General features: G+C 70.5%; 52 protein-coding genes and 1 tRNA gene (1 of these 53 running past the window's edge). 25 read left to right on the forward strand and 28 right to left on the reverse strand.

Annotated features, from left to right (window positions below; translation table 11 throughout):
* Positions 1-820, forward strand: an 820-nt coding sequence (locus EV139_RS03915) for a DUF4822 domain-containing protein (protein WP_198677442.1), incomplete at its 5' end; no start/stop codon positions are given.
* A 146-nt stretch (positions 821-966) separates the two neighbouring features.
* A complete protein-coding gene (locus tag EV139_RS03920; protein WP_130453022.1) occupies positions 967-2,247 on the forward strand; it encodes an ATP-dependent DNA helicase in 1,281 nt (426 codons plus the stop codon).
* 138 nt (positions 2,248-2,385) lie between these two features.
* On the opposite strand, the gene EV139_RS16250 is transcribed toward EV139_RS03920, so the two are convergent.
* The gene (locus tag EV139_RS16250; RefSeq protein ID WP_337248750.1) at positions 2,386-3,489 is read right to left on the reverse strand and encodes a biliverdin-producing heme oxygenase; all 1,104 of its coding nucleotides are present in this window, start codon (positions 3,487-3,489) and stop codon (positions 2,386-2,388) included.
* Between the two features lie 119 nt (positions 3,490-3,608).
* Here EV139_RS16250 and EV139_RS03930 point away from each other — a divergent pair, with 119 nt between their 5' ends.
* Positions 3,609-4,865, forward strand: coding sequence for a serine hydrolase domain-containing protein (locus EV139_RS03930; RefSeq protein ID WP_130453023.1), 1,257 nt, complete (start codon positions 3,609-3,611; stop codon positions 4,863-4,865).
* 84 nt (positions 4,866-4,949) lie between these two features.
* Positions 4,950-5,020: transfer RNA gene (locus tag EV139_RS03935), tRNA-Gly, on the forward strand.
* Positions 5,021-5,279: 259 nt separating this feature from the next.
* Here the strand turns inward: EV139_RS03935 and EV139_RS03940 are convergent.
* The 3 genes from EV139_RS03940 to EV139_RS03950 form a co-directional block, all read right to left on the reverse strand.
* Positions 5,280-5,735 carry a DUF3817 domain-containing protein gene (locus EV139_RS03940; RefSeq protein WP_130453024.1) on the reverse strand — a complete coding sequence of 152 codons (456 nt, stop codon included), beginning with the start codon at positions 5,733-5,735 and terminating at the stop codon, positions 5,280-5,282.
* 86 nt (positions 5,736-5,821) lie between these two features.
* A complete protein-coding gene (locus EV139_RS03945; protein WP_130453025.1) occupies positions 5,822-6,373 on the reverse strand; it encodes a methylated-DNA--[protein]-cysteine S-methyltransferase in 552 nt (183 codons plus the stop codon).
* Positions 6,370-7,950 (reverse strand): DNA-3-methyladenine glycosylase 2 family protein, encoded by a 1,581-nt coding sequence (locus tag EV139_RS03950; RefSeq protein ID WP_198677443.1) that lies wholly within the window; start codon positions 7,948-7,950, stop codon positions 6,370-6,372. Before EV139_RS03950 ends, EV139_RS03945 begins: the two co-directional genes overlap by 4 nt.
* A 114-nt stretch (positions 7,951-8,064) precedes the next feature.
* On the opposite strand from EV139_RS03950, the gene EV139_RS03955 reads away from it, so the two are divergent.
* From EV139_RS03955 to EV139_RS03975, 5 genes are all read left to right on the forward strand, one after another.
* Positions 8,065-8,604: a TetR/AcrR family transcriptional regulator gene (locus EV139_RS03955; RefSeq protein WP_130453026.1), complete on the forward strand. Its 540-nt coding sequence runs from the start codon at positions 8,065-8,067 to the stop codon at positions 8,602-8,604.
* Between the two features lie 234 nt (positions 8,605-8,838).
* On the forward strand, positions 8,839-9,969 hold the full coding sequence (locus EV139_RS03960) for an ornithine cyclodeaminase family protein (protein WP_130453027.1): 1,131 nt from the start codon (positions 8,839-8,841) through the stop codon (positions 9,967-9,969).
* 45 nt (positions 9,970-10,014) lie between these two features.
* Positions 10,015-11,187 carry an N-methyl-L-tryptophan oxidase gene (solA, locus tag EV139_RS03965; protein ID WP_130453028.1) on the forward strand — a complete coding sequence of 391 codons (1,173 nt, stop codon included), beginning with the start codon at positions 10,015-10,017 and terminating at the stop codon, positions 11,185-11,187.
* A gap of 140 nt (positions 11,188-11,327) precedes the next feature.
* The gene (locus EV139_RS03970) at positions 11,328-12,323 is read left to right on the forward strand and encodes an ATP-binding cassette domain-containing protein (RefSeq protein ID WP_130453029.1); all 996 of its coding nucleotides are present in this window, start codon (positions 11,328-11,330) and stop codon (positions 12,321-12,323) included.
* The gene (locus tag EV139_RS03975; RefSeq protein ID WP_130453030.1) at positions 12,320-13,147 is read left to right on the forward strand and encodes an ABC transporter permease; all 828 of its coding nucleotides are present in this window, start codon (positions 12,320-12,322) and stop codon (positions 13,145-13,147) included. Before EV139_RS03970 ends, EV139_RS03975 begins: the two co-directional genes overlap by 4 nt.
* A gap of 74 nt (positions 13,148-13,221) precedes the next feature.
* Here the strand turns inward: EV139_RS03975 and EV139_RS03980 are convergent, their stop codons facing one another.
* The gene (locus EV139_RS03980) at positions 13,222-13,911 is read right to left on the reverse strand and encodes a TrmH family RNA methyltransferase (RefSeq protein ID WP_420029116.1); all 690 of its coding nucleotides are present in this window, start codon (positions 13,909-13,911) and stop codon (positions 13,222-13,224) included.
* Positions 13,912-14,069: 158 nt separating this feature from the next.
* Between EV139_RS03980 and EV139_RS03985 the strand changes: the two genes are divergently transcribed.
* On the forward strand, positions 14,070-15,245 hold the full coding sequence (locus tag EV139_RS03985; RefSeq protein WP_130453031.1) for a glycerate kinase: 1,176 nt from the start codon (positions 14,070-14,072) through the stop codon (positions 15,243-15,245).
* A gap of 48 nt (positions 15,246-15,293) precedes the next feature.
* Here the strand turns inward: EV139_RS03985 and EV139_RS03990 are convergent, their stop codons facing one another.
* A complete protein-coding gene (locus EV139_RS03990; RefSeq protein ID WP_130453032.1) occupies positions 15,294-16,253 on the reverse strand; it encodes an aldo/keto reductase in 960 nt (319 codons plus the stop codon).
* A gap of 132 nt (positions 16,254-16,385) precedes the next feature.
* Here EV139_RS03990 and EV139_RS03995 point away from each other — a divergent pair, with 132 nt between their 5' ends.
* Both EV139_RS03995 and aqpZ read left to right on the forward strand, forming a co-directional pair.
* Entirely contained in the window at positions 16,386-16,808 is a 423-nt protein-coding gene (locus EV139_RS03995) for a DUF1801 domain-containing protein (RefSeq protein WP_130453033.1), read from the forward strand.
* 192 nt (positions 16,809-17,000) lie between these two features.
* Positions 17,001-17,741 (forward strand): aquaporin Z, encoded by a 741-nt coding sequence (aqpZ, locus tag EV139_RS04000; RefSeq protein WP_130453034.1) that lies wholly within the window; start codon positions 17,001-17,003, stop codon positions 17,739-17,741.
* Positions 17,742-17,751: 10 nt separating this feature from the next.
* Here the strand turns inward: aqpZ and EV139_RS04005 are convergent, their stop codons facing one another.
* From EV139_RS04005 to EV139_RS04015, 3 genes are all read right to left on the reverse strand, one after another.
* Positions 17,752-18,741 (reverse strand): glycerophosphodiester phosphodiesterase, encoded by a 990-nt coding sequence (locus EV139_RS04005; RefSeq protein WP_130453035.1) that lies wholly within the window; start codon positions 18,739-18,741, stop codon positions 17,752-17,754.
* Positions 18,742-18,891: 150 nt separating this feature from the next.
* Positions 18,892-21,063: an ATP-dependent Clp protease ATP-binding subunit gene (locus EV139_RS04010; RefSeq protein WP_130453036.1), complete on the reverse strand. Its 2,172-nt coding sequence runs from the start codon at positions 21,061-21,063 to the stop codon at positions 18,892-18,894.
* A 146-nt stretch (positions 21,064-21,209) separates the two neighbouring features.
* Complete coding sequence (locus EV139_RS04015; RefSeq protein WP_130453037.1) at positions 21,210-21,737, reverse strand: HPP family protein; 528 nt, start codon at positions 21,735-21,737, stop codon at positions 21,210-21,212.
* Between the two features lie 116 nt (positions 21,738-21,853).
* Between EV139_RS04015 and EV139_RS04020 the strand changes: the two genes are divergently transcribed.
* Positions 21,854-22,684 carry an aldo/keto reductase gene (locus EV139_RS04020; protein WP_130453038.1) on the forward strand — a complete coding sequence of 277 codons (831 nt, stop codon included), beginning with the start codon at positions 21,854-21,856 and terminating at the stop codon, positions 22,682-22,684.
* A 37-nt stretch (positions 22,685-22,721) separates the two neighbouring features.
* Here the strand turns inward: EV139_RS04020 and EV139_RS04025 are convergent, their stop codons facing one another.
* Positions 22,722-23,465 (reverse strand): IclR family transcriptional regulator domain-containing protein, encoded by a 744-nt coding sequence (locus EV139_RS04025; protein ID WP_198677471.1) that lies wholly within the window; start codon positions 23,463-23,465, stop codon positions 22,722-22,724.
* A 181-nt stretch (positions 23,466-23,646) separates the two neighbouring features.
* On the opposite strand from EV139_RS04025, the gene EV139_RS04030 reads away from it, so the two are divergent.
* Positions 23,647-24,660, forward strand: coding sequence for an aldo/keto reductase family protein (locus EV139_RS04030; RefSeq protein ID WP_130453040.1), 1,014 nt, complete (start codon positions 23,647-23,649; stop codon positions 24,658-24,660).
* Here EV139_RS04030 and EV139_RS04035 read toward each other — a convergent pair.
* The 3 genes from EV139_RS04035 to EV139_RS04045 are packed head-to-tail and all read right to left on the reverse strand — an operon-like array spanning position 24,657 to position 27,249.
* Positions 24,657-25,826 carry a thiolase family protein gene (locus EV139_RS04035; RefSeq protein ID WP_130453041.1) on the reverse strand — a complete coding sequence of 390 codons (1,170 nt, stop codon included), beginning with the start codon at positions 25,824-25,826 and terminating at the stop codon, positions 24,657-24,659. The genes EV139_RS04030 and EV139_RS04035 overlap by 4 nt on opposite strands.
* Positions 25,823-26,473: a 3-oxoacid CoA-transferase subunit B gene (locus EV139_RS04040; RefSeq protein ID WP_130453042.1), complete on the reverse strand. Its 651-nt coding sequence runs from the start codon at positions 26,471-26,473 to the stop codon at positions 25,823-25,825. Before EV139_RS04040 ends, EV139_RS04035 begins: the two co-directional genes overlap by 4 nt.
* Complete coding sequence (locus EV139_RS04045) at positions 26,470-27,249, reverse strand: 3-oxoacid CoA-transferase subunit A (RefSeq protein ID WP_130453043.1); 780 nt, start codon at positions 27,247-27,249, stop codon at positions 26,470-26,472. The genes EV139_RS04040 and EV139_RS04045 overlap by 4 nt, the downstream gene beginning before the upstream one ends.
* 138 nt (positions 27,250-27,387) lie before the next feature.
* On the opposite strand from EV139_RS04045, the gene EV139_RS04050 reads away from it, so the two are divergent.
* From EV139_RS04050 to EV139_RS04070, 5 genes are all read left to right on the forward strand, one after another.
* Positions 27,388-28,620 carry an MFS transporter gene (locus EV139_RS04050; protein ID WP_241988962.1) on the forward strand — a complete coding sequence of 411 codons (1,233 nt, stop codon included), beginning with the start codon at positions 27,388-27,390 and terminating at the stop codon, positions 28,618-28,620.
* Between the two features lie 240 nt (positions 28,621-28,860).
* Complete coding sequence (locus EV139_RS04055; protein WP_130453044.1) at positions 28,861-29,826, forward strand: ABC transporter substrate-binding protein; 966 nt, start codon at positions 28,861-28,863, stop codon at positions 29,824-29,826.
* On the forward strand, positions 29,823-30,635 hold the full coding sequence (locus EV139_RS04060; RefSeq protein ID WP_130453045.1) for an ABC transporter permease: 813 nt from the start codon (positions 29,823-29,825) through the stop codon (positions 30,633-30,635). The genes EV139_RS04055 and EV139_RS04060 overlap by 4 nt, the downstream gene beginning before the upstream one ends.
* Positions 30,632-31,480: an ABC transporter permease gene (locus EV139_RS04065; protein ID WP_130453046.1), complete on the forward strand. Its 849-nt coding sequence runs from the start codon at positions 30,632-30,634 to the stop codon at positions 31,478-31,480. Before EV139_RS04060 ends, EV139_RS04065 begins: the two co-directional genes overlap by 4 nt.
* A gap of 1 nt (position 31,481) precedes the next feature.
* Positions 31,482-32,312, forward strand: coding sequence for an ABC transporter ATP-binding protein (locus tag EV139_RS04070; protein ID WP_130453047.1), 831 nt, complete (start codon positions 31,482-31,484; stop codon positions 32,310-32,312).
* Here EV139_RS04070 and EV139_RS16210 read toward each other — a convergent pair.
* Positions 32,302-35,382 carry a cytochrome P450 gene (locus EV139_RS16210; protein ID WP_130453048.1) on the reverse strand — a complete coding sequence of 1,027 codons (3,081 nt, stop codon included), beginning with the start codon at positions 35,380-35,382 and terminating at the stop codon, positions 32,302-32,304. The two genes, EV139_RS04070 and EV139_RS16210, sit on opposite strands and share 11 nt — an antisense overlap.
* A gap of 109 nt (positions 35,383-35,491) precedes the next feature.
* Here EV139_RS16210 and EV139_RS04080 point away from each other — a divergent pair, with 109 nt between their 5' ends.
* Together EV139_RS04080 and EV139_RS04085 are read left to right on the forward strand one after the other, a co-directional pair.
* Positions 35,492-35,992: an HtaA domain-containing protein gene (locus tag EV139_RS04080; protein ID WP_157992981.1), complete on the forward strand. Its 501-nt coding sequence runs from the start codon at positions 35,492-35,494 to the stop codon at positions 35,990-35,992.
* Positions 35,989-36,945, forward strand: a complete 957-nt coding sequence (locus tag EV139_RS04085; RefSeq protein ID WP_130453050.1) for a LysR family transcriptional regulator — start codon at positions 35,989-35,991, stop codon at positions 36,943-36,945. The genes EV139_RS04080 and EV139_RS04085 overlap by 4 nt, the downstream gene beginning before the upstream one ends.
* Here EV139_RS04085 and EV139_RS04090 read toward each other — a convergent pair.
* The 8 genes from EV139_RS04090 to EV139_RS04125 form a co-directional block, all read right to left on the reverse strand.
* Complete coding sequence (locus EV139_RS04090) at positions 36,915-38,255, reverse strand: MFS transporter (protein ID WP_130453051.1); 1,341 nt, start codon at positions 38,253-38,255, stop codon at positions 36,915-36,917. The two genes, EV139_RS04085 and EV139_RS04090, sit on opposite strands and share 31 nt — an antisense overlap.
* A 175-nt stretch (positions 38,256-38,430) precedes the next feature.
* Entirely contained in the window at positions 38,431-39,462 is a 1,032-nt protein-coding gene (locus tag EV139_RS04095; RefSeq protein ID WP_130453052.1) for an FUSC family protein, read from the reverse strand.
* A 17-nt stretch (positions 39,463-39,479) separates the two neighbouring features.
* On the reverse strand, positions 39,480-39,950 hold the full coding sequence (gene pcaC, locus EV139_RS04100; protein WP_198677445.1) for a 4-carboxymuconolactone decarboxylase: 471 nt from the start codon (positions 39,948-39,950) through the stop codon (positions 39,480-39,482).
* A complete protein-coding gene (locus tag EV139_RS04105; RefSeq protein WP_130453053.1) occupies positions 39,947-40,732 on the reverse strand; it encodes an alpha/beta fold hydrolase in 786 nt (261 codons plus the stop codon). Before EV139_RS04105 ends, pcaC begins: the two co-directional genes overlap by 4 nt.
* On the reverse strand, positions 40,729-42,153 hold the full coding sequence (locus tag EV139_RS04110) for a lyase family protein (protein ID WP_237464553.1): 1,425 nt from the start codon (positions 42,151-42,153) through the stop codon (positions 40,729-40,731). Before EV139_RS04110 ends, EV139_RS04105 begins: the two co-directional genes overlap by 4 nt.
* Positions 42,143-42,745, reverse strand: coding sequence for a protocatechuate 3,4-dioxygenase subunit alpha (gene pcaG / locus EV139_RS04115; protein WP_130453054.1), 603 nt, complete (start codon positions 42,743-42,745; stop codon positions 42,143-42,145). The genes EV139_RS04110 and pcaG overlap by 11 nt, the downstream gene beginning before the upstream one ends.
* Complete coding sequence (gene pcaH, locus EV139_RS04120; RefSeq protein WP_130453055.1) at positions 42,745-43,572, reverse strand: protocatechuate 3,4-dioxygenase subunit beta; 828 nt, start codon at positions 43,570-43,572, stop codon at positions 42,745-42,747. Before pcaH ends, pcaG begins: the two co-directional genes overlap by 1 nt.
* Positions 43,573-43,767: 195 nt before the next feature.
* Positions 43,768-44,520 (reverse strand): IclR family transcriptional regulator, encoded by a 753-nt coding sequence (locus EV139_RS04125; protein ID WP_241988963.1) that lies wholly within the window; start codon positions 44,518-44,520, stop codon positions 43,768-43,770.
* Between the two features lie 55 nt (positions 44,521-44,575).
* Between EV139_RS04125 and EV139_RS04130 the strand changes: the two genes are divergently transcribed.
* The 3 genes from EV139_RS04130 (at position 44,576) to EV139_RS04140 (ending at position 48,273) form a co-directional block, all read left to right on the forward strand.
* Positions 44,576-45,406 carry an IclR family transcriptional regulator gene (locus EV139_RS04130; protein ID WP_130453057.1) on the forward strand — a complete coding sequence of 277 codons (831 nt, stop codon included), beginning with the start codon at positions 44,576-44,578 and terminating at the stop codon, positions 45,404-45,406.
* A gap of 98 nt (positions 45,407-45,504) precedes the next feature.
* Positions 45,505-46,686, forward strand: a complete 1,182-nt coding sequence (locus EV139_RS04135) for a 4-hydroxybenzoate 3-monooxygenase (protein ID WP_130453058.1) — start codon at positions 45,505-45,507, stop codon at positions 46,684-46,686.
* 402 nt (positions 46,687-47,088) lie between these two features.
* The gene (locus EV139_RS04140) at positions 47,089-48,273 is read left to right on the forward strand and encodes an NAD(P)-dependent malic enzyme (RefSeq protein WP_130453059.1); all 1,185 of its coding nucleotides are present in this window, start codon (positions 47,089-47,091) and stop codon (positions 48,271-48,273) included.
* A gap of 52 nt (positions 48,274-48,325) precedes the next feature.
* Here the strand turns inward: EV139_RS04140 and EV139_RS04145 are convergent, their stop codons facing one another.
* Entirely contained in the window at positions 48,326-49,498 is a 1,173-nt protein-coding gene (locus EV139_RS04145; protein WP_130453060.1) for an acetyl-CoA C-acyltransferase, read from the reverse strand.
* 257 nt (positions 49,499-49,755) lie between these two features.
* Here EV139_RS04145 and EV139_RS04150 point away from each other — a divergent pair, with 257 nt between their 5' ends.
* Positions 49,756-51,099 carry a D-alanyl-D-alanine carboxypeptidase family protein gene (locus EV139_RS04150; RefSeq protein WP_130453061.1) on the forward strand — a complete coding sequence of 448 codons (1,344 nt, stop codon included), beginning with the start codon at positions 49,756-49,758 and terminating at the stop codon, positions 51,097-51,099.
* A 288-nt stretch (positions 51,100-51,387) separates the two neighbouring features.
* Here EV139_RS04150 and EV139_RS04155 read toward each other — a convergent pair whose 3' ends face one another.
* The 5 genes from EV139_RS04155 to EV139_RS04175 form a co-directional block, all read right to left on the reverse strand.
* Positions 51,388-52,671 carry a M20 family metallo-hydrolase gene (locus EV139_RS04155; protein ID WP_130453062.1) on the reverse strand — a complete coding sequence of 428 codons (1,284 nt, stop codon included), beginning with the start codon at positions 52,669-52,671 and terminating at the stop codon, positions 51,388-51,390.
* A gap of 55 nt (positions 52,672-52,726) precedes the next feature.
* A complete protein-coding gene (locus tag EV139_RS04160; protein ID WP_130453063.1) occupies positions 52,727-53,725 on the reverse strand; it encodes an ABC transporter permease in 999 nt (332 codons plus the stop codon).
* On the reverse strand, positions 53,722-55,206 hold the full coding sequence (locus EV139_RS04165) for a sugar ABC transporter ATP-binding protein (RefSeq protein WP_130453064.1): 1,485 nt from the start codon (positions 55,204-55,206) through the stop codon (positions 53,722-53,724). Before EV139_RS04165 ends, EV139_RS04160 begins: the two co-directional genes overlap by 4 nt.
* Before the next feature lie 61 nt (positions 55,207-55,267).
* Positions 55,268-56,254, reverse strand: coding sequence for a sugar ABC transporter substrate-binding protein (locus EV139_RS04170; RefSeq protein WP_130453065.1), 987 nt, complete (start codon positions 56,252-56,254; stop codon positions 55,268-55,270).
* 39 nt (positions 56,255-56,293) lie between these two features.
* On the reverse strand, positions 56,294-56,645 hold the 3' end of the coding sequence (locus tag EV139_RS04175; protein WP_198677446.1) for a zinc-binding dehydrogenase. It continues 761 nt past the right edge of the window; the window shows 352 of its 1,113 coding nt (coding positions 762-1,113); its start codon lies beyond the right edge, outside the window; it ends in the stop codon at positions 56,294-56,296.

Here is a 56,645-nt window from a genome sequence, read left to right on the forward strand (position 1 = left end):
CGACGAGTTCACCTACCGCGTGATCCCCGACGCCAGCGTCCCCGACGTCTACTACGACATCATCCACACCCCCACCACCCACCAGGAACCCGGCACCGTGAGCCCGGCCGCGGTGCTCGCCGCCACCCCCTGGGAAACCACCGGCGCGATCGACCAGGACGGCGCACCCGTCGCCCTCGACCACCCCGCGGTCGCAAACTTCGTCGGCTGGGCCTACTACAACCCCACCGGCACCTTCACGATGTACAACCTCGACGACACCCCCAAGATGCAGGGCGACTGGGAAGTCGCCGCCGACGGCTCCACCCGCACCATCACCGCCCGCGACGCCGACGGCGCCCCGCTCTTCACCCGCGTGGTCCCCATCACCGTGCTCACCGCCGACGAGTTCACCTACCGCGTGATCCCCGACGCCAGCGTCCCCGACGTCTACTACGACATCATCCACACCCCCACCACCCACCAGGAACCCGGCACGGGGCTGCCCGGTGAGGGTGGCGAGGACGGTGAGAACCCGGGCGACGGTGCAGGAACACCCGGGACCCCCGGAACGGAGACACCGGGGACGGAGACCCCCGGCGGGGGCGAGGGCCAGGGCACCGAGACGCCCGGGAATGCGGGCGGTGCCGGCGCCGGGCAGACCCCCGACTCCCCCGCGACCGAATCCGCGACCACGGGGCAGAACGGCGCAAGCCCCAAGAATGAGGCTCTCGCCGTCACCGGCGGCTCCGCCCCGGTCGCGGGCGGGATCGCTGCCGCACTCACGGCGCTGAGCGGCGGTGCACTCCTCGCGCTGCGCAAGCTCCGCCGCAGCGCGTAGCCCGACCCGTCCCGGTCGCGCCGCAGGGGGCGCACGGCCGGGACGGGTCGCACGGGAACGGCGCTCAGTTCGAGGAAGCGCCGTTCCCCCGGGCCCCGTGTGCACTGCGCCACCACAGCGCCCGCGACTCCCGGTAGCCTAGATCGGTGCCCCGTCCTCCGCTCTCCCCAGAACAGCTCGCCGTCTACGAGCGGATCGAGCACACGCGCGAGCACATATTCGTGACGGGCCGGGCCGGCACCGGGAAGTCGACGATCCTCAACCACCTCGCGTGGAACACCAGCAAGATCATTGCCGTCTGCGCCCCCACCGGGGTCGCAGCCCTCAACGTCGGCGGGCAGACGATCCACTCGCTGCTGCGGCTCCCCACCGGCGTGATCGCCGACCAGGAACTCGATCAGCCGGCAGAGCTCAAGAAAATGCTTGCCTCGATCGACACGCTCGTCATCGATGAGATCTCGATGGTCTCCGCAGACCTCATGGACGCGATCGACCGCTCACTGCGGCTCGCGCGCGGCAAGAAGCACGACCCGTTCGGCGGCGCGCAGATCATCATGTTCGGCGACCCGTACCAGCTACCACCGGTACCGCCCCGCGACCCGCACGAGCGCGCCTACTTCGCCGATACCTACCGCTCACTGTGGTTCTTCGACGCGAACGTGTGGTCGGCCACCGAGCTCTCGACCGTCGAGCTCGTCGAGGTGCACCGGCAGCGCGACGACCGATTCAAGCAAATCCTCGGCGCCGTGCGACACGGCGTGGTGCAGGCCGACCAGGCGGAGGAGCTCAACGCCGCCGGCAACCGCCCGGCCCCGCGCGACGTGATTACGCTCGCAACCACCAACGCCACCGTCAACCGCCTCAACGCCGAACGCCTCGCAGAGCTCGGCGGCACCGCCGTGCGGGCCGTGGCCGAGATTAACGGCGAGTTTCGCGAAAACACGTACCCCGCCGACGAGGTGCTCGAACTCAAGCCGGGCGCGCAGGTGATGTTCCTCCGCAACGACGCCGACGGACGCTGGGTCAACGGCACCATCGGCACGGTCTCGCGCGTTGACGGCACCGTGTGGGTAGCCGTCGACGACGAGGAATTCGAGGTCGAGCCAACGGTGTGGGAGCGCTACCGCTACCGCTACGACGCCGAGACGAAGAAGCTCGAGAAGGAGGTCGTGGCCGAGTTCGAGCAGTTTCCGCTGCGCCTCGCCTGGGCGGTCACGGTGCACAAGTCGCAGGGCCACACCTACGACGCGGCAGTGATCGACCTCGGGCCGCGCGCGTTCAGCGCCGGGCAAACTTACGTGGCGCTCAGCCGAGTGCGCTCGCTCGATGGGCTCTTCCTGCGGCGGCCACTGCAGCCCCGCGACGTGATCGTCGACCCCAACGTCGTCCGCTTCATGCAGAGCCGCGAGATCCCCGACGAGGGCTGACCCGCGGGGCGCGCTCCGCGGCTGCGATCGGGAATAGCGGCGCGCGCAGCAACGCCCCGCTCGCCACGGCGCGTGCCGTGGTGAGCGGGGCGTTGCTGCGTTGGGCGTCGAGCGCTGCTGCGCCGGGCGCTGGTGCGCCTAGGCTGCGGCGGCCTTCGCGGCACCGAGGTCCACGAAGACGGCGGTGTTGAACGCGTACGCCGCGCGCACCTCGTCGAGCATGCGCGCACGCTCCGCGTCGTCGAGCCGCTCGCCCAGCGCGTCGAGCGCCGCCCGGTAGCCGGTCTTGAAGTCGGCGATCGAGCCGAGATCCGTGAAGTCGTAGAACTCGATTCCCTCCGAGGAGAGCTCGTGCTGCTTCGCGACGCGACGCGCGATCATCTGCCCGCCCGACAGGTCTCCGAGGTAGCGCGTGTAGTGGTGCGCCACGATCCCGGCGGCCCAGCCCTCATCCGCGATCTCCCGGATCCGGGCCGCGTACGCCGCGGTCGCCGGGACCGGGCTGATGCGCTCGCGCCAGTCGGCGCCCACCAGGTGCAGCAGATCCGCCTCGAGCGCCGGCATGCGCACGAGCGCAGCCGGGTGGAAATCGGCGAAGGCCGGATCCGCGCTGAGCTGCGTCGCCGCGGCCTCAAGCGCCTCGTACATGAAGAAGTGCTGCGCGACCAGGTCAATGTAGTCCTGCTTCGTGCCGATCCCGCGCATGATGTCTTCCATGAAGGTGGCACCCTCGCTGTCGGAGTGATCCGACCAGGAGCTTTCGCGAATCACGCTCGAAAACGGCTGCGGCCCCTCGTGCTCCTCGGCGGGCGCACCGTGACGGCCGCCCGCGTGGGGGTGTGCGTCGCCGTGGCCGTGACCGCCGTGGCCGTGGCCTCCGTGAGCCTGCGCGCCGGCCGCAGCGCCGCCGTGCTCGTGCCCGGCGTTCTCCGCGGCCGGGGCGTGCTCGTCGCGCGGCGAGATTCCCAGCTTGTCGCAGGCGACCTTGTACAGTTCGACAACCTGGCGCCGGATCTCCGGGCGCTCAGAAATCGCGCCGCCCGGCCACGCCACGGAGAGCTGGTGCTCACCCGCAGCGTCGGTCACGGCCCACTCGCCGCCGTCGCCAGACACACCGACCATGCGGCTCTGCGTCGCGTCGGGATACCCGAAGGCCCGCGCGATCAGGAGATTGTCATCCGTATGGTCACCGTTCATGTGTCCGGTCACGGCCGCCACCACGTCATCTGTAAAGATCGTCACGCGTCCAGTCTAGTAAGGACAACCTCAGTCTGCGTCCCTGAGTGCCCAGGCCGGGCACACGCAGTAGACTCTGCACTTGTTCTGTGTCCAGCAACTCCCGCATAGATTGGCGGTCGAATTTGATCCCGAAACGTGCTCACCGCGCCCGCCTCGCGGTCGTCAGCCTCGTCGCGGTCGCGACGCTCGGCCTGACCGCGTGCTCTGGCAACGGGCCACTCTCCTCGTCCGGCGACATCAACACGATCGACGGGGGCCTGGCAACGAGCATCGACGGCGCCGTTGAGAATGCGCTGGCGCTCAGCGGATCCACCGAGGCGGTCGTTGGCGTCTGGGACACGAGCGGCAACGCGTACGTGCGCGGCTACGGCTCCGACGAGGTCGACGGGTCAAGCCGGATCCGCGGCGCCCAGGCAACGCAGCCCGTCATGTGCGCGCTCCTCCTCGACCTCGTCGACGAGGGCAAGATCGACCTCGACCGCGAGATCTCCGAGGATCTCACGCGGCAGTCGGGCGTGGAGGGGGTCACGTACCGCCAGCTGTGCGACATGCGCTCGGGGATCGCCGACTTCAAGGCACCGTTCGGGAGCCTCTTCGCGAACAACCCCACCCGCCCCTGGCCCGAGCAGGAGCTCATCGCCCAGGGCCTTGCGCACTCGCCGCTTGCCTGGCCCGGCCTCGACTTCAACCAGTCGGACACCAACGTTCTTCTGCTCTCGCGCGTCCTCAAGGTCGAGACCGGTGAGGAACTCTCGGACCTGCTCGCCACGCACGTCTACGACAAGGCCGAGATGGGCTCCACCTACTACCCGGCGATGAGCAGCACCACCGTGGTGGGCTCCACCATGACCGGGCTCACGTACCCCCGGCAGGGCGGCAAAGCCGTGTGCGATGCCGGACCGGTCGAGGTGCCCGAGGTATCGCCCACGATGCTGGGCGGTGCGGGCGCGACGGTGACCACCGTCTCGGACCTCAAGTCGTTCTACGAGAACTACCTCGACGGCACCTTCGGCGGCGAGGCAGCCGGCGTGGTCACCGAGCTCCAGCCCACGAAGAACCCGGCTCGCGACGAGGACGGCACCCCCACGGAGGAGCCCGACACGTCGGGCCGCCAGTGGGCCTTCGGCATGGAGAAGGTTGGGCCACTGTACGGCCGCTCCGGCGCGATCACGGGCACACTCACCGCCGCGTACCACGATCCCGACTCCGGCTACTCGGTCGTCGTTGCGCTCAACAACTCCGCGGCGGGCGCAAACTTCGTCAAGGCGCTCGCGCAGCAGATCGCTGCGCTCTCCGGGACGGCGGGTGCAGCACCCGAGATGCCCTGGACCGTCGACGATCGCGCGGCGAAGCTCGCCGAGGGCGCGGTCTGCCAGTAGACGGCGGCCGCCGCCGGGCTCGGTGCTCGGCGGCGGCTCGATCTGCTAGTGTGTATTCGTTGCGATAATCCGAGATTACGCTTCGGGGATGTAGTTCAATGGTAGAACTTCTGCTTCCCAAGCAGACAGCGCGAGTTCGATTCTCGTCATCCCCTCTGATCGGGCCTTTTCCTCCACGAGAAGGCCCGATCTTCTTTTGCAGGGCCGCGCGGTGGCCCGCGCCTAGCGTCGGGCACCGCCACCCGTGGTGCGCCGCGCGGTGGCCCGCGCCTAGCGTCGGGCACCGCCACCCGTGGCGCGCCGCACGCCATCAGCCGCCGGGTGTAGCCAAATGCCCCCTTCGGGTCTGACGAAGGGGGCATTTGGCTACACTCGCCTGGCCCAGGCGGGGCGGGGCGGGGCGGGGCCCGCGCGCTACGCCTTGGGGATGGGCGGGCCCAGCCACAGGAGGACCGTGAACACCACGGTCACGCCCGCGGCGAGCACCACGAGTGCGAGGATCGGGTGCCGCAGCACCCAGGCCTGCACGTGCTCGATGAAACCGCGCGGCTCGTCGCGGCCGGGCGCCAAGCGCCACTCGCCGCGCAGCAGCCCGCGCCGGTCGATCGCGAGCTCGAACGGGAGCGTCGCGAACGGGACCACCGCGGAGACGAGGCCGAGGATCCCGACCCCGGCGCGCCAGCGCTGGTTCACCCAGACGAACACGGTCACGACGCCGTACGAGAGGAACACGAAGCCGTGCAGTCCGCCCGCCGGGCTGACCAGTGCGTCGGCGACCCCGGTCCCGCGCAGGATGAGCGCGGTGATCAGCCCCGCCCAGGTTACGAGTTCAGCGAATGCGAAGATACGAAACAGGGTGCGTGGCGCCATGACTGCAACCGTATCGACCCTGGCTGGGCCGATCCCCGGGACGCGCCAGGCAGCGTACGTTATAGGCTCCGAAACCGCGGCACGGGCTAGCGCAGCGCGCCCTCGTGGTACAGCAGGCGCTCCTTCACCTCCACGCCGAACAGGTACCCGCCGAGCCCGCCGTCCGTGCGCACGATCCGGTGGCAGGGCACGATCAACGCCACGAGATTGTTGGCGCACCCGGAAGCAGCGGCGCGCACGGCGCTCGGCCGACCGGCCCGGCCGGCAAGCTCCGTGTAGGTGACGGCCTCGCCCGCGCGCACCCCGCGCAGCGCGCGCCACACCTCCCCGCGGAACGGCGTCTCTCGCTGCGCAACCGGGATCACGTCGATGGCCGAAGTGTCGCCCTCGGCGTACGCACGCAGCGCATCCACGACGGCACCCCCCTCGGCGGGAGCGGGGGCGAGCCCGCGTGCGGCGAGCCCGGGGTCGCTCTGCGCGAACCGCTCAATGAGCCGCTCGGCGCCGGGGTCCGCAGCGGTCGCGAAGCCCGCGGCCCGCACCGCCCCGTCCTCCGGGGTCCAGATCGCGTGAAACGGGTGTCCGACGATATCGACGACGGCGTGGGCGAGCGGGGCGCCCGAGCGTGAGTGGGTCATGGGGTGTCCTTTCGTGTGGCTTCCGCGAGGAAGTCGGCCCAGAGGTGTTGTGTGGCGTAGCCCCGGAACGGGCGCCAGGGTGCAGCGAGGAGTTCGGCGTCGCGCGGCTTCGCCACGCCGAGGGCACGGCGCAGGATCAGGTCGCCCGCCGGGTAGGCGTCGGGGTCCCCGAGCGCGCGCATGGCGACGAGCTCCACGGTCCAGGGGCCGATCCCGCGAATCGCGGCGAGCTCCGCGCGGGCACGCGCTCGGTCGGCCCCAGTTCCGAGATCGAGCCCGGCGGCGAGCTCCGTGGCGAGCGCGCGCACGGTCTCAGCGCGCGCACCAGTGATTCGCAGCGTCGCCTGCAGCTCTGCCGCGGAGTGCCCGGCGATCTGCGCCACGTCGACGCGGTGGAAGAACTCGGGGGACGCGCCGCCGCGGCCCGGCGTCGCACCGGCGAACGCGGCCGCGAGGCGCCCCTGCAGGGTGCGGGCGGCGGCGAGCGAGACCTGCTGGCCAAGGACCGTCGCGAGCGCAAACTCGTGCGGATCCCGCGCGGCGGGCAGGCGGAGGCCGGGCCGGGCGGCGAGGAGGCCGGCGAGCCGCGGATCCGCACCGAGCGCGTCGGCGACTTGCCCGGGGTCGGCGTCGAGGTCGAGCATGCGCCGCACGGTCTGGATCGCCGGCATCGCGTCGGACAGGCTGGGGAGCGTGAGCACGACCGGGATACCGACGGTCTGCTGCCCGGCCTGCGCTGCGACCGGCGGCACGTCGTCCCACGACACGAGCACCACTGCGGTGCCGCCCGGGACGTCCACGGCGTGCGCGGTGCTCCCCGCATCGCCGTCCGCGGCCGCGGTCGCGGCGCCGATCCGGTCCCGGCCGGGAATCGCGTGGGCTGCGAGGAACGCCCGAGTCGCGGCGGCGTCGAACGGGGCCCGCGTGCGGAGCCGGAGCGCGATGCGCGGGCGCTCGTCCGAGACGGGCGCGGCGGGGTCTATGTGACGCGCGGAGCCGCCGCGGCGGGGGATCGCGGAGGGCGCCATCCCGAACTCCTCGCGCATCGTGTCGCCGAACTGGCGCACGCTGCCGAAGCCGGCCGCGAAGGCCACGTCGCTCAGGCCGAGCTCCGTCTCCTCGATGAGCGCCCGAGCGGCGTGCGCGCGCCGGGTGCGCGCGAGCTGCAGCGGGCTCGCACCCACCGCTTCGATAAGGAAGCGCCGCAGGTGTCGCTCACTCACCGCGAGCTCATCGGCGAGGCCGCTCACCCCGATCGTGTCGACGGCCCCGTCGCGGATGCGCCGCACGGCGCGCGCAACGATGTCGCCACGCGCGTCCCAGTCGCGGGTGCCGGGCACCGCGTCGGGCCGGCAGCGCTTGCACGCGCGAAACCCGGCGGCCACGCACGCCGCGGCACTCCCGAAGAACCGGCAGTTTTCCGGCTTCGGCTTGCGCGCCGGGCAGGAGGGCCGACAGTAGATCCCGGTGCTTGTCACGCCCAGGTAGATCCGGCCGTCCCAGCGCGCGTCGCGTCCGGACGCCGCGCGGTAGCAGGCATCGAAGTCGGGCAGCGGGGCGGATTCGGTGAGTGGCACGTGACCATTCTCGCGCGGGGAGCGCGGCCGCGCGCGCGGAAATCGGACATGGCGGTGGGACGCCGCTGGGGCGCCGGTCGCTCGGCACCCGCTGGCTCGCGTACGCTCGAAGCCATGACTGACGTGTCCGGGCGCACCGCCCTGCTCCGCGCAACCGTTGTGGTGGTCGCCGGCGGCGGGCTCCGGGCGCTCACCTATCGCGCCGTCGCCGCCGAAGCCGGAGTCTCGCACGGGCTCGTGCGGCACCACTTCGGTACGCGGGATCAGCTCGTCGCCGAAGCGATGGAGTACGCGATCCACGCGAGCCTGCGCGACTCGAACATGCTGAAGGACGCGCTCACGCCGGAGGAGTTCGCCGGCGGCATCGAGTCGCTCGCGGATCGCGAGGCGAGCATCCAGTCGTTCCAGTACGAGCTGCTGCTCGAGTCGCGGCGCCGGCCCGAGTTGCGGCCGCTCGGCGAGCTGCATTACCGCGCGTACCGGGACGCGATCAGCCGGCAGCTCGCGCGGCTCGGCGTTGACGACGCCGACCTGACCGAACTGATCTGGTTCGCGCTCGACGGGATCGTATTCAAGCAGCTCGTGGTCCCCGAGGACGTCACACCGGCGGTGCGCCGGATCCGGCAGCTCGTCGCCGCCGCGGCCGGCTCCTAGCCCCCGCTCGCTCACCGCGCGGCCGGGACACCCGCCCGGCCGCGAGCGCACCTGCGCGCCCGCCCCGCCGTCCGCGAGCGCACCTGCGTCCGCGCGCAGGCCTCGGCCAGAACCTCGCACGCGCTTGACTATCCAAATGGATAGTTTTAGGCTTGCGCTATTCGCGGGCGCCACTGCCGGTTCCCGCGCCCGGGCGCAGCCGCCCGGGACGCAGAACGAGAGAGACACACTGACGTGACCGACACCAAGATCGACTTCCTCTACCTCAGCGAGCCGGACATGATCCGCGCCGGCGTGACCGACATGGCCGCGTGCGTCGACACCATGTCCGAGTTGCTCGGCCTCTTCGCGGCGGGCGACTACCGGATGGCCGGCACCGAAAACAACTCGCACGGCGCCCAGATCTACTTCCCCGAGACCGAGGAGTTTCCGGGCATGCCCGTCGACGGGCCGGATCGCCGCTTCATGGCGATGCCCGCCTACCTCGGCGGCGACTACCAGGTGGCCGGCTGCAAGTGGTACGGCTCGAACGTGGAGAACAAGCAGCGCGGGCTGCCGCGCTCGATCTTGATGTTCACGCTCAGCGACAAGGACACCGGCGCCCCGCTCGCGATCATGTCGGCGAACCTGCTGAGCGCGTACCGCACGGGAGCGATCCCGGGCGTGGGCGCGCGCTTCCTCGCCCGCGAGGACGCGCGGGTCGTGGGCATCGTGGGCCCCGGCCCAATGAACCGGACCTCGCTCGAATCGTTCATGGCGGTGCGACCCGGCATCGACACGGTGAAGGTTGCGGGGCGCGGCCAGGCCGGCGTCGACGCGTACATCGCCTGGGCGAAAGAGCGTTTTCCGCAGATCACCACGATCGAGCAGGTCGCGGATCTCGAGGCGGCTACCCGCGACTCGGACATCGTCAGCGTCGCCGTGCCGAGCCCGTCCGGGTCGGAGCACTACCCGCACATCGCGGACGAGTGGGTGAAGCCCGGCGCGTTCATCTGCTGCTCAGCGCACCTCAGCCTCGACGAGTCACTGATCCAGCGCTCCCGCCATGTGGCCGACGCGCGCAAGATCTACCAGGCCTGGGCCGAGGAGCTGCCGGCTCCCGCACACGAGACCGTCGGCATCTGGGGCATGCACCTGGTTGACCGCGTGCGTGACGGCCGCATGACTCCGGCGCAGTTCGAAGACATCGGCGAGATCATCCAGGCGAAGACCCCCGGCCGGCAGCACGAGGACGAGGTATTCATTTACTCGGTCGGCGGCATGCCGGTCGAGGACGTCGCGTGGGCGACACAGGTGTACCGCAACGCGGTGCGCGAGGGGATCGGCCAGAAGCTGAATCTGTGGGACGCCCCGGCGATGGCCTGATTGCCGCCCCACACACCGACAGAGCACGCGAGAGAGTAGACACACATGGAACTGCAACACACCGACGTCGTCGTGATCGGAGCGGGGGCCGTTGGCTCAATGGCGCTCTGGCAGCTGAGCAAGCGCGAGGGCCTCGCGGTCGTGGGGATCGAGCAGTACGGCCGAGTGCACTCGCACGGCTCGTACGCAGGAGAGTCGCGAGTGTTTCGCACCGCCGTGCACGAGGGCGGCACCTACGTGCCGATGATTCAGCGCTCGCGGGAGCTGTGGCGCGAACTGGAGCGGGAGTCCGGCCGCGACATCTACTACGAGGTGGGGGCGCTCAGCATCGCGCCCGAGGGCTTCCCGGATCTGCTCACCGCGCAGGGCACCGTGCGCGAGTTCGATCTCGAGCACCGCATGCTCAGCACTGAGGAGCTGCGCGCCGAGTTCCCGCAGCACCGCGTCCAGGACGGCGACGTCGGCCTGCTTGACGCGCGCGGCGGCGGACTGCGCCCCGAGGTCGCGATCATGAGCGCGCTCGACATCGCCGAGCGCAATGGCGCGGAACTGCACTTCAACACCCCCGTGATCGACATCGAAGAGCGGCCCAACGGGGTCGTCGTGCGCACCACGCAGGGCGCCTGGCTCGCGCGCACCGTGGTCGTCGCCTCCGGATCCTGGTCCACCCGGCTCTCCCCCGAGCTCGACGAGCTGCTGCGCCTGCAGGTGCTCGGCCTCACCTGGTTCATGCCGAAGGATCCGACCCTGTTCGTACCGGAGCGGTTCCCCGCGTTCCTCCGCGACGCCGGATCCGTGCACTTCTTCGGCGCCCCGAGCTTCGACGGGTACGCGTTCAAGGCGTGCACGAACCCGGAGTGGCCGGTCTTCCGCGACGTCGCCGAGGTGCCCACCCACCACACGCGCGAGGAACTCATCAAGATTGGGCAGCGCGCCGCCGAGCTGTTCGAGGGCATCAACCCCGAGCCGGTGCGCGAGAGCGTGCACCACTGCGCCTACACTCCCGATCGCCTACCCGTGGTCGATCTGAACGCGAGCGGGCGCATCGTGACGGTGGCGGGCATGTCCGGGCACGGCTTCAAGTTCGCCCCGAAGATCGGCGAGTGGGCCGCGCAGCTTGTCACTGACGAGGACGCCGGCGTTGACCCGCGATTCGCGCTTCCCGCACACATGGCGCGACTCGCCCTGACCGGACCGTACACGGGCGGCGGACACTAGGGGGCCGCGGGGCGCCGCGCGCGCCCCCGCTCCGTCCCGACCCTCCGCACCCGCGTGCGCGCCTGTTCGGTTACCCCTCGCGCCATTAGTTCTACTTCATGTAGAGTTAATGCCACATGGACCACGTGAGGGGACCGCACATGCAACACACTGTCAGGGTCGAGGGACTCACGAAGAAGTACGGGACGGTGCGCGCCGTGAGCGCGCTGAGCTTCACCGCGGAGCCGGGGCGCGTTACCGGTTTTCTCGGACCGAACGGGTCTGGAAAGACCACCACGCTCGCGATGGTCCTCGGGCTCGCGAGGCCCGACAGCGGCTCCGCCACGATCGGCGGGGTCCCCTACACGGCGCTCGAACGCCCAGCCCTCACCGTTGGCGCCTCGCTCTCCGCCGATTTTCACCCGGCACACACCGGGCGCGCGCACCTCGACATCGCCCGGCGCGCCATCGGCGTGCCCGCAGCGCGGGTCGACGAAATCTTTGAGCTCGTCGGGCTGAGCGACGCTGCCGACCGCAAGACCGGCGGCTACTCGCTCGGAATGCGGCAGCGCCTCGCGCTCGGCACCGCGCTCCTCGGCGACCCCGACGTGGTGCTCCTCGACGAGCCGATCAACGGCCTCGACCCCGAGGGAATCCGCTGGATCCGCGTGCTCCTTCGCCACCTCGCCAGCACCGGCAAGACCGTGCTCCTCTCTTCGCACCTCCTGAGCGAGGTGCAGCAGACAGTAGACGACGTGGTCGTGATCCGCCGCGGCGAGCTCGCATTCGCCGGCCCGCTCGCGGAGCTGCAGCGCGGCACTGGCGAGCACACCGTACTCGTGTCCGCACCCGATCAGCCCGGGCTCGCGGCCGCACTCGAGGCGGCGCAGGCGACGGTGCACGGGCAGCACAGTGGCGCCCTGCGCGTCACCGGGGCCGATCCGGCAGCGGTGGGCAGGATCGCGCTTGCCGCGGGGATCCCGCTCACCCACCTCAGCGTCGAGACCGGCGAACTGGAGCAGAGCTTCCTCGACCTCATCGACGGCACCGGCCAGCACTCGTCGGCCGCGCAGGCCGCAGCCCAGACGCAGCACGCACCGACTGGGGGCCCAGCGCCAGATCCGACCGCAGCTCCGAGCGAAGGGGATCACGCATGAGCCGCCTCACCCGCAGTCTGTCCGCCGAGTGGCGGAAGGTCCGCTCGACAAAACTCTGGTGGGTGCTCGGCATCGTGCTCGCCGGCTACTCGGCGATGATGGCCGCGGTCTTCGCGTTCATGTTCGGATCGCTCGCGTCCGAGATGGGCGGGGTCGCACTGCCAGACCAGGACGCCGCAAACCTGGTGTACTCGTCGGTATCCACGTTCGGCTACGTGATCCCGCTGCTATTCGGCGCGCTCATGGCGACCGGGGAGCTGCGGCACCGCACCCTCGGCCTGGCCTTCACCATCGAGCCGCGGCGCGGGATCGTGCTCCTCAGCAAGGTGCTCGTACTGATCGGAGTGGGGATCCTGTTCGGCGTCTTCGGAGTGGTCGGCGCGGCAGGCGCCGGCGGCGCGATCCTGAGCACCACCGGCGGCGATCCGATGCTCGGCACCGCGGACACCTGGGCACTGATTGCTCGCATCATCGCGGCGATCGGGATCTGGGCGGCGATCGGCTTCGGTGTGGGCGTGCTCGTACGCAACCAGGCCTTTGCAATCGTGCTCACCCTCGTGTTCACCCAGTTCATCGAACCGGTCGCGCGACTCGGTGCGAGCTTCTGGGACTGGAGCGCGCAGCTCGCCAAGTTCCTCCCGGGGGCCGCGAGCGACGCCTTCGTGGGGGCAAGCGTGATGAACAGCATGTCCGAGGTGGACCCCACGCTGCCGGACTCGGCGCAGCCGCTCGGCATCTGGGGCGGGCTCGCGGTACTCGCCGCCTACGCGGTGGTCGCGGTGGTCGTCGGCTGGGTTACCAGGTGGCGCCGCGACGTGGCGTAGCCGAACCGTCACGGGGCACCGGGTGCCGGACGCCGGGTGTGCCGGGTGCGCGCACGCCCCGCGGGGCGTGCGGGCTAGGAGGCGCGCGGCACGAGCGGTGAGTGCTGCTGCACCCAGCTGTACATCGCGACCGCCGCGGCAGCCGATGCGTTGATCGACCGCGTCGAGCCGTACTGCGTGATCTCGACCACGGCGGCAGCGGCGGCGATCGCCTCGGCGGTGAGCCCGGGCCCCTCCTGGCCGAACAGCATGACGCAGCGCTCCGGCCAGTCGAACGTCTCCATCGGCACGCAGCCGGGAACGTTGTCGATCGCGATCACCGGAATGCCCTCGGCCGCGGCCCACGCGACGAGCGCCGCGACATCCTCGCGGTGCTCGACGTGCTGGTAGCGGTCGGTCACCATCGCGCCTCGCTTGTTCCAGCGGCGGCGCCCCACGATGTGCACGGTGTCGGCGGCGAACGCGTTCGCGCTGCGCACGATCGAACCGATGTTCATGTCGTGCTGCCAGTTCTCGATCGCGACGTGGAAGGGGTGCCGGTGCTCGTCGAGATCCGCCACGATCGCCGGCATATTCCAGTAGCGGTAGCGGTCGACCACGTTGCGGCTGTCGCCGTGTTCGAGCAGCTCCGGATCGTACCGCTCGTCCTCTGGCCAGGCAGCGCGCCCGCCGGGCCAGGGGCCCACCCCCGCCGTGGTGCGCTCCGGGTGCGGCGAGGCCGCCCCGTCCGGGGTGGTCACGGGGGTGTCTCGGCTCTCAGTCACTCCCCCATTCTCCCAGCACGCGCGGCCGCCGGCGCGCACGGGCACAGGCACGGGCACGGGCCGCGGGCACGGGCCGCGGGATACCCCCACAGGATCGCCCCGGGGGAACAGCCAACCGGGATCCGCCACAGCCGCGGCGCGCGTCATATGCTGAAGCGATGACCGCCGCACAGCCGCGCATCGTGATCGCGCCAGACTCACTCAAGGGAAGCTGCACCGCTCCCGCCGCAGCCGCGGCACTCGCCAGTGGCGCCAGGGCGGCGCTCGGCAATCGCGGCTCGGTCCGCGAAATCCCGCTCGCGGACGGGGGCGAGGGGACGCTCGACGCGCTGACCGCCGCGTGGGGTGGCGCGATCATCGAGGTGCGCACCGCCGACGCGCGGGGCAGGGCGCGCACCGGGCGCATCGGGCTCAGCGCCGACGGGCGCACCGCGATCATCGAGGCGGCCGAGGCGAACGGCCTGCCACTCGTGTCAGACCTCCCGCTCCGCGCACTCGACGCCGACTCGGGCGGGGTGGGGCACCTCGTGCGCGCGGCGGTGACCGCCGGAGCCTCCGAGCTGCTCCTCTGCTTGGGCGGCTCCGCCACCAGCGACGGCGGCGCAGGCATGCTGCGCGAGCTCGGCGCGCGACTCCTCCGCGCCGACGGACGCCCGGTGTCCCCTGGCGCGCGCGGGCTGTCAGAGATCGCGCAGGTCGACCTCTCGGCGGTGCCGGCCGCGATAGCGGCGGCGCGCTGGCGGATCGCCGCGGACGTGGACAACCCCCTCGTGGGACCGCGCGGGGCCGCCGCCGTGTTCGGGCCCCAGAAGGGGGCCAGCAGCGCCGAGATCATCGAGATCGACACCGGGCTGCGCCGCCTCGCGGAGGTGCTCGGCGCGGTGGCGCACACTGATCGCCCGGGGCTTGGCGCCGCCGGCGGCCTCGCGCTCGTGCCGGCCGCGCTCTGGGGCGCGGAACTCGTGCCCGGGGCCGAGCTCGTGGCGACCGCGGCCGGGCTCGATGCGGCGCTCGCCGGAGCAGACCTGGTCATCACTGCCGAGGGGCGGCTCGACCAGCAGTCGCTCGACGGCAAGGTGGTGTCCCGGGTCGTTGCCGGGGCCGCCGCGGCCGAACGCGAAGGGCCCGCGGGGACCGAGCGGCGCGCGCCGCTCGTCGTGGTGATCGCGGGGTCGGTTGCCCTGAGTCACGCCGAGTGCCGCGCCGCGGGAATCACCGCCGCGTTCTCGATCGCGCCGGGACCGGCGGCGCTCGACGAGCTACAGGCGGACGCGCCCCGGCTCCTCGCCGAGGCCGCGGCGCAGGCCTGCGCGCTCGCGTTTCCCGCGCACTGAGCCCCCGCGGCCCCGGGAGTGGGGAGCCCCGGGACCGGACCCGTCCGCCTACGCCGAGGCGGCGGCGAGGCGGTCGAGCTCTGCCTGGCTGAGCTCGAGGGAGAGCGCCGCGAGCAGCGCCGGGAGCTGCTCAGTCGAGCGCGCACTCGCGATCGGCGCACCGACGGTTGGCTGCTGACGCAGCCACGCGAGCGACACCGACGCCAGCTCGGCGCCGTGCGCTGCCGCGACCTCGTCGAGCGCTCCGAGCACCGCGCGGCCACGGTCGTCGAGGTAGGCAATGGCGCCCTCGGCGCGCGCGCTCGCACCCGGCGCGGTGGCGTCCGCGGCCTCGCGGTACTTGCCCGCGAGGAATCCCTTCGCGAGCGAGAAGTACGGGAACACCGACAGCGCTTCGCTCTCGGCTACCGCGCGCAGTCCGTTCGTCTCGAACTCACGCTCCACCAGGTTGTAGTGGGGCTGCAGCGCGACCGGCAGGTGGTAGCCGCCGTCGCGGGCGATCCGGAACCACTCCGCCACCCGCTCAGCCGTGTAGTTCGACACACCGATCGCGCGGACCTTGCCCGCGTCCACAAGCTCGGAGAACGCGGCGACGGTCTCCTCAAGCGGAGTCTCCGCGTCGTCAAAGTGTGCGTAGTAGAGGTCGATCCGGTCGGTGCCGAGGCGCGCGAGGGACGCGTCCGCGGCCGCACGCACGTTCGCTGCGGCGAGGCCGGCGAACTCCGGGTGCGTCGACACCTTCGTCGCGAGCACCACCCGGTCGCGCGTGCCGCGCGCGGCAAGCCACTCACCGATGATCGTCTCAGACTCGCCGCCGGTGTGGCCGGGCACCCAGTGCGAGTAGCCATCGGCGGTATCGACGAAGTCGCCCCCGCCCGCGACAAACGCGTCGAGCACCTCAAACGACGCGGCGCGATCCGCCGTCCAGCCGAAGACGTTGCCGCCCAGCGCGAGCGGGGCAATATCAATGGCCGAGGTTCCAATACGGGTGCGGGCAATCTGAGTCACAGAGCGCTCCTTCGCGGGTCGAGTCAGGTGGGTACGTTCGATCGTATCGCTGCCCCAAACACGGCGGCAGGGCGTTGCATTCCCCGCTGTCATGCTGGGAAACTTAAACTCCTGAACCACCTGGGAGGGCGCATGTCAGCGAAGCAACCGGCAATGTCCCCGTCTGACGCGCCGATCGAGCCGGTGCTAGACCGCGCCACCGGGCCGCGCCGCGCCGAGGCGGACGAGCTGCTCGCACTCTTCGGCGAGCTCAGCGGGGAACGACCCGTGGTCTGGGCTGGTCGGATTCTCGGATTTGGCGAGTACGAGTACCGCTACGACAGCGGGCACGGCGGGCGCGCCCCGCTCCTCGCGTTCGCGCCGGGACCCAAGCAGCACACCATCTACCTCGTTGACGGCTTTGCCGAGCGCTGGCCCGACCTCGTTGACCGGCTGGGCCCGCACCGCGCGTCGAAGGCGTGCCTCTACCTCACCCGGCTGAGCGCGGTCGACCGCGATGTGTTGCGCCTCCTCCTCGAGCGCTCGCTCGCCGAGACGCTCGACACCGCGGCGTAGCGGCTGCGGCTACTGCTGCTGCTGCTGCTGCGACGCAGCGGTCGCAGACGCGAACATCACCCGCACGATCCCCCGCGCATCCTCACCGACCACGCATGACTTTTGTGACGATATCGCTGTGAAATCGCTCTTACAGGGCTAATCTTAAGTCGATTCAGATCGCTGACTCACATTCATCACAGGGGGATCCTCATGACCGACACCACGACTCCGAGTACCGGCGCCCGGCTCGCAGCCGAGTTTGCTGGCACCTTCATTCTCGTCTTCGGCTCGATCGGCACCGCACTGTTCGCCGCGACCTTCCCGGGCTCGCCCGAGAACCCGGTGAACGTCGGCTTCCTCGGCGTCGCGCTCGCGTTCGGCCTCACCGTGCTGGTGGGCGCTTACGCGTTTGGCCCGATCTCCGGCGGTCACTTCAACCCCGCGGTGACGCTCGGGCTCGCCGCTGCCGGCCGCTTCGCCTGGCGCGACACCGCCGCCTACATCATCACTCAGGTCGTCGCGGGTGCCGTTGCGACCTCGCTGCTCTACGTGATCGCCACCGGCCGCGAGGGCGTGGACCTCGGCAACTTCGCGTCGAACGGCTACGGCGAGCACTCGCCCGGCGGCTTCTCGCTGGTGTCGGTGCTGCTCATCGAGACCATCCTCACCGCCGTGTTCCTGTACGTGATCATCGGGGTCACGTCGAAGCGCGCGGCCGTCGGCTTCGCACCGCTGACGATCGGCCTCACGCTCACGCTCATCCACCTGGCATCGATCCCGGTGTCGAACACCTCTGTGAACCCCGCGCGGTCGATCGCCACGGCCATTTACGGTGGCGGCGACGCGCTTGCGCAGCTGTGGGTGTTCATCGTGTTCCCCATCGTCGGCGCGCTGATCGCGGGCTTCACGTTCAAGACGCTCTTCGACGGCACCGTCCGCACCGCCAAGTAGCCGACTCGCGTCAGGCGCTCCGTCTCTGGTGAGAGCCCGTGGCCCTCGTGCGCTGTGCGCGCGGTGGGGCGGCGGGCTCTCTCGGCGTTCCGCTGCCGTGCGAGCGCGGCGCCGGGTCTCCGGTTTCGTCGCGCCACGCGGCGAGCCGCACCGGATCGTCGGTGACGATCAGGTCGATCTGCTGCGCGCCGGCGTCGCGCCAGGTGTCCGCTGTGTTGAGCGTGTAGGCGAGGGAGCCGATGCCCAGCTCGCGCAGGCGGTCGAGGAGCTCGGCTCGCTCGGCGAAGAGCTTGGGCCGCGCACCCACCGCCGAGACCCGATACTCGGCAGCCAGCGCAACCGTCTGCTCGTCCCACTCCCGGGTGAGCAGCACCCGGGCGAACTCGGGGGCGGCCTCCGCGAGCCCCGCAATGATCTCGGGCTCGAAGGATTGCAGCGCGACGCGATTCACCATGCCGGCCTCACGGAGCAGGACAGCGGTCGCCGCGAGCTGCTCCGGCGTCCAGATCCCCTTGAGCTCAACGAGGGCGCGCACGTTGGCGCCGTCAAGCTCGGCGAGGAGCTCTTCGAGGGTCGGCACCGGCTCGCCGGCAAACTCCGCCCCAAACCAGCTCCCCGCGTCGAGCTGACGCAGCTCCGCGAGCGTGAGTGCGGCGACCGGACCGGTGCCGGTGGTGGTGCGGTCGAGCGTCGGATCGTGCAACAGCACGGGCACCCCGTCAGCGGTGAGGTGCACGTCTGCCTCAATAAACTCGACGCCCTGATCAATCGCGATCCGCATCGCCGCGAGCGTGTTCTCAGGAGCGAGCGCCGCAGCGCCCCGGTGCGACACGATCCCCACGGCTTCCGTGCGCTGCAGCGCCCCGTGGAGCTGCATCGTGCTTCCCGCGACCGCGTGCGAGGTGGCGCCGGTCCCCACCACGAATGTGGTGGTGAGGAGGCCAGCAAGCAGGCTACCCCTCACCGCGCGGGCGACGCCCCTGGGGATGCTGCTGCGCATGTGGCCTCCTTGCCGCCGCGCGACACCGCGCGGTGGCTCACAGCATAGCGGACGCCGTTACCGTTTTGTGATCTTTTTTTGCACGCAAAATCACGGCCGGCCCGGCACCCCGTTGGGCGCCAGGCCGGCCGCGTCGTGCGCCACAGTGCGCTAGACCCCCGGCATCACCGCGAGCTCGAGCGTGTCCCCGCTCGGGGCCACGTCAACGCGCACGGCAGAGCCGTCACGCACCTCACCCGAGAGGATCGCCCGGGCAAGCCGGTCGTCGATCTCCTTCTGCATGAGCCGGCGCAGCGGCCGCGCGCCGTAGTTCGGATCGTAGCCGCGCGAGGCGAGCCAGCCACGCGCGTCCGGCGTCACCGCGAGGGTGAGCCGGCGCTCGGCAAGCCGATCCTGCATGCGGTCGATTGCGAGCTCGACGATCTGCGCAAGATCCGCCTCCGAGAGCGGGTGGAAGATCACCATTTCGTCGAGCCGGTTGATGAACTCCGGCTTGAAGGCGCGCCGCACCGTCTCGCGCACGGCGTCCTCCTTCTCCGCCCACGCAAGATCCTGATCGACGAGGTACTGGCTCCCCAGGTTCGAGGTGAGGATCAGGATCACGTTGCGGAAATCGACCGTGCGCCCCTGCCCGTCGGTGAGCCGGCCATCATCGAGCACCTGGAGCAGCACATCGAACACCTCGGGGTGCGCCTTCTCGACCTCGTCGAGCAGCACCACGGAGTACGGCCGACGCCGCACCGCCTCGGTGAGCTGGCCGCCCTGCTCGTACCCGACGTACCCGGGAGGGGCACCAACGAGCCGGGAGACCGAGTGCTTCTCGCCATACTCGGACATGTCGATCCGCACCATCGCGTGCTCGTCGTCGAAGAGGAACTCCGCGAGCGCTTTCGCGAGCTCGGTCTTCCCGACCCCCGTGGGTCCGAGGAACAGGAATGAGCCCGTGGGCCGGTTCGGGTCCGCGATCCCGGCTCGCGTGCGTCGCACCGCGTCGGCAACCGCCGACACCGCCTCGCCCTGGCCGATGAGCCGCTTGCCGAGCTCGCTCTCGAGAGCCAGGAGTTTCTCTGTCTCGCCCTGAAGGAGGCGCCCCACGGGAATGCCCGTCCACGCGGCGACCACCCCGGCAATGTCCTCATCAGTGACCTGCTCGTTGACCATGCGCGGCTCACCGTCGATCTCGTCAGCCGCCTCGGCGTTCTCCGCCTCGGTCAGCTGCTTCTGAATCACCGGGATCTCACCGTAGAGCAGCTTCGAGGCCTTCTCAAGCTGCCCTTCGCGCTGGGCGACCTCGGCCGCCATGCGGAGCTGATCGAGCTTTTCACGGAGCGCACCAACCCGGTTCAGGTTTGAGCGCTCACGCTCCCAGCGCGCCTCGAGCACATCGAGCTCGGCCTGCTTCATCGCGAGATCGTCGCGCAGCTTCGCGAGTCGCTCCTTCGAGGCGTCGTCCTTCTCCTTCTTCAACGCCAGCTCTTCGAGCTTGAGCCGATCCACGGCGCGACGTAGCTCATCGATCTCCATCGGCGCGGAGTCGATCTCCATACGGAGCCGGCTCGCGGCCTCGTCGATCAGGTCGATTGCCTTGTCGGGGAGCTGCCGCGCGGTGATGTATCGGTTCGACAGCGCCGCCGCAGCGATGAGCGCGGAGTCGGCGATGGTGACCTTGTGGTGCGCCTCGTACCGCTCCTTCAGCCCGCGCAGAATCGCGACGGTGTCTTCAACCGTCGGCTCGCCCACGTAGACCTGCTGGAAACGCCGCTCGAGGGCCGCGTCCTTCTCAATGTACTCGCGGTACTCGTCGAGCGTGGTCGCACCGATGAGCCGCAGCTCGCCGCGGGCCAGCATCGGCTTGAGCATCTGCGAGGCGGCGACGGAACTCTCTCCGCCACCGGCGCCCATCAGCGTGTGCAGCTCGTCAATGAAGGTGATGATCTTGCCATCGGAGTCCTTGATCTCGGCGAGGACGGCCTTCATCCGCTCCTCGAACTCGCCGCGGTACTTCGCGCCGGCGATCAGCGCCGAGATGTCGAGCGAGATCAGCTCCTTGTCTTTGAGCGACTCGGCGACATCGCCCGCGACGATGCGCTGGGCGAGGCCCTCAACGACGGCGGTCTTGCCCACGCCGGGCTCGCCGATCAGTACCGGGTTGTTCTTCGTGCGCCGAGTGAGCACCTGGCTCACGCGACGAATCTCAGAGTCGCGCCCAATGACGGGGTCGAGCTTGCCTGATCGCGCTACCTCGGTGAGGTTGACGCCGAACTGCTCGAGGGCCGATTGCTCGGCACCCTCGCCCTGGGCGGGCGTCCAATTAGCCTGCATGTGGGTTCCTTCCGGTCGCAGTGCTGCGCGGCGAACCACTCCCCGGCGCGACTGCGCCGGATTTTCGCCGCAAACTTGAGTGTTGTTGACTCAAGTTTAACCGAAACTCGCCGATCACGCCAGATGCAATTCAGATGAGGCTCGACTCACTCCTCGCGCGGGTGCCGCTCGACTCTGCCGCCACCCACGATCCCCGGAGCCGGATACTGCACCCCCGTGAGCCGGTGGTACCCGAGCGCGAGTCCAACGATCAGCACCGGCGCGACGAGCGCCGGCAGCAGCAGAAACATCCAGTCGGCCCCAATCACGAGCGCGACCACCGCGGTCGCGACGGCCGGCGGATGAATAACGCGCAGCAGCGCCATCGCCGCGGTCGCAACCCCGGCGGCGAGCGCGGCGCTCCACCACGAGAACGGGAGGAGCTGCACGGCGAGCACCCCGACGAGCGCTGACACCAGGTGACCGCCCACCACCGCGATCGGCTGCGACACCGGCGCTTCAGGCAGCAGGTAGACGAGGAGGCAGCTCGGCGCGAAGCCGAGGAACAGCGCGATCCGGTCGACGGAGCCGCCCACGATCCCCAGCAGGCCCACGAGGAGCGCCACCCCAGCGACCGCAAACAGGAGCCGTCGCCACGGCAGCCTGGGTTGACCCGAACGCAATAGACCCCGCACGGGTGCCCCCTCTGTCTCTGCTCGTGCCGCGGCTCCCCCGCGGACGACACCCGCGTAGCCTACCCGGCCGCGTAGTCTTGAAACGCCATCGGTCCACGGGAGAAGGAGCCCTCAGCATGTCACACCTCGCCCCAACCAGCCGCCTCGCGGGCGGTGCCGAAATGCCGGTCCTCGCGCTCGGGACCTGGCCCATGGACGACGCCGAGACCGCGGACGCCGTTGAATCGGCGCTCGCGGCGGGCTATCGCCACATCGACACGGCCGAGAACTACGGCAACGAGCGCGGTGTAGGCGAGGGGATCCGCCGCTCAGGCCTGCCCCGCGACGAGGTGTTCATCACCACCAAGTTCAACCGGGCGCATCACAGCGAGGCCGGGGTGCGCGCCGCGTGGGAGGCGAGCTGTGCGCGCCTGGGCGTCGACACGATCGATCTGTTCCTCATCCACTGGCCAAATCCGGATCAGGACCGCTATCTCGATGCCCTGCGCGGACTCGTCGCGCTGCGCGACGAGGGGCGAATCCGCGCTCTGGGCGTGTCAAACTTCACCGCGGCGCACCTTGAGCGGGCCGCCGCGGCGGGGCTCGTGCCCGAGGTGAATCAGATCCAGCTGGATCCCGAGCACAGCCAGCCGCGCGTGCAAGCCGCGAACCGCGCGCACGGCATCGCGACGGTCGCCTACTCCCCGCTCGGCCGCGGCGGCTCGTTCCTCGATCATCCCGCCGTCGGCGATGCCGCGCGCGCACACGGGAAGACGCCGGCCCAGGTGGTGCTGCGCTGGCACGTGCAGCACGGCAACGCTGCGGCCCCTAAATCGGCGAACCCCGTGCGGCAGCGCGAGAACCTCGCCCTGTTCGACTTTGCGCTCTCCCCGGAGGAGATGGCGGCGATAGACGCACTCGACGTTGGTGCCCCGCTGCAGCACGACGCCGATACGTTCGGGCACTAGCGGAGGCCGCGGGCCTGGATCTTCGTGGCTTGGGCAGCTACAGCAGCCTGAGGTCCGCCTCGATCGCGGCGGCGGTGTCGAGCAGCTGCGGGAGATGGTGCTCGCGGAGGCGCGCCACCGTCTCTCGACTCGCGCTCGTGGACACGTTGATCGCGGCGACGACGCGGCCGTCGCGGCCTCGGATCGGTGCAGCGACCGAGCGCAGGCCGGCCTCGAGCTCTCCGTCAACGAGCGCCCAGCCCTGGGCGCGAACCCTGGCGAGTTCCGCCGCGAGTTCTTCCGGCTCAGCGAGCGTGTGCGGGGTAAGCGCGCTCAGCACGCTCTCTCGCAGCAGCGCCGCCTGGCCCTCTTCCGGGAGCGCCGCCAGCAGGGCCCGGCCCATGCTGGTCGCGTACGCGGGGAACCGGGTGCCGATCGTGATGCCCACGGTCATAATCCGTCGCGTTGGCACGCGGGCGACGTAGACAATCTCCGTTTCGGTGAGGACGGCCGCGGAAACCGACTCATCGAGCGCACGGGAGAGCCGCTCAAGGTGCGGCTGCATCACTTCCGGAAGTGAGAGCGCGGAGAGGTAGCTGAACCCGAGCTCGAGGATGCGCGGGGTCAGGGCGAAGGAGCGTCCCGTCGCGCGCACGTAGCCGAGTGTCTCGAGCGTGCGGAGAAACCGCCGGGCCGCGGCAGCCGGCATCTCCGCGCGGCGCGCTACCTCGCTGAGTGTGAGTTCGGGATGCTCCGCATCAAATGTTCGGATCACGGCGATGCCGCGCGCGAGGGACTGCACGAAATCGCCGCTCGCGCTCCCGGCCTCGGTGCCGACCGCGGTTTCAACGTCGGCATCGGCGGTTCCACTCTCAGTCACGAAACTCAGACTAGCCGCTCACCCGCGGCAGCGACGCGTAGCGCGTGCGCCCGCCCAAAAGTTTCATTCCCACCGACCGCTCCGCCCATCTACAGTTGATCACATGGTGAACTATCGCTTCCTTGGCAACAGCGGGCTCAAGATTTCAGAGATCACATTCGGCAACTGGGTAACCCACGCGTCCCAGGTTGGTGACGATGCTGCGGTGCAGACCGTGCACGCGGCGCTCGACGCCGGCATCACCACCTTTGACACGGCAGACACCTACGCGAACACGGCCGCCGAGGCGGTACTCGGACGCGCACTGCAGGGCCAGCGCCGCGCCGGGCTCGAGATCTTCACCAAGGTGTACTTCCCCACGGGCCCCATGGGGCCGAACGACACCGGCCTCAGCCGCAAGCACATCTTTGAGTCGATCGACGGGTCGCTCACCAGACTCGGCACCGACTACGTCGATCTGTACCAGGCCCATCGCTACGACTATGAGACGCCGCTCGAGGAGACCATGCAGGCGTTCGCCGACGTCGTGCGTCAGGGAAAGGCGCTCTACATTGGCGTCTCCGAGTGGACCGCTGAGCAGCTTCGCGCCGGCCACGAGATCGCCACGCGCCTCGGGGTGCAGCTCATCTCGAACCAGCCACAGTACTCGATGCTGCATCGCGTGATCGAGGAGCGGGTGATCCCCGCGTCCGAGGAGCTCGGGATCTCCCAGATCGTGTGGTCCCCGATGGCGCAGGGGGTCCTCTCCGGGAAGTACCTGCCCGGACAGCAGGTGCCGGCCGGCTCCCGCGCCACGGACGAGAAGTCGGGGGCCGACTTCATTCAGAAGTACCTCCGCGACGATATCCTCGAGGCGGTGCAGCGCCTCGCGCCCATCGCGGCGGCCGCCGGGCTCACCATGCCGCAGCTCGCCATCGCGTGGGTGCTCCAGAACCCCGGCGTCGCGGCGGCCCTGGTGGGTGCCTCGCGCCCCGAACAGCTCGCTGACACCGTCAAGGCGTCCGGGGTGACGCTCGACGCCGACACCCTGCGCGCCATTGACGAGGCGCTCGGCGACACCCCCAACCGGGACCCGGAGGACACGTACGGGGTGTCGCCGAAGCGGCGCCTCGTCTAGCGCTCCAGCACCACGGCAAGGCCCTGGCCCACGCCAATGCAGATCGCGACCACGGCGACGCCGCGACCACGGCGGCGCAGCTCGTGGGCCGCGTGACCGATGATCCGCCCGCCGGACGCCCCGAGCGGGTGTCCAATCGCGAGCGCGCCACCGTGCACGTTGAGCCGCTCCGGGTCGAGCTCCGGCCAGCCCGCAAGGCACGCGAGCGCCTGTGAGGCGAAGGCCTCGTTGAGCTCGACCAGGTCAACGTCGGCCCACGTCTTGCCCGCGCGGGCGAGGGCCTGGTTCGCGGCCTCAATCGGGGCGATCGGGAAGTCGTCCGGATCGACGCCGTGAGCGGCGCGGCCGATGATCCGAGCCAGCGGCTCCTCCGGCAGCGCACCCTCGGCGCCGAGCAGCACAGCCGACGCACCGTCATTGATCGGCGAGGCGTTGCCCGCGGTCACCGTGCCGTCGGCAGCGAAGAGCGGGCGCAGGCCGCCGAGCTTCTCGACGGATGAGTCGTCGCGAATCCCCTCGTCGCGCGTGAGGGCCGCGCCGGGCACCTGCACGATCTCAGGGTCGTAGACCCCGGCGGCCCAGGCCGCCGCCGCGAGCCGGTGCGAGCGCACCGCAAACGCGTCCTGCGCCTCCCGGGTGATGCCCCAGGTTCGCGCGGTCTTCTCGGCGGCCTCGCCGTTCGAGATGGTCCAGTGGGTGGGCAGCTCCCGATTGATCATGCGCCACCCAATGGCGGTGTTCCACATGGTCTGGTTTCCGACCGCGGGCCACGGCTTGGCCGATTTCTCTACGACGAACGGGGCGCGGCTCATCGACTCGACACCACCCGCGAGCACCAGGCTCGCGTCGCCCGACTCGATCGCGCGTGCGCCCTGGATCACCGCTTCCACTGACGAAGCGCAGAGACGGTTCACGGTCACCCCGGTCACGGAGGTGGGAAACCCGGCGAGCAGAGCGCCGAAGCGCGCGACGTTGCGATTGTCTTCGCCCGCCTGGTTCGCGTCTCCGAAGATCACGTCGCCGATGCGGGCCGGGTCAATGCCGGTCCGTTCGACCGCGGCCCGCATCACCGTCGCCGCGAGGTCGTCCGGGCGCACGCCCGCGAGCGCACCGCCGGCTCGCCCAAACGGCGTGCGTACCGCGTCGTAAATGTAGGTGCCGCTCATGCCGGTGCTCCCTCGGTCAGCGCCAGTCCCGTGAGTTCGCGGAGCTGCTCAATTGTGGTGCCCCCAAACAATTCGCGCACCGCGAAGCCAGTCGCGGTCACGTCAAAGATTGCCCGGTCGGTGTAGACCCGAGACACGCAGCCGACCCCGGTGAGCGGGTAGCTGCACGCCGCAACGAGCTTCGACTCGCCTTGCTTGGTCAGCAGGTCGGTCATCACGTACACGTCCTTCGCGCCGATGGCGAGGTCCATTGCGCCCCCCACCGCGGGGATCGCCCCGGGCGCACCGGTCGACCAGTTAGCAAGGTCGCCGTTCTCCGCGACTTGAAACGCGCCGAGCACACATACGTCGAGATGCCCGCCGCGCATCATGCCAAACGAATCCGCGTGGTGGAAATACGCGGCGCCCGCGACGGCAGTGACCGCCTGTTTGCCGGCGTTGATGAGATCGGGGTCGACGAGGCCCTGCTCGGGCGCCGGCCCCATCCCGAGCATCCCGTTTTCAGTGTGGAGAATGATTTCTTGGTCGGCGGGAAGGTAGTTTGCCACGAGGGTGGGCGCGCCGATCCCGAGGTTCACTGTCGATCCCTCACGGATGTCCGCGGCGATCCGAGCCGCGAGCTCATTCCTGGTGATTCCGGTGCTCATTTCGCGCCTCCCTGCGTGGTGAGATCCGTGCTCGCGTCCACGTTCGCGTGGACGAGTGGTTGCCCCTCAAGGTCGACGCCACCGACGAACTCACCGTTGCGGAGCCAGCGCCGTTCGCCGACGGCGACGACACGGTCGACGAAGATTCCGGGGGTGACCACCGTTTCTGGGTCGATCGCGCCGAGCTCAACCAGTTCGTCAACCTGCACGATCGTGGTCTGTGCCGCGGTCGCCATGATCGGACCAAAGTTGCGGGCGGTCTCGCGATACACGAGGTTGCCCCAGCGGTCAGCCGCCCGCGCACTCACGAGCGCGAAGTCTGCTCGGATCGGGTACTCAAGGGCGTACACGCGGCCTTCGATCTCCCGCGTCTCCTTCCCCTCGGCAAGCTGCGTGCCGACCCCGGTGGGCGTGTAAAAGGCGCCAATGCCCGCCCCGGCTGCCCTAATCCGCTCGGCGAGGTTCCCCTGGGGCACAAGCTCAAGCTCGATCGCGCCCTCGCGGTAGAGCCCGTCGAACACCCAGGAGTCTGACTGGCGCGGGAAGGAGCAGATGATCTTGCGCACCCGGCGCTTAGCCAGCAGCGCCGCGAGCCCCACGTCGCCGTTGCCGGCGTTGTTGTTCACGATGGTGAGCTCGCTCGCGCCCTGCTCAATCAACGCGTCGATCAGCTCGACCGGCTGCCCGGCTCGGCCGAACCCCCCGATCATCACGGTCGCCCCGTCATGGATCCCCGATACCGCCGCCTCGACGGACGTGACGGTCTTGTCAATCATCCGCTGCCTCCTCGCCCCGGAACGTCGCGCGATACCGCGCGAGAGATAATTCGTAATGCGAAAAATACTTCGCTTCTCGCATATCCTACGGGATTGTCCAGCTGCCCGCACCCGTCCGCCGTGCGATAGGGTCCAGGCGTGACCAGACACCAGCTCGCCGCAGCACGCCCCTGGGGGCTGCTCTTCGTGGCGGTCTGCCTCGTGGCGGTCAACATGAGGATGACCATCACCGGGGTCGGGCCACTCCTTGAGCAGATCGCCGCAGACCAGAGCGTGAGCCCCGCCGTACTCGGCGGGCTTGCGTCGGTGCCACTGCTCACCTGGGCCCTCGTGTCGCCGCTCGCGCACGGCCTCAGCATGAGGATCGGCCTGTCGCGCGCCGTCACTTGGTCCCTCATCGCCCTGATGGTCGGTACCGTCTGGCGCTCGCTCCCCGGCGGGCCACCCAACCTCTGGCTGGGTACGGCGCTGATCGGAGCCGCGCTCGCGATCGGAAACGTACTGCTCCCCGCGGTCATCCGACGTGATTTCAGCACGCGCGTGCCCCTCGTTATGGGCGTCTACACCGCACTCCTCGGCGGACTCGGTGCGGTATCGGCCGGCCTCGTTGTGCCAATCGCGCGGATTGACACGGGTGCCGGCGAACTCGGGTGGCGCGTAGCGCTCCTCACCACCGGGGCGCTCATTCCGATTGCGCTTGTCGTGTGGATCGCGGCAACCCGCACCCCGGGAGGTCGGCCGGTACCCGCTCCGGACTCGGTGGCGGCGCCCGCAGGTCTCCCCCCGCGCTCGGGCCGAGGGATCTGGCGCGATCCAGTGGCCTGGTGGGTGGCGGCCTACATGGGACTGCAGGCGGCGCTGTTCTACATGATCTCAACCTGGCTCGCCCCGATCGCCACCACTGCCGGGCGCTCCGCGGTCGAAGCAGGAGTCGAAGTGATGCTCTACCAGGTGGTCGCGATCGGCGGTTCCCTGCTCGTCCCGTTGCTGTATCGCGGCAACCTCAAGAAATGGGTGCCGGCGCTCATTCCAGCGGTGATCGCCGGAGCGTTCGCGGGCTTCGTTTTCACCCCCGCGGCACCCCTGCCCTGGATCCTCGTGGGCGGGGCTGCTTCGGGCGCCTCCCTCAGCCTCTCACTGCTCTTCATGGCCACCAAGGCGCCCGATCACTCGTCCGCGAGCGCGCTCTCCGGCATGGCCCAGTCGGTGGGGTACCTCATCGCGGCGGCCGGCCCTATCGCGTTTGGCGCCGCGCACGAGGCGACCGGAGACTGGCTGGCGCCGCTGATACTGCTCCTCGCCGTCGGAGCAGCTCAGCTGATCGCCGGAATCGTGCTCGGTCGCGATCGCTTGGTGTTCGAGCGGGCGTAACTCGGAGGCGCGCACGCCCCCCCACTCGCCACCCCACGGGCCTCAGCCCTGACGGCAGCTCCTCATCTCGCGCAGCACCGCGGGATTCGAGGCTTGAGTGCCACCGCCGGCGAGGGGCGGCGGAGCGCAGCCAGACTGACCATGAATCTTTGACATCCGCGCGCTACCCAGGATAGTTTCGCTATGGGCAATTCTTTTCGCAATGCGAATTGCCGCAAGTTTACGTTCAAAGGAGAACCCATGCGATCCCCAATCCCCGCGCTCGCACTCGTCGCGGCAGCCGCGCTCGCGCTGAGCGCCTGCAGCGGCAGCTCATCCCCGGCACCGTCTGAGGACACCGACGGACTCACCCCGATCACGGTCGGCGTGATGCCGATCGTCGATGTCGCAGCAATATATGTGGGCGTCGAACAGGGGTTCTTTGAGGAAGAGGGCCTTGATGTCTCCCTCGAACTCGCGCAGGGGGGAGCGGCAATCGTCCCCGCCGTCGTCTCTGGTGACTACCAGTTTGGTTTCAGTAACGTCACTTCACTCCTGCTCGGGGTGTCAAACGGGGTCCCGATCCAGGCCGTAAGCGCCGCGAACTTCACCACCGGGAGCGATCCGGATATCGGCGCTGTCGTCGTGCCCGAGGGATCACCGATCACGACCGCGGCGGATCTTGCCGGGAAGACCGTCGCCGTAAACACCTTGAACAACATTGGCGATTCGACCGTGCGCAACGTGGTCGAGAAGGATGGCGGAGACCCGGCGAAGATCCAATTCACCGAGATGGGCTTCCCTGATATGCCCGCGGCGATCGCCTCAGAGCAGGTTGACGCAGCCTGGATCCTCGCCCCACACCTCACCCGCGCCGTGGCGGAGGGCGCCCGGGTGATCTCCTGGAACTACGCGGAAACCGACCCCGATCTCATGATCTCCGCGTATTTCACGAGCACCCCGTACGCGGCCGAGCACCCCGAGATCGTTGAGTCGTTTACCTCGGCGATGCGAAAGTCCCTTGAGTACGCCGACGCGAACCCCGATGTCACTCGGGCCACGCTGGACTCCTACACGGAGATCGACCCGGAGATCAAGGAAACGATGACGCTCCCCCGGTTCAAGCCAGACATCAACACCGAGAGCGTGCAGCTCCTGGCAGATCTCGCGCTGCGCTACGGCATGGTTGACGAGGCAATCGACGTTTCGCAGCTGCTGCCACGATGACCACGACTACCGTCCGCGACGCCTCCGTTCGGCGAATACCCGACTGGGTACTCGGCGCCGCTGGAGTCCTCGCGCTCCTCATCGTTCTTGAGCTGCTCCCACAGCTCGGGATGGTCGACGCCCGGTACTTGCCCCCAGTCTCCGAAATGCTCGGCGCGCTGTTCGCAATCGCGACGACGTCGACCTTCTGGATCGCGCTCGGCCAGACCCTCCTCACCTGGCTGATCGGCCTCGGCATCTCGCTGCTCGCCGGGGTTGGCATCGGCGTGCTGCTCGGCACGGTGGGCTGGCTGCGCGAGTACACGGCGTCAACCATCGAGTTCTTGCGGCCGGTGCCGTCGGTCGCGCTGATCCCCGTCGCGGTGCTACTCCTCGGCACCGGGATGCCGTCCACCCTGCTGCTCGTGGTGTACGCCAGCTTCTGGCAGATCCTGATGCAGGTGATGGCGGGGGTCCAAGACATCGACCCGGTCGCTTCCGACACCGCACGCTCGTACCGCTTCAGGCCCCTCACCCGCATTCGCTCGGTCGTCTGGCCTACGACACTCCCGTTCGCGATGACCGGGCTGCGGCTGGCGGCGTCCGTCGCGCTCATCCTCACCGTCACCGTCACCGGCGAGCTTCTCATCAGCGGCGACGGTATCGGCGGCAGGCTCGCACTCGCTCGCGAGTCTGGCGCAGTCGCGCCGATGTACGCCTACGTAATCGTGGCAGGCGCCCTCGGGGTCATCGTGAACGTCATTGCGCGGGCCACCGAGCGGCGCACACTCTCCTGGCACCCCTCGATCCGAACGGAGGCGCACGCATGACCACCACCACCCTCCGCACCATCGCGCAACGCGGCAGCGGGGCGAAAGCCCGGAGCGCAATGAGGCGCGCAGCCGCGCTCCTCGCGCTTCCGGCGATCCTCGTCGCGCTCTGGTGGTTCGGATCCGCCGGCAGTACCAATTACCTCAACCCCCCGCTCTCGACCACGATCGCTGAGTTTTGGCCCACCTGGTTTGGTGGCGAGGATTTCATGGCGACCCGGTTCATGCGCGACGTTGTGCCGAGCGTGCTCCGTATCCTCGCAGGATACACACTCGCACTGGTGGCGGGGATCGTCCTCGGGATCACGGTGGGCACCTCGCGGCGCATCCGGGCAACAGTCGAACCGGTGCTCGAGTTTTTCCGCGCCATTCCCCCGCCGGTGCTCGTCCCCATCTTCATGCTCTTCATGGGAATCGGCGACGGCATGAAGATCGCGGTCATCGCAATCGGGTGCCTCTGGCCCATCCTCCTGAACACCGTCGAGGGCGTCCGTGCGATCGATCCGGTGCTCCGCGACACCGCGCGCAGCTACCGTTTCTCACGCTGGGGAACCCTGCGCCGTGTCACACTTCCCGGCGCGAGCCCCCAGATCGTCACGGGCGCGCGGCAGGCGCTCTCGATCGGCATCATCCTGATGGTGATCAGCGAGATGTTCGCCGCAAAGGACGGGCTCGGGTTCACGATCGTCCAGTTCCAGCGGAGCTTCGCCATCCCACAGATGTGGGGCGGGGTGATCCTGCTCGGGGTGCTCGGCGCCCTCCTCTCCCTAGTGTTCCGAGTGATCTCGGGCTCAGTACTCACGTGGTACCACGGGTACCTCCAGACGCAACGCGAAGGTGCATGACATGTCAATGATTCCCCCCGCAGGCTCAGCCACGCTCGAAGTACGCGCGCTCAGCAAGACCTACACCGGACGAGGCGAGCCGGTTGAGGCGATCCGGCAGCTCGACTTCAAGATCAGCGCGGGCGAGCTCGTTTGCATCGTCGGTCCGTCCGGAGCGGGCAAGACCACGCTGTTGCGCTGTCTCGCGGGTCTCCTCACGCCGAGCTCCGGCGAGATCGTGCTCGCTGGCACGACGATCTCCGGCCCCCCACCAGGCCTCGCCGTTGTGCTGCAGGAGTACGGCCGCTCACTGTTCCCGTGGCTCACGGTCGCCGAGAACATCGAGCTTCCACTCAAGGAAAAGCGGATTCCCCGCTCCCGCCGTCTCGAACTCGTCGCCGAAGCGCTCGCCGCGGTCTCGCTTGCCGGCGAGGGTGAGAAGTATCCGTGGCAGCTCTCCGGCGGCATGCAGCAGCGCGTCGCGATCGCGCGCGCCGTCGCCTACGAGCCCCAGGTCCTCCTCATGGATGAGCCGTTCGCGGCGGTAGACGCGCAGACGCGGTTCGAGCTCGAAGACCTGGTGCGGTCGCTGTGGGAGCGGCTCGGGGTCACAGTGGTGTTCGTGACGCACGACATCGACGAGGCGATCTATCTCGGCGAGCGCGTCCTGGTCCTCTCGGGGCGCCCCACCGTGATTTTCGAGGACGTCCACGTCAACCTCGGCGCGCAGCGCTCCCAGATCGAAACGCGCAGCGACGCCGAGTTCGCGCGGCTGCGCACCCACGTGTACGAGCTCGTTCAGGCCGCGAAGCACGGGGCACGGACGGTCGCGGAGGCGCACATCAGTCACTGAGAGGAACCGCCGCAGCTGCGATCGCCGCGAGCACCCCGGACGCCCACTCGCGCGCCGCCTCCGTGACACTGAGTGGCCCGCCCGCGTCGTGCCGCCCGTACTCGCCCACTCGCGCAGCGCCGCAGGCGGTGAGCGCCTCATCCACGAGCTCGCTCCCGCGCGAGTAGGTCTTGTCGTAGCTGCGGTCGCCCATGCCGAACACCGCGTAACGAATCCCGGTGAGATCGGGCCGCGCCTCAACGAGCGCCCGGTGGAACGGCCGCGCAGAGGTTGGCACCTCACCGTCGCCGTAGGTCGAGCAGATGAGCAGGTGCATACGATCCGCGTCCAGGTCTTCGGGGGCGATCTCCGCGAGGTCGTGCACGCGCACGTCGGCACCCGGCGCGGCGCCGAGCACCTGCGCAAGCTCCTCCGAGACGAGCTCGGCCCCACCGGACTCGGTACCGAAGAGCACGGTGAGCGGCACCTCGGCGGCGAGCGCGTCTGCGCCGCCCTCGGGAACTGGCGGGAGGTCAAGCGTGAGGTCACCCGCCGCCGCGCGCAGCTCGGCGCGGGAGGCGAGCTTCGCGCGCTCGCGGCCGGGGGCCGCCGTGAGTCGTTCCCGGAGGTCGATGCGGCGCCACCCGTCAAAATCAGTTCCCGCCGCGCGCACGCGCGCCAGGAGTTTCGCTGCGGCGGCGCCGTCCTCTTCGACGGCAATCGCGCCGCTCGCGAGATCAGCGGCAACCGTCAGGGCGAGGTCCCGCGCGTCCGTGCGCTGGTCCGGGATCGTGCCGCGCGGGCCGCGCCGGAGCCACCCCGCCGTGTAGAGTCCCGGTTCCACCCGACCGTCAGGGTGGGCGCCTGGCTCGAGCGGGGTGTCCTCGGTACCTTCGAAGCCGATCGCGGTGATCACGTCGTCAGCGGGAAGAACACGCGACACCGAGGCTGCGTCGCCCGTGGACTCGATCGCGACTCCGGTCACACGATCCGCTCCCACTATCCGTGTGGGCGCTGCAGCAAACCACCACTCGACGCGCACGCGCGGTGTGCCGGCGGCGGTCTGGGCCGCTTCGCCCGCGGCAACCAGCTCTCGGACCGCATCGACCCTTGCATCGCGGGCCTGCTCAGGCAGCTCCGCGGCGCCGTGCACCACGTGGTGCACACCCGTGAGGCCCGCGAGCTCGCGCACCATCACTGGGTCGAACTTCGCCGCGCTCACCCCGCTCCGACCAACCAGGTGAATGGTCCGGACGGCACCCACGAGCGCATCGCGCGATGGGTCGTCCACGTCCGAACCGTCGAACTCCGCGGGATCCCGCGCCAGGAGGCGCACGACGTCCATCGCGACGTTCCCGTGCCCCAGCACCACCACGCGGGCTCCGAGCGGCGGCTGAGCGGGCTCGTCCGGGTGCTGCGTGAGCACGCGCGTCACCGCTCCCGCGCCGCGCACCCCGGGAAGGGTCGCCCCGGGCACCGGGAGTGGCCGGTCGCGGTGGAGCCCCGTCGCGAGCACCACCACGTCGAAGGCGGCGCGCAGTTCCGGTAGCGTCACGTCGCGTCCCAGCTGCGTCTCCCCGGTAAACCGCACCCCTTCAGCGAGGAAGAGCCGATCGAACTGCCGGGTCACCGATTTGGTTCCCTGGTGGTCCGGGGCGACGCCGTAGCGAACAAGCCCGTACGGTGTGGGAAGCGCGTCGAACACGTCGATCGGCGCCGCGGGGAACGTGCGCCGCAGCGCCTGCGCCGAGAAGCTCCCGGAGGGCCCGGAGCCAACGATCGCGATCCTGGGCGCGGGGATCCCTGGCTCGGGCGCTTCCGTGTCGCCCTCCGCCCCCCGGGCCGCGGGAGCCATCTGCGCCGCACTGGCGGGTGCGGCTCCGGAGACGTCTTGCCCGCGAACCGCGGTCCAGCTCACGGGAAGCTTCGTCATTCCTCGGAACACCCAGCCGCCGATCTCCGGCGGATCTTCGGGGAGCACGCGCAACCCCTCGAGCGATTCAAAGAGTAGCGGCAGGCCGACGTCTGCAACCTGCGCCCGGGCAACCCAGGCTCCCAGGCAGACGTGCACACCCTTTCCAAAGGCGAGGTGGGGTTTCGATTCCCGGCGCAGGTCGAATTCTGGGGCGCGGTCCCAGATCTGCTCGTCCCGGTTTGCCGAGAGGATGCAGATCCCGAGCTTTGCACCGCTCGGGAGCCGCACTCCCGCAACGTCGACCGCGCGAGTGGTCTGCCGCGAGTAGAGCCCGATGGGCGCGACCCAGCGCAGGGACTCGTCGAATGCCGTGGACCACAGCGATCGGTCGGCCGCGACGGCCGCGCGCTGCTCGGGGTGGGTGAGCAGCGCCCACGCCGTGACCCCCAGCGCGTCGCGCGGTTCATTCAAACCGCCGCCGATCGTCATCTTCACGTTCGCACGGATGCGATCAATGGGCATCTCGTAGTCGGGGATGCGCAGGAGCGTGGAGAGCAGCGTGTGGTCGGGGTGTTTCTGATGCCAGGCGAGCATCTCGTCGAGCACCACGTCAACCTCGTCGAACGATCGCTTGCCGCGCGCCCACACCTCAGGATCGTCCGCGTAGTTGCCCGTCGCATCGATCATGGTCTGTGACCAGCGCTGCAGATCCTCCTGCGTCGCGTTGTAGAGCCCGATCACCTCCCGCAGGCTCTCTGCCGCGTAGGGCGCGGCGAAGTCCCAGATCAGGTCCGCGCCAGGCCCCTTGTCTACGAGCTCCGCCAGGTAGCGCTTGGCGTTCCTGTGGAACATTTCGGTCCAGGTGCGCTTCACCACTCCGGGGCGGAGCGCGGGCTGCCAGGCCTTGCGCTCGAGATAGTGTTCGGGATCATCTCGCCGCAGCATTGAGTGCCCCATAGCTCGGATCTGGAGCGAGTCGCGCTCGTTCGCCGAGAATACCTCCTGATCCAGTTCCGTCTGGTGGACCGCCTCGTACGATGTGATGAGGAACCGATTGACCGCCGGCACCCAGTGCACCCCGCCCTCTGCGCGGAGCCGCTCATAGATGAGAAACGGATCTCGGTAGAGCTCCGGAATCGTTACCCAGTCGGCGATCGGAGCCTCGATACCAGTCATGTCACGTCCTTGTGTTCGGCGGTTCGTTCCTACTTGCCCCGAGTATGCGCGGGATTCTTATTCAAGAAAAGCTCAATGTATTTCAGATCAAATTCGGTATTATCGAATTATGGAGCGCACAGAGCAGTCGCAGCCCACCACGCCGAGTCCCAGGAAGCTGCGCTGGGGCGTGAAAGCCTCGCTCATCGCGTACGTCAGCGGGATGTCAGACGGGCACGTCGCGGCGACGCCCCCCGCGACCGTCAGCGACGACGGATTCGCCTTCCCCTCCGACCCCGCAGTCGCGGGGGAGTCAGCCCCGGCACCACTGCACTTCCGCGGCACCGTGACGCTGAGCGGGCACTCGGGGATGCTCCGGCTCGTCTTTGCCGACCCGGCAATCACGGGCGCGAACGGAGGGTGGACCCTCACCATCGCGGATCCGCACGAGCCCGGGGCGCGCCTCCCGTTCGCCTCGATCGCAGCGCTGGTGGCGGGAGCGGACGAAACCCTGCGCGGCACCGGCCTCCGCCTCACCGAGGCGGGCGCCGACCTCTTCTTCTCCGGCCCATACACCGCGGGCACCGAGCTCGACGACTTCGAGATCCGGCCGGAGCGGGGCCCCCAGTGAGTGCGCGATCCGGCATTCCGCCGTTCACGCTGCGGCAGCTCGCCTACTTCGTCGCCGCAGCAGACGTGGGGACGATCACGGGGGCGGCCGAAGCGCTGCACGTCTCCCCCTCTGCAATGTCCGACGCGATCACCGAGCTCGAAACGATTGTTGGCGAGCGGCTGTGCGTCCGCCGGCGCGCGCACGGGCTCACGCTGACCCCCGCGGGCCAGCAGCTCATGGCGCACGCTCGGCAGATGCTCTCCGAGGCCGACGAGCTCTCGCGCACCATGGGAAGCACCGCGGACGTCCTGAGCGGACCGATTGTGATCGGCTGCTACCCCACGCTCGCGCCGCTCATCCTGCCGCCGCTGCTTCAGGAGTTCGCGAGGCTGCACCCGGCGGTCGAGCTCTCGATTCTCGAGGCCACGCAGGATCAGCTCGCCACCGCCCTCGCCTCGGGCCGGGTCGACCTCGCCTTCGTCTACGACATGCTGGTCGCCGGAACACCCGCACGAAGCCGCCTGTTCGAGCTGCCACCCCACGTGATCCTCCCGGCGAACCATCCACTGGCGGAGCAGCCAGCGGTACGCCTGGAGGAGGTAATCGACGAGGACCTGATCCTGCTCGATGCCCCGCCGTCCAGCGAGCACACGCTCGCCGTGTTCGCCGAGCGCGGCCTGCGCCCCCGAGTGCGGCACCGCACCGCGAGTTACGAGGTGGTGCGCACACTCGTGGCGCGCGGCCTCGGCTACGGGGTCCTCGTGTCTCGCGTAGCAAACTCCGCGAGCTACGAGGGCTTCCCGCTCGTCACGAAGCGAATTGAGCCGCCCGTGCCACCCGTGGCCGTCGAGGTGATCTGGTCGCCCGACCATCCGCTCCCCGCCCGCACGCACGCGCTGCTCGCATTCGCGCGACAGGTCAACTGGACGGGGAGCGGGGATCATCTTGCCTCGGCGGCAGCAGCGACGTAGTCGTCCGAGCGCTCAATGAGCGGCGTGCCCCACCGTTCCCGAATGATGAGCACCGCGGCGAGCGAGATCGCCGCCATCACGGCGAGGTAGATCGACACCGATCCGATCCAGCCGGTCGACTGCTGCAGCCACGTCGCGATCGTCGGCGCAAACGCGCCGCCCAGGATCGCGCCGAGCGCGTACGAGAGCGAGACGCCCGAGTACCGCACCCGCGACGGGAAGATCTCGGCGAAGTAAGCGGCCTGTGGGCCGTATGTGAGCCCGGTCGAGAGCATCCAGGCCGACAGCGAGATCGCGATCATGATGACGAGTTGCAAATCCACCAGCCAGAACAGCGGGAACGCCCAGAGAATCTGTAGCAGGTAGCCCACAACGTACACCTTGCGGCGGCTCTTCCAGCGATCCGAGAGCCACCCGCCGAGTAGCGTGGTCCCGGCCCACACCGCGGACGCGAGGGTGACGCAGGCGAGCACCGCCGATCGGTCCATCCCGTGCACCGTCGTGGCATACGAAAGCACGTACCCACCCGTCGACATGTAGCCCGCGGCGTTGTTACCGGCAAACGTGAGCGCGGCGAGGAGCACGAGCCACCAGTGCTTGCGAAACAGCTCGACGAGCGGCATCCGCGAGCGCGACTTCTGCTGCTGGAGCTCCTTGAACACCGGGCTCTCCTCCACCGAGCGCCGGATCACGAAGCCGACCACCAGCATCACCACGCTCAGCAGGAAGGGGATCCGCCACCCGAACTCAAGGAACTTCTCGGGCCCGAACGCGGCCGTGGTGAGCGCGAGCACTCCGGACGCAAGCAGCATGCCGAGCGGAACGCCGAGCTGCGGCGCCGAACCGAACAGTCCGCGCTTCTCCGTCGGCGCGTGCTCGACCGCCATGAGCGCCGCCCCGCCCCACTCCCCGCCCGCGGAGAAGCCCTGCAGGATCCGCAGCAGCACGAGCAGGATCGGCGCGATGACGCCCGCCTGCTCGTACGTGGGAAGCACGCCGATCAGCGTGGTCGCCGCCCCCATGAGCAGGAGGGTGAGCACGAGCATCGAGCGCCGGCCCATGCGGTCGCCCAGGTGCCCCGCAACGATCGCGCCGAGCGGCCTGAACAGGAAGCTGATGCCTATCGTTGCGAACGACAGCAGCAGCGCGGACTGGGCGCCAAGCGGCTCGAAGAACAGTTGCGCAAACACGAGTGCCGCGGTGTTCGCATAGATGAAGAAGTCGTACCACTCGATCGTGGTGCCGACCATCGTTGCGAGCGCAACGCGACGACTCTCTCTTCGGCCGCTCGTGACGGGTGCGGATGACATACAGACTCCTTTGTCCGGTGGGTGCGCCGCCCGGTTCGGGGCGCCGCGCGCGTGCGCTCCACGTGGTGCGCACGCCCCATCCTGTGACGCACCGCATGCACGGGTCAAACGGATTGAATCGCACAACACTTTCGGAGATTCCGAAGAATGGGGTGGTCAATTCCGAACCCGCGCCCTACCCCCGCGCTTCCCGCCGGTGCAGCAGCGCGGAGCCGATCGCGAGCGCGGAGCCCACCGCCGTGTCGAGCACCCGCTCCCCCGCGGAGGCGAACGGGTCACCGCCCGCCGCCGAGCCCGTGATGAGCAGCACGAGCGGCGTGATGAACACGAGCGCGAGCGCGTAGTTGCGCACCACAACGATCTCGATCGAGAACTGCAGGGCGGTGAGGAGCAGCACCAGCGCCACCGGACTGGCCCCGAGGGGCGCGATTGCGAGGTATACGGCGGCGCCCAGCAGCGTGCCCGCCGTGCGGTGCAGCCCCCGGCCGAGTGCGTGGCTGCGTCCGGCCGCCAGGCCGACCACCGCGACCCCGGCCGACACCGTCCAGTACGCGCGATGCGGGTCAAGCCACACCACACTGATCACGGTGCCCAGCACGGCGACAACGGCGACGCGCAGCAGGAGCTCTTGCTCACCGGCGCCCAGCCACGGCCCGGGCAGCAGCGCGCGCAGGGGGCGCGCAGGCCGGGCGCGCTCCGCGCGGCGCAGCAGTGGGGTGAGCGCGACGAGGTACGAGAAGACCATGCCGGCGAGCATCGTGAGGAGCACGGTCCCGGGTGCGCTGACCCGCTCCCCGTCGCGCACCGCGGTGATCATCCCCGAGAGGCCGTAGATCAGCACGAAGAACACGGGGCCCGGCGGGCCGAGCCGGAACGCGAACGCGAGGCCACTCACCCCCACCGCAACGACCACGAGGCCCACGGCGAGCCACAGCGGCCACGGCGCGAGCGCGACGCCCAGCGCGGCGCACGCGAACAGGGCAACCCCCACGATCGGCAGCACCTTCGCGCGCTCGCGGGCGGCGGCGCCCGCGACGAACAGTGCGAGGAACGCGCCCACCGCCGCCTGCAGGCCCAGGTCCTCGCGACCGAGCAGCGTGAGCACGGCGAGCGGGACGCCCATCGAGGCGGCGGCGCGCGTGGCGATCCAGCCGCGGGGTGCGGGTCCGGGAGGCAGGCTGAACAGGCTCCGGATCTCGCGTTTCACAGAGTCAAGGATACGCGCTATGCCTCGCCGAGCTCGGCGAGCACCCCCTGCGCCAGCTTGAACGCCGTGTTCGCGGCCGGCACGCCGCAGTACAGCCCCGCCTGCAGGATCACCTCTGTGATCTCCGCGACCGTCAGTCCGTTGCGCCGCGCGGCACGCACGTGCATCTCGAACTCCTCGTGGTGGCCCAGCGCGATCATTGCGGTGAGCACGGCCACCGAGCGCGAGCGGCGGTCGAGGCCGGGCCGCGACCAGATATCGCCCCAGGCGGTGCGGGTGATGAAGTCTTGGAAGTCGGCGGTGAACTCGGTGGTGCCGGCGATCGCGCGATCCACGTGCGCGTCGGACAGCACCTCCCGGCGCACCGCCATGCCGCGGGCCACGCGCTCGCGGTCGCTGAGGTCGCCGCCCACCGGGCCGGCAGCGGCAGCGGCAGCGGCAGCGCCAGCGTTTGCGTTTGCCGTCGACTCGCCGCTCGCGGCGCTCATCGGGTGACCCCGCCGAAGAACTCGAGCAGCGCCGCGGCGACCGCGGCCCCCTGCTCCGCGGGCGGCTGGTGGGCGGCACCCGCGATAATCACTGACCGCGCGTCGGGCACGCCCGCGACGATCTCGTCCTGCCGCTCCGCCGGGGCCACCGTGTCTGCCTCGCCGCCGAGCGCGAGCACGGGGATTCGGATCTCGCCCAGGCGGCCCCGCAGATCGTAGCCCGCAAGCGCCTCCGCGCAACGCGCGTACCCCTCGTCCGAGGTGTTCTGCAGGACGCGCAGGATCCGGCCGGTAAGCTCGGGCTCCCGCGCAATCGACTCGGGCGCGAACCAGCTCTGCGCCGATGGCGCGACCAGCACGGAGGTGGACTGCTCGCGCACGAGGGCCGCGCGCTTCGTCCAGTGCTCACGGTCACCGAGGGACGCGGCGGACGCGAGGCTCGCCACGGCGGCGAACGTCTCGGGGTGCTGCAGCGCGAGCGTGAGGGCGAGCGCGCCGCCGATCGAGACCCCCGCGTAGAGCGCGCCGCCGACACCACCCGTGAGCTCGCGCACTCGCGCAGCGACCGCGTCGCCAAGCTCGGCCATCGAGAACGGGTGCGCGGGCACCGGCGCGGTGTCGTGCCCGGGCAGGCTGAGCAGTGTGACGCGGTACGCCGCGGCGAGCGCGGGAACCACGGGCTCCCAGATCAGCGAGCCGGTACCGAGGGAGTGGCCGAGCACCAGCAGGGGCGCGCCGGCCGGGCCAACCGGTTCGGTGAGGGCGATCTCTGGCAGTGTCATGCGGGGTCCTCCGTGTGCGTGCGCGGGGGCGCTACGGCGGCGTCGACGAGACGCCCCGCGAGCCCGGTGTAGTGTGCGGGATCGAGCAGCTCGGCGACGTCGATGCCGGCCGCGGGAATCGCGGGCTCCGCGCGCAGCAGCGCGGCGAGCTGCGCGCCGTCCTCGGCGGCTGCGACGATCGCACGCACGCGCGGGGCACCGAGAACGGGGCCGAGGACGAGCGCGAGCCGCTCGGCCACGATCAACCCGCCGGTGCGGGCGAGGTTCCTGGCGGCGGCATCGGTGTCGGCCCGTAGCCCGGCGGTGAGGATCCGGGCGTGGGCCGCCGCGCCGCGGGCGAGCCGCAGCAGCTCCCGCAGCGTCGGCCACTCGGCGTGCCAGGAGCCGTCGGGGCGCTCATCGACGGCGAGCCCGGCCGCGGCGACCAGCGTCGCCGCCAATTGCGGGGCGCGAATCGCGGCTGAGCGGATCAGCACTGAGTGCGCGGGGTTGCGCTTCTGTGGCATTGCCGAGGAGCCGCCCCCCTCACCCTCGGCGAGCTCACCGATCTCGGTGCGACTGAGCGTGGCCACGTCCGCCGCGATCACGCCGAGCGCCGCGACCGCCTGCGCGAGGGCGTCGCCCAGCTCGGTGACCGGCCAGCGGGTCGTGTGCCACGGGGCCGCGGGTGCCGCGAGGCCGAGCTCGGCGGCGTAGGCGGCCGGGAGCGCGGCGGCCCGATCCGGGCCGCCAACCTCAACGAACGAGGCGAGTGTGCCGCCAGCGCCCCCGAGCTGCGCGGGCAGCTGGGCCACCGCGGCGTCGAGCCGCTCGACCGCGCGGGTCACCCCGCGGAGCCAGCCGCTGGCCCGGAGCCCGAGCGTGGTAGGCACCGCGTGCTGGGTGAGCGTGCGCGCGGCGACCGGGACGTCGCGGTACTCGCGGGCGAAGTGCGTGAGGCTCTCCGCGCAGCGGCGCAGATCAGCCGCGAGGAGCTCGCCCGCGGCGCGCGCGCTCAGCATGAGCGCCGAGTCGAGGATGTCCTGGCTGGTGGGGCCGCGGTGCACCCAAGGGCGCGCCGCCTCGGGGACACCCGCGCGCAGGATCCCCACCAGCGGGATCACCGGGTTTCCGCCCGCGACGGCACCCGTGATCAGCTTTGCGAGCGGGAGTTCAGTCCACTCGCATGGTACCCCGGGGCCGCGCCAGCCGAGCGCGGCCGAGATCTCCGCGGCCGCGGTGTCCGGCGCCACCCCCACGGCCGCCCAGGCGCGGGCAAGGCCCACCTCAGCGGCCACGAGGGCCCCGGCGATCGCCGCGTCGCTCAGCTCCGCCGCGGTCCCGGTGGAGACCGGGGTGAGGAGGCCGGCGTCAAAGCCGGCCGGGGGCACCACGCGCGCGGCACCGCCGGGCGCCTCGATCTCGCCGGCGTCAGTAGGCAATGAAGACGGTCTCCCTCTCGCCCTGCAGACGGATGTCGTGGGTCAGGTGCCCCGCGGGCGTTCGCGTTGCCACGAGAGTACCGCGAGCCTCCGGCGAGAGCGACGCGAGCAGCGGGTCCGCCGCGAGCGCTGCCTCGTTCTCCGGCAGGTAGATTCGGGTGTGCAGCTTGTCGGGCAGCCCGCGCGCGAACACGACCACCGCGAAGAACGGCGCCTCGCCAGACACTGAGCCCGGGTTGCGCGTCCAGAACTCGTAGTGGCCCTCGTCGGTCGTGAACGCCCGACCGAACCCGGTGAAGGTGTGGTCGTCGCGGTGGAAGCTGCCGCGTTCGCGCGGCACCGACCCGTCGGAGTCGGCGGCGAAGATCTCCACGACCGCGTCCGGGATTGGGCTCCCGGCGCCGTCGCGCACCACGCCACCGAGCACGATGGCGCCCGGGGAGTGCGGGAAGGCGACCTCGTGCTTCTTCACGGAGTCGAGCCCGAACGCGAAGAACGGCCCCACGGTCTGGCCCGGCGTGGGCTCGTGTGTCTGTGCGGGAACCTGCGCCGCGCGGTCGCCGCTCACGGCGCGGGTACGGTCGGTGCTCATCAGTGCTCCCCCTCCTCGGGCTCGAACCAGGTGGCGGCGGCGCCGTCCACCACGATGTCGAATCGGTAGCCCATCGAGAACTCGGGCACGGTCTGGTCGTGGTCGTACGCGCCGATCAGGCGGTCGCGGTCGCGCTGGTCACGAATCGTGTTGTAGATCGGGTCGAGCGGGAACAGCGGGTCGCCCGGGAAGTACATCTGGGTGATGAGGCGCTGCGTGAACGAGCGGCCGAACACCGAGAAGTGGATGTGGGCGGGGCGCCAGGCGTTGACGTGGTTCTTCCACGGGTACGGGCCCGGCTTGATCGTGGTGAACGTGTAGCCGCCGGCGTCGTCGGTGATCGCGCGGCCGGCCCCGGTGAAGTTCGGGTCCAGGGGCGCCGGGTGCTGGTCACGCTGGTGGATGTACCGTCCGGCGGCGTTCGCCTGCCAGACCTCGATGAGCTGGTTGCGCAGCGGCCGGCCCCACGAGTCGAGGAGGCGGCCGGACACGGTGATGCGCTCGCCCTGCGGTTCACCCGTGTGCTGCAGCGTGAGGTCCGACTCGATCGCCGCGACGTCGCGTTGCCCGTAGGCGGGCGACCACAGCTCGATCGACTCTGGGTCGACGAGTCGCGTGTCCTTCGTGGGGTGCCGCAGCAGGCTGGAGCGGTACGGCGGGAAGTTGAGCATCGTGCGCGGCAGCGTCTCGCCGGCGGCGACGCGGCGCGCGTACTCATCGTGCAGCTCGCCGATCTCGGAGGTGATCTGCGTCTGCGATGCCTGATCAGGCGCCGCAAGCAGCGATTCGGGGGCGGCCGCGGGCTCGGCCGGCGTGGGGGCGGTCATCAAGCACTCTCCTTCGAGGGGTGTCCTGTCTCCGTCCAGGGTGCCAGCGCCGATCGACCCCGGCGCCGCTGACTCCCACTGAGTGGGACTGTGCGGGACGGAGCGGGACGAGGCGGGCCGGGGGGGGCGGAGCAGCACGAGGTGGGCCGGGGCGGGACGGGACCGAACCGGCGGAACCGCGCGGGAGCGCCCGCGCTACGCCTCGCGCACCTCCGCGTGGATCTCCTTTGCGGTCTGCCGCGCGAGCTGCGCCAGCAGGCGCTCGTCGGCCCGGTCAAGGTGCACCACGACGCCGACCGCGATCGGCGGCAGCCCGGGCACCCGCGGCAGGGCCGCGGCGACCGAGATGTTCCCGAGCGTCATCTCCTCGCGGGTGCGCGCGTACCCCCGCGCGCGGGCCTGGGCGAGCGCATCGCGAAGCTCCGCTTCGGCCACCAGCGAGTGCACGGTCTCGCGCTCTCGCGGCGTGGTGAAGTATCGCGCGAGCCACGCTTCATCGCAGGTGGCGAGCAGCGCTTTCCCCACCCCCGTCGTGTGCAGCGGACCCCGCCCGCCGGCCCGGCTGACCGTGGGGATCGAGCGGCGCCCGGTCACGCGCCCCACGTACAGCGCACTCGCGCGCTCCGGCTCGCCGTCGAGCACGCCGAGGTGCACGTTTTCACCGGTCGCCTCGTACAGCCGCATGAGGTGCGGGATCGCGCGCTCGCGCAGCCGCAGCGACAGCGGGGAGAGCTCGCCGAGTTCCCAGAGCCGCGGTCCGACCGCGTAGCGGTGATCCGGCATCCGCACGAGCAGCCCGTGGTCCAGGAGCGTGCCGAGGAGCCGGTGCAGCGTCGACGGGGCGAGCCCCGTCCGCGCGGCGAGCGCGGCGGCGGTGAGCTCGGACTCGTCCTCGGAGAAGCAGCCGAGCACGTCGAGGGCACGGTCAAGCACGCCAGCTCCGGCCACCGCGCCTCCCTCGCTTCGTATGTGTACCGAGCGTACCCCGTGGCATGCTTGCCGCATGGCGAACTCACCCAGCGGCGACTCCCTCATCGCGCGCGTGGTGCGCGTGCTCGAGACGTTCTCGGCCGAGCGCACCGTGCAGACCGCGAGCGAGATAGGGCGCGCGGCGGGGCTCCCCCCGTCCACCGCACACCGCCTCGTCGACGATCTTGCGGCGAGCGGCCTCCTCGAGCGCGACGAGGACCAGCGCGTCCGCTTGGGGATGCGGCTGTGGGAGCTTGCGCTGCGCGGCTCACCGGCGCTGCGCCTGCGCCAGGCCGCGCTGCCCCACATGGAGTCGGTGCAGACTCGGATCCGGCAGCACACCCAGCTCGCCGTGCTTGAGCGCGACGAGGTGCTGTTCATCGAGCGGCTGTCACACCCGGAGGCTGGAGCGAACATCGCGCGCGTGGCCGGGAAGCTCCCGCTGCACGCGTCTTCGGCCGGGCTCGTGCTGCTCGCGCACGCCGAGGCCGCGGTGCGCGAGCGCGTGCTCGCGGGTCCGCTGCGCCGCCTCGGGCCGGGCACCATCACCGATCCGGCGCTGCTGCGCCGCGAGCTCGCCGCGATTCGCCGCGCCGGCTTCGTGGTCGCCCCCGGGTCAGTCGAGGGGGTCTCCACCGGGGTCGCCGTGCCGATTCGGGACGCCGGCGCCGTAATCGCGGCGCTCTCCGTGGTGCTTCCGCGCTCGGGTGAGCACGCTGGCGACGCGGACGCGGACGCGCGCAGTGGCCCCGGCGTCGGACCCGGATCCGGATCGGGCTCGGGGTCCGACGCGGCCGTCACCGCGCTCCAGGCGGCCGCACGTGCAATTGAAGACGAGCTGCGCGCACTCAGATCCTCCCATTGAATGGGAAAATCTCACTGAAGCGGCGGTGGCCGGGCACACTCGGTCACGACCCCCGCGGCGCACACCCACCGCGGCAGACCGTCGTCAAAGGAGACCTCATGACCGCCGAGCGCACCCGCGTCGCCATCGTCGGAGCCGGCCCCGCCGGGCTGCTCCTCTCGCACCTGCTCGCCGAGGCCGGGATCGAGTCGATCGTGCTCGATCGCCGCACCCGCGAGGAGATCGAGTCGACCGTGCGCGCCGGCATCCTTGAGCAGGGCACCGTCGAGATCCTCGACACAGTCCCCGGCAGCCGCGCGCGCACCGTGGGGCACCGCCACGACGGGATCGAGTTCCGCTTCGCCGGCGAGGGGCACCGCATCGACTTCCCCAGCCATGTGGGCCGCAGCGTCTGGCTCTACCCGCAGCACGAGGCTCTCACCGATCTCATCGCCGCGCGGCTCGCCGCGGGGCAGGACTTGCGGTTCGGGGTCACCGCCGACCGCGTTGACGACGTCGATACCGCGACCCCCCGCGTGTTCTGCACGGCCGCCGACGGCACCCGGTTTGAGATCGCCGCCGACTTCGTAGTGGGCGCCGACGGGTCCCGCAGCGTCGTGCGCACCGCCGTAACTGGCTCGCACACGGGCGGGTCCTTCCGCGAGTATCCCTTCGCGTGGTTCGGGATCCTGTGCGAGGCGCCGCCCAGCTCCGAAGAGCTCATCTACAGCAACTCCCCCGACGGCTTTGCGCTCATCAGCCAGCGCTCGGACACCGTGCAGCGCATGTATTTTCAGTGCGATCCGGACACCGACGTCGACGCGTACAGCGAGGCCCAGCTCTGGGACACGCTGCAGGCTCGGGTTCCCGGCACCACGCTGCGTGAGGGACCCATCTTTCAGCGCGACGTGCTCCGCTTCCGCAGCTTCGTCGCCCACGAACTCCGCCACGGCCGCGCCGCTCTCGTCGGCGATGCCGCCCACACCGTGCCGCCCACCGGCGCGAAGGGAATGAACCTCGCGGTCGCCGACGTGATCCTCCTGAACGATGCGCTCCAGGGGCTGCTGCTCCGGGGCGACGAGGCCCCCATCGACGCCTACGCCGAGGCCGCCCTGCGGCGCATCTGGAAGGCGCAGCACTTCTCCTGGTGGATGACGAGCATGCTGCACGCGTCCCCCGACGCGTCGGAGTTCGACCGCCTGCGTCAGCTCGGTGAGCTGCGCTCGGTGGTGGAGTCCGATGCGGGCCAGCGCTACCTCGCCGAGGCGTATACCGGGTGGCCGCTGCAGCGGACCCTGTAGTCGGAGTCGTTCTCACACGGGGGGGGGATTGGGCCGGCCGGCGGTTCAGGCCCGGCGCCACCAGCGTGCGGCCGGGCGACGGCTGAGTGGCCGCGGTTCGCGTCGGCTTGATGCTTGACTTTCGCGGCGTTCGCTCTGGAGAATAGCGAAAGTTCGAGTGCGCCGTTCTCGGCGAGTGTCCGACACCGCGATCCGACCGGCCTGCAGCCCCACCCCCGCTGCGTGCCCACTCAGAACCAGGGAAGCCCGCCCCGAATCCGGCGTGCGGCTTCGCCGCCATGTGGCTCCACGGCCATCGCACACCCCACGCCCCGGTACCCACGCGTTGCACCGCTGCATCGCGGCTCGCACCGAGCGTCGAGCCGAGTGGCCCGGGCACCCAAACTGAGAGTGAGAGAGACCGTGACGAGCGTTCAGCATCCGAGCACACCCCCCACCCACACGACCATCCCCGAAGCCGAGATCTTCGCCGCGCACGAGGGTGGCAAGCTCTCCGTCGGCGTGACGCGACCCATCGAGACGACCCGCGATCTCTCCATCGCCTACACCCCCGGGGTCGCCCAGGTGAGCCGCGGGATCGCCGCCGATCCGCAGCTCGCCACCAGCCACACGTGGGCCTCCCGCCTCGTGGCGGTCGTCTCCGACGGCACGGCGGTGCTCGGACTCGGCGACATCGGGGCGAGCGCCTCCCTGCCCGTCATGGAGGGGAAGTCAGCCCTGTTCAAGACGTTCGCCGATCTCAACTCGATCCCGATCGTGCTCAACACCACCGACACCGACGAGATCGTGGAGACCCTCGTGCGGATCGCGCCCAGCTTCGGCGCCGTAAACCTCGAGGACATCTCGGCACCGCGCTGCTTCGAGCTCGAGCGCCGCCTCATCGAGGCGCTCGACATGCCGGTGATGCACGACGACCAGCACGGGACGGCCGTCGTGGTGCTCGCCGCCCTGCTTGGTGGAAGCACCGTGGTGGGCAAGGACCTCGCGGGGCTCCGGGTCGTCATCTCCGGATCCGGGTCCGCGGGCGTCGCGGTCGCCGAGATCCTGCTCGCCACCGGCATCACCGACGTGATCGTCATCGACTCGAAGGGCACCCTGCACCCGGATCGCGCCGACCTCACCGGCGTGAAGCGCGACCTTGCCGCGCGCACCAACCCGCGCGGGATCGCCGGCGGCACGCGTGAGGCGCTGCGCGACGCCGACGTATTCGTGGGCGTCTCGTCCTCGAAACTGCCCGAGGAGCACGCGGCGGGCATGGCCGAGGACGCGATCATCCTGGCGCTCTCGAACCCCGACCCGGAGATCATGCCCGAGGTCGCGGCGAACTACGCGGCCGTGATCGCCACCGGACGCAGCGACTTCCCCAACCAGATCAACAACGTGCTCGCGTTCCCCGGCATTTTCCGCGGTGCGCTCGACGCGGGCGCGCGCCGGATCACCCTCGCAATGAAGCTCGCCGCGGCGCGAGCGATCGCCGATCTCGCGGCGCCGGATCTCGCCGCCGACCGGATCGTGCCGAGCGCGCTCGACCCGCGCGTGGCCCCGGCGGTCGCCGCGGCGGTGATGGCCGCGGTCGATGCGGAGTAGGTCGGGCGCCGCAGTGGGGCGACCGCGATCCGGGCGCCCCGCTGCGGTCCCGCTACAGGGCCCGGAGCACCACCGCTGAGCCCTGGCCTCCGCCGCCGCAGATGCCGATCGCCCCGAGCGATCCGGCGCCCGCTGCGGCGAGCTGGCGGGCCAGCGTGCCAACGATCCGCGCGCCCGAAGCTCCGATGGGGTGCCCGAGCGCGATCGCCCCGCCGTGCTGGTTGACGATCGCCGGATCGATGCCGAGCTCGCGGGTTGACTGGAGCCCCACGGAGGCAAACGCCTCGTTGATCTCGACCGCGGTGAGATCGGCGGCGCTCGCGCCGGCGACCTTTGCGAGGGCGGCCGTGATGGCGCGCGCGGGCTGCGAGTGCAGGTGCGTGTCGGGGCCCGCGACAAACGCGGTCGCTTCCACCGCGGCGATGGGCTGCAGGCCGAGGCGTTCGGCCGCGGCGGCGCTGACGATCACGAGTGCCGCGGCACCGTCGGTGATCTGCGAGGCGTTGCCCGCCGTGATCGTGCCGTCGGCGGCAAACGACGGGCGCAGCTTCGCGAGCCCCTCGGCCGTGGTGTCGGCGCGCACCCCGTCGTCGGCCGCCACAACCGTGTCGCCACGGCGCGAGGCCACGGTGAACGGGGCGATCTCGGCGGCGAGGAACTCGGCCGACGCGGCGGCGCGCTGATGCGAGGCGGCGGCGAACGCGTCTTGCTCGGCGCGGCCGAGCCCCAGCTCGCCGTTGCCGGTCTCAGTGAGCGCGCCCATGGCCACCTGGTCGAATGCGTCCGAGAGGCCGTCGCGCTCGACCGTATCGATAAGCTCCACCGTGCCGTACTTTGTGCCGGCGCGCAGCGGGGTAACGTGCGGGGCGAGCGACATTGACTCCTGCCCCACGGCGAGCACGATCTCGGCCTCGCCGGCGTTGATGAGTCGCACCGCCTGCGACACGGCCTCCGCGCCCGAGAGGCACACGGCGTTCAGCGTGATCGCCGGGACGGTGAGCGGGATCCCGGCGCCGACAGCGGTCTGGCGCGCGGGGTTCTGCCCGGCCCCCGCCTGGAGCACCTGCCCGGCGACCACCGCGTCGACCTGATCCGGGGCGACGCCGGCCCGCTCGAGCGCGGCCGCGGCGGCGTGCGCGCCGAGCGCGGTGGCGGGCTGGGCGGCAAGCTGGCCCGTGAAGCGCGTGAATGGGGTGCGTGCGTACCCAGCGATCAGAGCGGTCATGGTGGGCCTCCTCGGCGTGGTGTGGGGCCGCCGCGCGGCGAGGCTGCGCGGTCGGGTCGCCGCGCGACGCGGCGTTGTAGGGCCATCTTGCCACCAACCGCGGCGTGGGCCGAGCGGATCCTCGCACAGCCGCACGCGGTGCCGCTATGCACAGGCGCGTGCCCGCTGTCGGATCGGGCGCCGCCCAGCGGCCCGAGCCCGCGCCCAGCGCGCACCGGCTAGAGGCCCCGCCAGGGGCCACCGCCTAGGGTTGAAGAATGAGCGACACCGTCCCCGCCGCAGCGCCCGGCACGCCGGAGCCCAGTGGACCGTCACGTGAGACCGGTGGCGACGAACCACCGGCGGGCCGGAAGCGGCGGCGCGGCGGCTGGATCGCGGGCGGGATCGGCGCGGCGCTCGTGCTCGCGGCCGGCGGCTACACGGCCGCGTGCGCACTCACACCACTCCCCGAGCCGAGCGTCGCCGCCGCGGATCAGGCCGCGTGGGATGAGTCCGTCGCCGCGGCGGCCGACGAGGCGGCGGCCGCCGCGCAGGCCGCCGTCGACGCGCAGGCCGGGCCCGCGGCAATCGGCTGGCAGGACAGCGACGACGTGTGGGCGAACGACGACACCCCGCGCCCGATCGCCAGCATCTCGAAGCTCGCGACCGTGCTGATCGGCCTGGAGCGCGCCCCGCTCGAGGCCGGCGCCGACGGCCCGGTGCACGTCTGGAGCGAGGCCGACGCGGCACGGCAGGGCGCGTACATCGCGCAGGACGGGGTGGCCTTCCCGATCCCCGTCGGCACCGAGGTCACCACCCGGCAGATGCTGACGCTCGCGCTGCTGCCGTCCGCAAACGATTTCGCAGCCGCGTTCGCCGCCGCGACGATCGGCACCGACGCAGAGTTCTCGGCCGCGGTCGCCGAGTGGGCCGGGCGCAACGGGCTCGAGTCTCTGAGCCTCGCGGAGCCGACCGGCATGGACGAAGCGAACGTCGCGAGCGCCGCCGACGTGGTGCGGCTGGGCAAGCTCGCGCTCGCGAACCCCGCGATCGCGGAGCTCGTGAGCACCCCGAGCGCCGAGCTGCCCTGGGGCATCGGCGTGGTCGAGAACACGAACCCGCTTCTCACCCAGCTGCCCGGCGTGGTGGGACTCAAGACCGGCCGCTCCAGCGTGGCCGGGTACAACCTGGTGACCGCGCAGGAGGCCGACGCCGACGGGCGCCCCGTGGTGAAGCTCACGGCGGTGCTCGGGCGCGACTCGGGCGCTGAGCGCGCCCGCGACAGCAGCGCGCTGCTCGCCGCCATGGACGCGGCCGCCCGGCAGCTGCCGCTCGTGCACCCGCAGGAGCTCGTGGGCACGGTGGCCACGGTGGACGGGCAGCGGATCGAGCTGGTCGCCCGCGGCAGCGCCGCGACCGTGCTGCTCCCTGGTGAGGGCGCGGGCCGCGAGGTGACGCTCGACGCCGTGGGCGCGGGGCCGGAGGGCCAGCCGGCCGGCACCATTGCGGTGTCCTCACCGACCGGGGACTCCGAGGTGCCGGTGGTGACCGCCGCGGCGATCGTCGAGCCCGACCTGTGGTGGCGGCTCACGCACCCGGCCGCCGTGTTCGGCTGGTCCTAGCCGCCGCGCGGCGCGGCCGTGCGGCCCCCGCGCAGCCCGGCCGCCCGGCCCGGCCGGGTCCCCCCGGTCGCCCGGGCCCAGGTCGCCCCGGCCCGGCCCGGCCGCCCGGGTCGCAGATCCGACCCCTAACCACAGATCCGACCCCTAACCACAGATCCGACCCGAAGCTGCACCGCTCCGCCCGCGTGGAGCGGGTCGGATGTGGGCCAGCGGGTCGGATCTGTGGGCGGGCGCGGGCGGGCGGACGGCGCGGGCGGCCGGCAGACGCGGCCGGGCCAGCGCCGCGCGCTACCCCGCCGTGAGCGCGCCGGCGGCGAGCCGACGGACGACGCCCGTGAGGTGGGCGATCCCGGCAAGCAGATCCTCGTCCCGCGTGTACTCGGCGAGGTTGTGCGAGACGCCGTCGACGCTCGGCACGAACAGCATCACGGTGGGCACCTGGTCCTTCATGTTCGTCGAGTCGTGTCCGGCGACCGTCATGACCCGGTCGTGCGTGAGACCCAGCTCGGCCGCGACCGCGCGCGCGAGCTCCACCCCGTCCTCCGGGTAGGGGTTCTGATCCCACGCGTGCTCGGCGATCACCTCGATGGTGACGCGATCCTCACGCTCGACGCGCGCAACGGTCTCCATGAGGGAGGCGTGGGCGGCGCGGATCACCGCGGCGTCCGGGGAACGGAGATCGAGCAGCAGCCGCGCCTCGCTCGCCACCACCACGGGCGAGTTCGGGTACACGTTCAGCTCGCCGCACGCGGTGTGCAGCACGCCAGGCTCGAACTCGTCGACCAGCTCGCGCGCGGCCACCACGAGCCGCGCGGCCCCGAGCAGCGCGTCGCGGCGCTCGGCCATGAGCGTCGAGCCGCTGTGCGCCTGCTCACCGGAGACCCGGAACTCGAACTTGTGCGCGGCCCAGGTGGCGTTGACGAGACCGATCGTGACGCCGTCCTCCTCCATGCTGCGCCCCTGCTGCACGTGCACCTCGGCGTACGAGGCGACGCTGCGCCCCGAGGCGGCACCGAACACGGGCCCGGCCCCGAGTTCGCCCAGCTCGCCCAGCGCCTCCGCGACGGTGGCGCCGCGCGGATCCGGCGTCGCGAGCGCCTCCGCAAGCCCCAGTTTGCCCGTGAACACCGAGCTGCCCATCATCGAGGGCTTGAACCGCGAGCCCTCCTCGTTGAACCAGTTGACCACGGCGAGGTTGAAGCGGGCACCCTCGGGGGCCGCGCGCAACTCATCGGCGACGCGGAAGCACGCGTACGCCGAGGCCATGACCCCGTAAGCCCCGTCGAAGCGGCCCGCAGTCGGCTGCGAGTCCATGTGCGACCCCGTGAGCACGTACGGGGCGCCCGGCACCAGCTCCAGCAGCCCGAACTGGTTGCCGATCTCGTCGCGGTGCACCGTGAATCCGCGCCCGGTGAGCAGCTCGGCGAACCACGCGCGCTGCGCGCCGTCCGCGGCGCTCGCCGCCTGCCGATCGACGCCGCTCGTGCCCGGCACCGCGCCGAACGCCGAGTGGGCGGCCCAGTCGACGATGAACGCCGCGTCGGAATTCTGGGTGCTGATGGGGTGAGACATGGGGAGGGGTCCTTTGCGCTGGGGGCTTCGGGGAGACGGATCGACCGGGCTGGGGTTAGGCCTCCGCGGCGGCGGGTTCTCGCTTCGCCGCCGGTCCCGACAGGTTGTTCCAGCTCCGCTTGAGCAGCCGCTGCACCGATCCGTCGAGCACCACAGCGACCACCAGCGTGGCACCGATGAGGATCGTCTGCAGGAACTGCGAGACGCCCATGATCACCAGACCGTTGCGGAGCACGCCAACGAACAGCAGACCGGCGATCACGCCGCTGATGCGGCCAGCGCCGCCCTCGAGCGCAACACCGCCGAGAAGCACAACGGTCAGCGCCTGGATCTCCATGCCGGTCCCCACGGTCGGCGGGGCCGAGTGCAGCTTTGCCGAGAGCAGCACGCCAGCGATCGCCGCCGACACGCTCGTCAGCACGAACAGCAAGAACTGCGTGCGCTGCACGTTGATTCCCATGAGGTGCGCGGCCCGGCTGTTGCCGCCGATCGCGAGCATGTTGCGGCCCACGGGCATGCGGTTCAGCATGTACCAGGCGCCCGCGGTGAACAGGATCAGGATGATGACCTGCAGCGAGATGGGACCGAAGGTCTGTGTGCCGAGCGCGGTGAACGATTCCGGGAATCCGGTGACCGTTGCGCCGTCAGTGAGGAACAGGGCGAGACCGCCCCACACGCTCAGGAACCCGAGGGTGATCACGAGCGCGTTCAGCTTCAGGTAGGCGACGAGGAAGCCGTTCAACGCTCCGGCGATCACGCCAACACCGATGGCCGCAGCGAAGCCGAGCAGCGCGCTCCCGGTGCCGACCATCACGGTTGCGGAGACAATTGCGGAGAGACTCGCGACCGAGCCAACCGAGAGGTCGAGCGTGCCAGACATCACGAGGAACGCGAGCGGCAGAGCGATGAGCCCGAGCTCCGCGATCTGCAGCAGGATCGTCTGGCCGTTGTTGAAGGTGAAGAACCTGGGGTTCATAATCGCGAAGAACGCGATGAGCGCGAGCAGCGCGATGAACGTGCTGTTCTGCGCAACAAAAATCTTGAGACGGTTCATGAGTGCAGGTCTCCCGCTGGTGTGAGGTCTAACAGAGTTTCAAGTAGGTCAGCTTCGTAGCGGCCGCTGCGGTGAATCTCGCGGCTTGCTCCGTGCGCGAGGACGTAGCTACGGTCGCACATCGAGGCGATTTCGTCAGTCTCCGCGGACGCGACGACGATGCACACGCCGGTGTCGGCGAGCGCTCGAAGCGCAATTCTGATGTCGAGCTTCGCGCCGACGTCGACGCCCTGCGTCGGCTGCGCGAGCAGCAGCACGCGGGGCGCGACTGGGAACATCCACCGCGCGAGCAGGTGCTTCTGGCGGTTTCCACCGGAGAAGCTCATGATCGGGGCGTCCCCATCGGGGCCGTGCACGTTGAGGGTCTGCCTGATGCTCTCGTAGGCGACATTGATCTTGCCGCGCGAACGCCAGCCCTTCGCGAACCACGGCAGGTAGGTGTTGTCCTTGCCGCTCAGCCCGCCAACGAGGCCGTCGGTCTCGCGGTCGGCGGGGACCAGGTGCACGCCCTGGGCGATTGCCTGCCCGGGGCGTGCGGCGCGGTAGCGCGATCCGCTCAGCTCCGCGTCGACGCCGTCACGCAGCCCGAAGAGCGCATCAAGGAGGTGGAACTGCTCTCCCGCGGCCATGCCGTACAGGCCGACGATCTCACCGTCTCGGAAGCTGAGCTCAGAGCCAGCGGCCCGCACGGCGAGCCTGGCCTCACCGACCGTTGGCGCCCAGCCGCTCTCGCGCTGGACCCCCGGGGCGAGCGCCTGCGAGAGCTCTGCAACGCTCATCCCCTCGGTGGTGGCGTCCATCACCAGGGCCCCGCCGCGCAGTACGACGATCCGCTCGCAGACGTCGACGATGTCTGGGAGACGGTGCGAGACGTAGACGATCGCGGTGCCCTTCGCCGCAAGATCGCGAATGAGGGCGTGCAGCGCGCGCGTCTCGGCCTCGCCGAGTGCCGCGGTGGGCTCGTCGAGCAGGAGTACGCGCATGTCGCCCCGCAGGAGTCCGCGGGCGAGGTCCACCAGCTGCCGCTCGCCGAGCGAGAGCGCCCCCACCGGCGTGTGCACGGACAGGTGCGCTCCGCCGACGGTGCTGAGTGCATCCACCGCGCGCTTCGCGCGCTCAGCGCGCGACAGCCCAACCTGGCGGCCGAGGAAGAGGTTGTCGAGGATGCTCAGGTTCCCGGCGAGCGCCGGCTCCTGATGAATCACCGCGACGCCGAGCTCCGCAACGTCGCCCGGGGTCGCCCGGGGCGGCACTGCCTCGCCGTCGAGCGCGAGCGTGCCGCTCGTTGCGGAGATTGCGCCGGTCGCGACGTTGAGCAGCGTCGACTTCCCTGCCCCGTTGTGCCCGAGGAGGCCGACGATCTGCCCAGCGGGAATATCGAGATCGATTCCGTCGAGCGCGAGCGTCGAACCGAAGCGGACTCCGACGTTCGAGAAGCTCAGCCGTGGCGGCTGATTCGTAGTGGTTGTGGTGGCCTTCACACTCAGTCCTTCCCAGCAGGAAGGGGCGCGCGGGTGTTCCCGCGCGCCCCTCAGCTCGGGGCTAGTTGATGTAGAACTCGTCGGCGTTCTCCGCCGTCACCCGGGTCGAGGTGATGACGTTGTCTTCGACGTCCTCGCCCGCCGCCGCGCGGAGCAGGAGATCGGCGTTGCTCTCGGCCAGCTGCTGCGCCGGCAGGATGAAGCCGCCGCGCCAGATGCTGCCCGGGATCTTGATGACGTCGAGCGTCTCGTTCGTCGCGTCGGTTGCGCCGACGTAGTAGTCGGGATCGTCCTTGGCAACACCGCTATCGAGCAGCGACTGGTAAGCGCCGGCGGTGTTGTCGTTGCTGGTGCCCACCCACACCTGGGTGTCGGGAACGGCGACGAGGTGGCTCTTCGCCACACTGTTTCCCTCCTCGCGGGAGATCCCGGGGAGCTCATAGATCTTCGCGTTCGGCGCGTTCTCGGTGATCGCGTCGATGATGCCCTCGGTCCGGCCCTTGCCCAGATCGGAAGTCTTGTCTGCCACGACAGCAACGGGGACCTCGTCCTCGTCGGCTTTGTTCTCGGTGATCCACTCGGCGGCGGCGGCACCCACGAGGTAGCCGTCCTCGTAACTGTCGATGATCGTCCCGGCGACGGTGCCTTCCCAGCGAGTGGCGTAGCCCAGGACCGGAATGTCAGCCTGCGTTGCCTTCGCGGTCACCGGCACCATCGCGTCGCTCTGCACGGGGAACCCCATGATCGCCTTGACGTCGCCACGCTGGATCCAGGCTTCCCAGTCGGAGACCTGCTTCTGCACGTCCCACTGCGGGTCGCTCGTCAGGAACTCGTATCCGGCGTCCTCAATGATCGGCTCCATGAACTTCAGCTGATCGTTCCAGATGGTGATGTCCATGCCCGCGAAGCCCATGGCCACGGCGCCCTTGCTCGAGTCGCTGGTTGCGCCCGAATCTGAGTCGGCGGCTGCGCCGCACCCGGACAGCATGAGCGCCGCTGCGGCGCCCAGAGCGGCGACAGCGCCGGCTCGTCTGAACAACTTCTTCATTGTTTCTCCTCGATTGTGTGTCGTGCGTGCTGAGTTGGCTTAGTTGATGGTGAAGTCGACGATCTTGCGCTTGCCGACCGGCTGGGTCAGGGCGTGCACAGCCTCGACCGCGCGGGCCTGCGGGATGCGCTCGCCCACCATGAGGTCGAGCGGCAGCTGGCCGGCGAGGTACAGCCGCGCAATCTTTGCGAAGTCGACCTGCGGCCGCGACGAGCCGTAGTTGCAGCCGAGAATCCGCTGGCCGGAGACGATGAGACGCCAGGGCTTGATGGAGACCTCCGCGTCGCGAGACGGCATACCGACGAGCACCACGGCGCCGCCGGACTTCACGTACGCGACGATCCCCTCCGTTACCTGCGGGACCCCGATCGCGTCGAACGCGAAGTCGACG

The sequence above is a fragment of the Leucobacter luti genome, assembly GCF_004217175.1.
GTDB classification, from domain to species: Bacteria; Actinomycetota; Actinomycetes; order Actinomycetales; family Microbacteriaceae; genus Leucobacter; species Leucobacter luti.

What these genes read in the sequence shown, in the direction of transcription:
- EV139_RS03940 (WP_130453024.1), bottom strand. Translation starts at nt 5,735, where the DNA reads ATGGCGCCACGCACCCTGTTTCGTATCTTCGCATTCGCTGAACTCGTA.
- EV139_RS03945 (WP_130453025.1), bottom strand. Translation starts at nt 6,373, where the DNA reads ATGACCCACTCACGCTCGGGCGCCCCGCTCGCCCACGCCGTCGTCGAT.
- EV139_RS03955 (WP_130453026.1), top strand. Translation starts at nt 8,065, where the DNA reads ATGACTGACGTGTCCGGGCGCACCGCCCTGCTCCGCGCAACCGTTGTG.
- solA (WP_130453028.1), top strand. Translation starts at nt 10,015, where the DNA reads ATGGAACTGCAACACACCGACGTCGTCGTGATCGGAGCGGGGGCCGTT.
- EV139_RS03970 (WP_130453029.1), top strand. Translation starts at nt 11,328, where the DNA reads ATGCAACACACTGTCAGGGTCGAGGGACTCACGAAGAAGTACGGGACG.
- EV139_RS03975 (WP_130453030.1), top strand. Translation starts at nt 12,320, where the DNA reads ATGAGCCGCCTCACCCGCAGTCTGTCCGCCGAGTGGCGGAAGGTCCGC.
- EV139_RS03985 (WP_130453031.1), top strand. Translation starts at nt 14,070, where the DNA reads ATGACCGCCGCACAGCCGCGCATCGTGATCGCGCCAGACTCACTCAAG.
- EV139_RS03995 (WP_130453033.1), top strand. Translation starts at nt 16,386, where the DNA reads ATGTCAGCGAAGCAACCGGCAATGTCCCCGTCTGACGCGCCGATCGAG.
- aqpZ (WP_130453034.1), top strand. Translation starts at nt 17,001, where the DNA reads ATGACCGACACCACGACTCCGAGTACCGGCGCCCGGCTCGCAGCCGAG.
- EV139_RS04005 (WP_130453035.1), bottom strand. Translation starts at nt 18,741, where the DNA reads ATGCGCAGCAGCATCCCCAGGGGCGTCGCCCGCGCGGTGAGGGGTAGC.
- EV139_RS04010 (WP_130453036.1), bottom strand. Translation starts at nt 21,063, where the DNA reads ATGCAGGCTAATTGGACGCCCGCCCAGGGCGAGGGTGCCGAGCAATCG.
- EV139_RS04020 (WP_130453038.1), top strand. Translation starts at nt 21,854, where the DNA reads ATGTCACACCTCGCCCCAACCAGCCGCCTCGCGGGCGGTGCCGAAATG.
- EV139_RS04030 (WP_130453040.1), top strand. Translation starts at nt 23,647, where the DNA reads ATGGTGAACTATCGCTTCCTTGGCAACAGCGGGCTCAAGATTTCAGAG.
- EV139_RS04035 (WP_130453041.1), bottom strand. Translation starts at nt 25,826, where the DNA reads ATGAGCGGCACCTACATTTACGACGCGGTACGCACGCCGTTTGGGCGA.
- EV139_RS04040 (WP_130453042.1), bottom strand. Translation starts at nt 26,473, where the DNA reads ATGAGCACCGGAATCACCAGGAATGAGCTCGCGGCTCGGATCGCCGCG.
- EV139_RS04045 (WP_130453043.1), bottom strand. Translation starts at nt 27,249, where the DNA reads ATGATTGACAAGACCGTCACGTCCGTCGAGGCGGCGGTATCGGGGATC.
- EV139_RS04055 (WP_130453044.1), top strand. Translation starts at nt 28,861, where the DNA reads ATGCGATCCCCAATCCCCGCGCTCGCACTCGTCGCGGCAGCCGCGCTC.
- EV139_RS04060 (WP_130453045.1), top strand. Translation starts at nt 29,823, where the DNA reads ATGACCACGACTACCGTCCGCGACGCCTCCGTTCGGCGAATACCCGAC.
- EV139_RS04065 (WP_130453046.1), top strand. Translation starts at nt 30,632, where the DNA reads ATGACCACCACCACCCTCCGCACCATCGCGCAACGCGGCAGCGGGGCG.
- EV139_RS04070 (WP_130453047.1), top strand. Translation starts at nt 31,482, where the DNA reads ATGTCAATGATTCCCCCCGCAGGCTCAGCCACGCTCGAAGTACGCGCG.
- EV139_RS16210 (WP_130453048.1), bottom strand. Translation starts at nt 35,382, where the DNA reads ATGACTGGTATCGAGGCTCCGATCGCCGACTGGGTAACGATTCCGGAG.
- EV139_RS04080 (WP_157992981.1), top strand. Translation starts at nt 35,492, where the DNA reads ATGGAGCGCACAGAGCAGTCGCAGCCCACCACGCCGAGTCCCAGGAAG.
- EV139_RS04090 (WP_130453051.1), bottom strand. Translation starts at nt 38,255, where the DNA reads ATGTCATCCGCACCCGTCACGAGCGGCCGAAGAGAGAGTCGTCGCGTT.
- pcaC (WP_198677445.1), bottom strand. Translation starts at nt 39,950, where the DNA reads ATGAGCGCCGCGAGCGGCGAGTCGACGGCAAACGCAAACGCTGGCGCT.
- EV139_RS04105 (WP_130453053.1), bottom strand. Translation starts at nt 40,732, where the DNA reads ATGACACTGCCAGAGATCGCCCTCACCGAACCGGTTGGCCCGGCCGGC.
- pcaG (WP_130453054.1), bottom strand. Translation starts at nt 42,745, where the DNA reads ATGAGCACCGACCGTACCCGCGCCGTGAGCGGCGACCGCGCGGCGCAG.
- pcaH (WP_130453055.1), bottom strand. Translation starts at nt 43,572, where the DNA reads ATGACCGCCCCCACGCCGGCCGAGCCCGCGGCCGCCCCCGAATCGCTG.
- EV139_RS04130 (WP_130453057.1), top strand. Translation starts at nt 44,576, where the DNA reads ATGGCGAACTCACCCAGCGGCGACTCCCTCATCGCGCGCGTGGTGCGC.
- EV139_RS04135 (WP_130453058.1), top strand. Translation starts at nt 45,505, where the DNA reads ATGACCGCCGAGCGCACCCGCGTCGCCATCGTCGGAGCCGGCCCCGCC.
- EV139_RS04145 (WP_130453060.1), bottom strand. Translation starts at nt 49,498, where the DNA reads ATGACCGCTCTGATCGCTGGGTACGCACGCACCCCATTCACGCGCTTC.
- EV139_RS04150 (WP_130453061.1), top strand. Translation starts at nt 49,756, where the DNA reads ATGAGCGACACCGTCCCCGCCGCAGCGCCCGGCACGCCGGAGCCCAGT.
- EV139_RS04155 (WP_130453062.1), bottom strand. Translation starts at nt 52,671, where the DNA reads ATGTCTCACCCCATCAGCACCCAGAATTCCGACGCGGCGTTCATCGTC.
- EV139_RS04160 (WP_130453063.1), bottom strand. Translation starts at nt 53,725, where the DNA reads ATGAACCGTCTCAAGATTTTTGTTGCGCAGAACAGCACGTTCATCGCG.
- EV139_RS04170 (WP_130453065.1), bottom strand. Translation starts at nt 56,254, where the DNA reads ATGAAGAAGTTGTTCAGACGAGCCGGCGCTGTCGCCGCTCTGGGCGCC.